The sequence below is a fragment of the Bradyrhizobium sp. NAS96.2 genome (assembly GCF_001908235.1).
Classification (GTDB): Bacteria; Pseudomonadota; Alphaproteobacteria; order Rhizobiales; family Xanthobacteraceae; genus Bradyrhizobium.
On the sequence record NZ_LGHK01000023.1, the window covers coordinates 1 to 57,671 of the forward strand.

51 protein-coding genes (1 of these 51 running past the window's edge) are annotated in these 57,671 nt (G+C 65.0%); 27 read left to right on the plus strand and 24 right to left on the minus strand.

Annotated elements, in window-relative coordinates; translation table 11 throughout:
- From AC628_RS06180 to AC628_RS06205, 6 genes are all read right to left on the minus strand, one after another.
- The coding region (locus AC628_RS06180) for an ABC transporter substrate-binding protein (protein ID WP_074125850.1) at positions 1 to 1,118 on the minus strand (1,118 nt) is incomplete at its 3' end.
- A gap of 235 nt (positions 1,119 to 1,353) precedes the next feature.
- Positions 1,354 to 2,838: an amidase family protein gene (locus AC628_RS06185; protein WP_502689535.1), complete on the minus strand. Its 1,485-nt coding sequence runs from the start codon at positions 2,836 to 2,838 to the stop codon at positions 1,354 to 1,356.
- Positions 2,825 to 4,243 (minus strand): amidase family protein, encoded by a 1,419-nt coding sequence (locus tag AC628_RS06190; RefSeq protein WP_074125852.1) that lies wholly within the window; start codon positions 4,241 to 4,243, stop codon positions 2,825 to 2,827. The genes AC628_RS06185 and AC628_RS06190 overlap by 14 nt, the downstream gene beginning before the upstream one ends.
- Before the next feature lie 44 nt (positions 4,244 to 4,287).
- Positions 4,288 to 5,082, minus strand: coding sequence for a FadR/GntR family transcriptional regulator (locus AC628_RS06195; RefSeq protein WP_074125853.1), 795 nt, complete (start codon positions 5,080 to 5,082; stop codon positions 4,288 to 4,290).
- Between the two features lie 125 nt (positions 5,083 to 5,207).
- Positions 5,208 to 6,329: an amino acid ABC transporter permease gene (locus AC628_RS06200; protein ID WP_074125854.1), complete on the minus strand. Its 1,122-nt coding sequence runs from the start codon at positions 6,327 to 6,329 to the stop codon at positions 5,208 to 5,210.
- 1 nt (position 6,330) lies between these two features.
- On the minus strand, positions 6,331 to 7,530 hold the full coding sequence (locus AC628_RS06205; RefSeq protein ID WP_074125855.1) for an amino acid ABC transporter permease: 1,200 nt from the start codon (positions 7,528 to 7,530) through the stop codon (positions 6,331 to 6,333).
- 158 nt (positions 7,531 to 7,688) lie between these two features.
- Here AC628_RS06205 and AC628_RS06210 point away from each other — a divergent pair, with 158 nt between their 5' ends.
- The 5 genes from AC628_RS06210 (at position 7,689) to AC628_RS06230 (ending at position 12,919) form a co-directional block, all read left to right on the plus strand.
- Positions 7,689 to 8,564 (plus strand): MurR/RpiR family transcriptional regulator, encoded by an 876-nt coding sequence (locus AC628_RS06210; protein WP_074125856.1) that lies wholly within the window; start codon positions 7,689 to 7,691, stop codon positions 8,562 to 8,564.
- Positions 8,565 to 8,569: 5 nt separating this feature from the next.
- Positions 8,570 to 9,919, plus strand: a complete 1,350-nt coding sequence (locus tag AC628_RS06215; protein WP_074125910.1) for an aspartate aminotransferase family protein — start codon at positions 8,570 to 8,572, stop codon at positions 9,917 to 9,919.
- A gap of 12 nt (positions 9,920 to 9,931) precedes the next feature.
- Complete coding sequence (locus tag AC628_RS06220; protein WP_074125857.1) at positions 9,932 to 10,942, plus strand: amino acid ABC transporter substrate-binding protein; 1,011 nt, start codon at positions 9,932 to 9,934, stop codon at positions 10,940 to 10,942.
- Positions 10,943 to 11,160: 218 nt separating this feature from the next.
- The gene (locus AC628_RS06225) at positions 11,161 to 11,793 is read left to right on the plus strand and encodes an aspartate/glutamate racemase family protein (protein WP_074125858.1); all 633 of its coding nucleotides are present in this window, start codon (positions 11,161 to 11,163) and stop codon (positions 11,791 to 11,793) included.
- 184 nt (positions 11,794 to 11,977) lie between these two features.
- Positions 11,978 to 12,919 (plus strand): YiiG family protein, encoded by a 942-nt coding sequence (locus tag AC628_RS06230; protein WP_074125859.1) that lies wholly within the window; start codon positions 11,978 to 11,980, stop codon positions 12,917 to 12,919.
- Positions 12,920 to 13,098: 179 nt separating this feature from the next.
- Here the strand turns inward: AC628_RS06230 and AC628_RS06235 are convergent, their stop codons facing one another.
- Complete coding sequence (locus AC628_RS06235) at positions 13,099 to 14,433, minus strand: MFS transporter (RefSeq protein WP_074125860.1); 1,335 nt, start codon at positions 14,431 to 14,433, stop codon at positions 13,099 to 13,101.
- 316 nt (positions 14,434 to 14,749) lie between these two features.
- On the opposite strand from AC628_RS06235, the gene AC628_RS06240 reads away from it, so the two are divergent.
- A complete protein-coding gene (locus AC628_RS06240) occupies positions 14,750 to 15,949 on the plus strand; it encodes a multidrug effflux MFS transporter (RefSeq protein WP_502689536.1) in 1,200 nt (399 codons plus the stop codon).
- 106 nt (positions 15,950 to 16,055) lie between these two features.
- Here AC628_RS06240 and AC628_RS06245 read toward each other — a convergent pair whose 3' ends face one another.
- Complete coding sequence (locus tag AC628_RS06245) at positions 16,056 to 16,514, minus strand: DUF983 domain-containing protein (protein WP_074125862.1); 459 nt, start codon at positions 16,512 to 16,514, stop codon at positions 16,056 to 16,058.
- A gap of 94 nt (positions 16,515 to 16,608) precedes the next feature.
- On the opposite strand from AC628_RS06245, the gene AC628_RS06250 reads away from it, so the two are divergent.
- Positions 16,609 to 17,985 carry an aminotransferase-like domain-containing protein gene (locus AC628_RS06250; protein ID WP_074125863.1) on the plus strand — a complete coding sequence of 459 codons (1,377 nt, stop codon included), beginning with the start codon at positions 16,609 to 16,611 and terminating at the stop codon, positions 17,983 to 17,985.
- Positions 17,986 to 18,130: 145 nt separating this feature from the next.
- The gene (locus AC628_RS06255; RefSeq protein ID WP_074125911.1) at positions 18,131 to 19,387 is read left to right on the plus strand and encodes a serine hydrolase domain-containing protein; all 1,257 of its coding nucleotides are present in this window, start codon (positions 18,131 to 18,133) and stop codon (positions 19,385 to 19,387) included.
- A 123-nt stretch (positions 19,388 to 19,510) separates the two neighbouring features.
- Here the strand turns inward: AC628_RS06255 and AC628_RS42605 are convergent, their stop codons facing one another.
- On the minus strand, positions 19,511 to 19,714 hold the full coding sequence (locus tag AC628_RS42605; RefSeq protein WP_143201461.1) for a hypothetical protein: 204 nt from the start codon (positions 19,712 to 19,714) through the stop codon (positions 19,511 to 19,513).
- A gap of 190 nt (positions 19,715 to 19,904) precedes the next feature.
- Between AC628_RS42605 and AC628_RS06260 the strand changes: the two genes are divergently transcribed.
- Together AC628_RS06260 and AC628_RS06265 are read left to right on the plus strand one after the other, a co-directional pair.
- A complete protein-coding gene (locus tag AC628_RS06260) occupies positions 19,905 to 20,972 on the plus strand; it encodes an NHL repeat-containing protein (RefSeq protein WP_083632640.1) in 1,068 nt (355 codons plus the stop codon).
- Between the two features lie 236 nt (positions 20,973 to 21,208).
- Positions 21,209 to 22,309 carry an ISAs1 family transposase gene (locus tag AC628_RS06265; RefSeq protein WP_074125865.1) on the plus strand — a complete coding sequence of 367 codons (1,101 nt, stop codon included), beginning with the start codon at positions 21,209 to 21,211 and terminating at the stop codon, positions 22,307 to 22,309.
- 69 nt (positions 22,310 to 22,378) lie between these two features.
- Here AC628_RS06265 and AC628_RS06270 read toward each other — a convergent pair whose 3' ends face one another.
- On the minus strand, positions 22,379 to 23,611 hold the full coding sequence (locus AC628_RS06270; protein ID WP_074125866.1) for a rhodanese-like domain-containing protein: 1,233 nt from the start codon (positions 23,609 to 23,611) through the stop codon (positions 22,379 to 22,381).
- Positions 23,612 to 23,854: 243 nt separating this feature from the next.
- Between AC628_RS06270 and glgC the strand changes: the two genes are divergently transcribed.
- The gene (gene glgC / locus AC628_RS06275; protein ID WP_074125867.1) at positions 23,855 to 25,117 is read left to right on the plus strand and encodes a glucose-1-phosphate adenylyltransferase; all 1,263 of its coding nucleotides are present in this window, start codon (positions 23,855 to 23,857) and stop codon (positions 25,115 to 25,117) included.
- Positions 25,114 to 26,565 carry a glycogen synthase GlgA gene (gene glgA, locus AC628_RS06280; protein WP_074125868.1) on the plus strand — a complete coding sequence of 484 codons (1,452 nt, stop codon included), beginning with the start codon at positions 25,114 to 25,116 and terminating at the stop codon, positions 26,563 to 26,565. The genes glgC and glgA overlap by 4 nt, the downstream gene beginning before the upstream one ends.
- Positions 26,566 to 26,655: 90 nt before the next feature.
- Here the strand turns inward: glgA and AC628_RS06285 are convergent, their stop codons facing one another.
- The 4 genes from AC628_RS06285 to AC628_RS06300 form a co-directional block, all read right to left on the minus strand.
- On the minus strand, positions 26,656 to 26,973 hold the full coding sequence (locus tag AC628_RS06285) for a hypothetical protein (protein WP_074125869.1): 318 nt from the start codon (positions 26,971 to 26,973) through the stop codon (positions 26,656 to 26,658).
- 150 nt (positions 26,974 to 27,123) lie between these two features.
- Positions 27,124 to 28,167: a serine hydrolase gene (locus tag AC628_RS06290; RefSeq protein WP_074125870.1), complete on the minus strand. Its 1,044-nt coding sequence runs from the start codon at positions 28,165 to 28,167 to the stop codon at positions 27,124 to 27,126.
- 616 nt (positions 28,168 to 28,783) lie between these two features.
- The gene (locus tag AC628_RS06295) at positions 28,784 to 29,272 is read right to left on the minus strand and encodes a DUF417 family protein (protein WP_074125871.1); all 489 of its coding nucleotides are present in this window, start codon (positions 29,270 to 29,272) and stop codon (positions 28,784 to 28,786) included.
- Positions 29,273 to 29,437: 165 nt separating this feature from the next.
- Positions 29,438 to 30,073, minus strand: a complete 636-nt coding sequence (locus tag AC628_RS06300; RefSeq protein WP_074125872.1) for a TetR/AcrR family transcriptional regulator — start codon at positions 30,071 to 30,073, stop codon at positions 29,438 to 29,440.
- A 251-nt stretch (positions 30,074 to 30,324) separates the two neighbouring features.
- On the opposite strand from AC628_RS06300, the gene AC628_RS06305 reads away from it, so the two are divergent.
- The 8 genes from AC628_RS06305 to AC628_RS06340 all read left to right on the plus strand — a co-directional run bounded on the left by AC628_RS06305 (position 30,325) and on the right by AC628_RS06340 (position 39,280).
- Complete coding sequence (locus tag AC628_RS06305; protein WP_245321054.1) at positions 30,325 to 31,635, plus strand: phytoene desaturase family protein; 1,311 nt, start codon at positions 30,325 to 30,327, stop codon at positions 31,633 to 31,635.
- Between the two features lie 5 nt (positions 31,636 to 31,640).
- Positions 31,641 to 32,495, plus strand: coding sequence for an ABC transporter ATP-binding protein (locus tag AC628_RS06310; protein WP_074125914.1), 855 nt, complete (start codon positions 31,641 to 31,643; stop codon positions 32,493 to 32,495).
- Positions 32,492 to 33,286: an ABC transporter ATP-binding protein gene (locus AC628_RS06315; RefSeq protein ID WP_074125913.1), complete on the plus strand. Its 795-nt coding sequence runs from the start codon at positions 32,492 to 32,494 to the stop codon at positions 33,284 to 33,286. The genes AC628_RS06310 and AC628_RS06315 overlap by 4 nt, the downstream gene beginning before the upstream one ends.
- Positions 33,283 to 35,220: an AMP-dependent synthetase/ligase gene (locus tag AC628_RS06320; RefSeq protein ID WP_245321055.1), complete on the plus strand. Its 1,938-nt coding sequence runs from the start codon at positions 33,283 to 33,285 to the stop codon at positions 35,218 to 35,220. Before AC628_RS06315 ends, AC628_RS06320 begins: the two co-directional genes overlap by 4 nt.
- Positions 35,221 to 36,093 carry a branched-chain amino acid ABC transporter permease gene (locus tag AC628_RS06325; RefSeq protein WP_074125873.1) on the plus strand — a complete coding sequence of 291 codons (873 nt, stop codon included), beginning with the start codon at positions 35,221 to 35,223 and terminating at the stop codon, positions 36,091 to 36,093. It abuts the gene before it with no gap.
- Positions 36,093 to 37,139 carry a branched-chain amino acid ABC transporter permease gene (locus AC628_RS06330; protein WP_074125874.1) on the plus strand — a complete coding sequence of 349 codons (1,047 nt, stop codon included), beginning with the start codon at positions 36,093 to 36,095 and terminating at the stop codon, positions 37,137 to 37,139. The genes AC628_RS06325 and AC628_RS06330 overlap by 1 nt, the downstream gene beginning before the upstream one ends.
- Positions 37,140 to 37,171: 32 nt before the next feature.
- Positions 37,172 to 38,332 carry an ABC transporter substrate-binding protein gene (locus AC628_RS06335; protein WP_074125875.1) on the plus strand — a complete coding sequence of 387 codons (1,161 nt, stop codon included), beginning with the start codon at positions 37,172 to 37,174 and terminating at the stop codon, positions 38,330 to 38,332.
- A gap of 201 nt (positions 38,333 to 38,533) precedes the next feature.
- A complete protein-coding gene (locus tag AC628_RS06340) occupies positions 38,534 to 39,280 on the plus strand; it encodes an NAD(P)H-dependent oxidoreductase (RefSeq protein WP_074125876.1) in 747 nt (248 codons plus the stop codon).
- Between the two features lie 6 nt (positions 39,281 to 39,286).
- Here the strand turns inward: AC628_RS06340 and AC628_RS06345 are convergent, their stop codons facing one another.
- The 9 genes from AC628_RS06345 to AC628_RS06385 all read right to left on the minus strand — a co-directional run bounded on the left by AC628_RS06345 (position 39,287) and on the right by AC628_RS06385 (position 48,034).
- Entirely contained in the window at positions 39,287 to 40,480 is a 1,194-nt protein-coding gene (locus tag AC628_RS06345) for an acyl-CoA dehydrogenase family protein (RefSeq protein WP_083632644.1), read from the minus strand.
- On the minus strand, positions 40,477 to 41,412 hold the full coding sequence (locus AC628_RS06350; protein WP_074125877.1) for an alpha/beta hydrolase: 936 nt from the start codon (positions 41,410 to 41,412) through the stop codon (positions 40,477 to 40,479). Before AC628_RS06350 ends, AC628_RS06345 begins: the two co-directional genes overlap by 4 nt.
- The gene (locus tag AC628_RS06355; RefSeq protein WP_074125878.1) at positions 41,412 to 42,161 is read right to left on the minus strand and encodes an SDR family NAD(P)-dependent oxidoreductase; all 750 of its coding nucleotides are present in this window, start codon (positions 42,159 to 42,161) and stop codon (positions 41,412 to 41,414) included. The genes AC628_RS06350 and AC628_RS06355 overlap by 1 nt, the downstream gene beginning before the upstream one ends.
- 1 nt (position 42,162) lies before the next feature.
- Positions 42,163 to 42,957 carry an enoyl-CoA hydratase/isomerase family protein gene (locus AC628_RS06360; protein ID WP_074125879.1) on the minus strand — a complete coding sequence of 265 codons (795 nt, stop codon included), beginning with the start codon at positions 42,955 to 42,957 and terminating at the stop codon, positions 42,163 to 42,165.
- A gap of 13 nt (positions 42,958 to 42,970) precedes the next feature.
- Entirely contained in the window at positions 42,971 to 43,468 is a 498-nt protein-coding gene (locus AC628_RS06365; protein ID WP_050425761.1) for an aromatic-ring-hydroxylating dioxygenase subunit beta, read from the minus strand.
- A complete protein-coding gene (locus AC628_RS06370) occupies positions 43,468 to 44,727 on the minus strand; it encodes an aromatic ring-hydroxylating oxygenase subunit alpha (RefSeq protein WP_074125880.1) in 1,260 nt (419 codons plus the stop codon). Before AC628_RS06370 ends, AC628_RS06365 begins: the two co-directional genes overlap by 1 nt.
- 177 nt (positions 44,728 to 44,904) lie before the next feature.
- Positions 44,905 to 45,414: a hypothetical protein gene (locus AC628_RS06375; RefSeq protein ID WP_074125881.1), complete on the minus strand. Its 510-nt coding sequence runs from the start codon at positions 45,412 to 45,414 to the stop codon at positions 44,905 to 44,907.
- Positions 45,411 to 46,511, minus strand: coding sequence for a phosphotransferase family protein (locus AC628_RS06380; RefSeq protein ID WP_143201462.1), 1,101 nt, complete (start codon positions 46,509 to 46,511; stop codon positions 45,411 to 45,413). Before AC628_RS06380 ends, AC628_RS06375 begins: the two co-directional genes overlap by 4 nt.
- The gene (locus tag AC628_RS06385; protein WP_074125883.1) at positions 46,481 to 48,034 is read right to left on the minus strand and encodes an acyl-CoA synthetase; all 1,554 of its coding nucleotides are present in this window, start codon (positions 48,032 to 48,034) and stop codon (positions 46,481 to 46,483) included. The genes AC628_RS06380 and AC628_RS06385 overlap by 31 nt, the downstream gene beginning before the upstream one ends.
- A gap of 204 nt (positions 48,035 to 48,238) precedes the next feature.
- Here AC628_RS06385 and AC628_RS06390 point away from each other — a divergent pair, with 204 nt between their 5' ends.
- The 7 genes from AC628_RS06390 to AC628_RS06420 all read left to right on the plus strand — a co-directional run bounded on the left by AC628_RS06390 (position 48,239) and on the right by AC628_RS06420 (position 56,840).
- On the plus strand, positions 48,239 to 49,462 hold the full coding sequence (locus tag AC628_RS06390) for an ABC transporter substrate-binding protein (RefSeq protein WP_074125884.1): 1,224 nt from the start codon (positions 48,239 to 48,241) through the stop codon (positions 49,460 to 49,462).
- Between the two features lie 53 nt (positions 49,463 to 49,515).
- Positions 49,516 to 50,631 (plus strand): Rv3169 family protein, encoded by a 1,116-nt coding sequence (locus tag AC628_RS43760; protein WP_074125885.1) that lies wholly within the window; start codon positions 49,516 to 49,518, stop codon positions 50,629 to 50,631.
- A complete protein-coding gene (locus AC628_RS43765; RefSeq protein WP_168193315.1) occupies positions 50,631 to 51,554 on the plus strand; it encodes an acyl-CoA thioesterase in 924 nt (307 codons plus the stop codon). Before AC628_RS43760 ends, AC628_RS43765 begins: the two co-directional genes overlap by 1 nt.
- Positions 51,555 to 51,767: 213 nt before the next feature.
- Complete coding sequence (locus AC628_RS43770; RefSeq protein WP_167529081.1) at positions 51,768 to 52,001, plus strand: hypothetical protein; 234 nt, start codon at positions 51,768 to 51,770, stop codon at positions 51,999 to 52,001.
- A gap of 270 nt (positions 52,002 to 52,271) precedes the next feature.
- Complete coding sequence (locus tag AC628_RS06410) at positions 52,272 to 54,605, plus strand: TonB-dependent siderophore receptor (RefSeq protein WP_074125887.1); 2,334 nt, start codon at positions 52,272 to 52,274, stop codon at positions 54,603 to 54,605.
- A 40-nt stretch (positions 54,606 to 54,645) separates the two neighbouring features.
- On the plus strand, positions 54,646 to 55,629 hold the full coding sequence (locus AC628_RS06415) for an extracellular solute-binding protein (protein WP_245321056.1): 984 nt from the start codon (positions 54,646 to 54,648) through the stop codon (positions 55,627 to 55,629).
- A complete protein-coding gene (locus AC628_RS06420) occupies positions 55,626 to 56,840 on the plus strand; it encodes a PepSY-associated TM helix domain-containing protein (RefSeq protein ID WP_074125888.1) in 1,215 nt (404 codons plus the stop codon). The genes AC628_RS06415 and AC628_RS06420 overlap by 4 nt, the downstream gene beginning before the upstream one ends.
- Positions 56,841 to 57,180: 340 nt before the next feature.
- On the opposite strand, the gene AC628_RS06425 is transcribed toward AC628_RS06420, so the two are convergent.
- Positions 57,181 to 57,671, minus strand: the 3' end of a protein-coding gene (locus AC628_RS06425; protein ID WP_074125889.1) for an isocitrate lyase. It continues 1,147 nt past the right edge of the window; 491 of the gene's 1,638 nt are visible here — the last part of the coding sequence; its start codon lies off the right edge, out of view; it ends in the stop codon at positions 57,181 to 57,183.

Consider the following 57,671-nt stretch of genomic DNA (forward strand, 5'->3'; position numbering starts at 1 on the left):
TTGGACTCTTCCGGCTTCTTGATCCGCATCAGATACATGTCGTGCACCATGCGGCCGTCCTCGCGCACCACGCCGTTCTGGGCAAAGAAATCATTGACCGGGGTCTTGCGCATCTGCGCGATCACGGTCTCGGAATCGACCGAGTTGGTGGCGGCGACCGCCTTGAAATAGTGCCGGAGCGCCGAGTTGACGCCGGCCTGGTAGGCGGTCGGCATTGCGCCGTGGCGCTTGAAGAACTCCTGGGCGAAGACGCGGGTCTCGGGCGTGCGATCCCAATAGAACGAATCGGTGAACAGCAGATCGTGCGCATGCGCGAGGCCAAGCGCGGGGACGTCGGTGAGCGTCACCTGCAGCGCGACGAGTTGCATGCTGGCGCGGATGTTGAACTCGTCGGCCTGCGACACTGCGTTGCGGAAGTCGGAGCCGGCATTGGCGAGCGCCAGGATCTTGGCGCCGGAGGACTGGGCCTGCAGCAGGAAGGAAGAGAAATCGGCGGTGTCGAAAGGATGGCGGACCGCCCCCAGCACCTTGCCGCCGGCCGATGTGACGGCCTTGCTGGCGTCGCGCTCCAGCGCCTGGCCGAACGCATAGTCCGCCGTGAGGAAGAACCAGGGCGTGCCGCCGCGCGCAACCACCGCCTTCGCGGTGGCGTTCGAGGAAGCATAGGTGTCGTAAGTCCACTGCACGCTGGTCGGCGAACATTGCTTGCCGGTGAGGTCAGATGAACCGGAACCCGAGATCAAAAACAGCTTCTTGCGTTCGCGGGTCACGGTCTGGATCGCGAGTGCCACCGCCGAATTGACGCCTTCGGCGATCACGTCGACACCCTTGTTGTCGATCCAGTTGCGCACGATGCCGGTCGCGACGTCGGGCTTGTTCTGGTGATCGGCCGAGATGATCTCGATCTTGCGTCCGGCGACCGTGCCGCCGATTTCCTCCGCGGCCATCTGCGCCGCGATCACCGATCCCGGGCCATTGCCGTCGGAATATTGCCCGCTCATGTCGGTGATGATGCCGACACGCAGGACGCCATCCTCCGCGCGAGCCGCGCCGGCGGCAAAGGAGAGACACACCGCAGCAATTGCGATCAGGACATGCGAGCGTTTCGTGATGGACATTTCGTTCCCAGGGATTCGGATGGTTCGGACGATCTCCTGAAACAATCAGGGACCGCCGACAACCCCGTCGGCCGGCATGGCGCTCTGCGAATCCGCGCCAAAATTCCGGGAGGAGGAACACGGCTGCGGCGCCGGCTCACGCTCCTCGCTAATCATGCGAACGCCGCGACGAGATTTCGCCGCGGCGTTCCTTGGATGATACGAATCGACAATGCGAGATGGCGTCGAGATCGCCTCAGCGCCGCTCCCACAATTGCCTGGCCAGAATGCCAACCTTGCGCTCGATCGCCTCGGCGGCATCGAGGCACATATCCTCGCGATAGCGCGAGCCGACGATCTGGACGCCGACCGGCACGCCCTCATGCAGGCCGACCGGCACCACGGCCGCCGGCAGGCCCAGCACGTTGATCGACGAGATGAAGCGCAGATCGTTCCAGAACAACTCCTTGACGCGCTGGTCGCCACCGAGATCGGCGTTGACCTCTGGCGTCTTGCGCACCGATGTCGGCGTCAGCACCAGCGGATATTGTTCGAGGAACGTCATCCAGTTCCTGATATGACGGGACCGCTCGGCGATCGCCTTCATGTAGCCGGCCTGATCGAGCGGGTTGGCCAGCGCCATGAAGCCGTGGAACGTCTTCTGGAAGTCGGCGCTGGTGGTCGCCAGCATCTGGTCCTGCTGCAACACGCGGGTCTCGGTCATGATCAGGTCGCACCAGAGCTGCCAGACCTTGTTGAGATCCGGCACCTCGACTTCGCTGACCGCGTAGCCCGCATCGGCCAGATGATCGGCCGCCTTGCGTTGAAGCGCGATCACGCCGCGATCGGTCGCCATGTCCTCGGGGATCTTTGCGAGCGCGACCTTGACCGGTGCGGCGGGCTTCGGCCCTTGCAATGGCGCCGGCACGTACCACGGATCGCGCGGGTCGCGCTGCGCCATCACCTCGAGGCCGAGACGCACGTCGGCGACGTGGCGCGCCAGGGGTCCCTGCGACGACATGAACTGCGCCATCAGGGGCCGTTCTGCCGTTGCGCTCGGATTGAATGCCGGAATCCGGCCCTGGGTCGGCTTGATCGTGGCGATGCCGTTGCAATGGGCCGGCCAGCGCAGCGAGCCGCCGATGTCGTTGCCATGCGCGATGGTGCCGATGCCGGCCGCGATCGACGCGCCGGCGCCGCCGGATGACCCGCCGCACGTCACCTCCGCGTTCCAGGGATTGCGCGTCAAACCGTGCAGCGGGTTGTCGGTGAAGCCGCGCAGCGAGAATTCCGGCGTGTTGGTCAGGCCGATGATGATGGCGCCGGCCTTCTTGAGATTGGCCGTCACCGGCGAGTCGCCCGGGGCGATGTTGTCCTTGAAGGCGACCACGCCGTTCGAATTGGCCTGGCCCTCGACGTCGATGTTGATCTTGATCGTGACTGGCACGCCGTGCAGCGGCCCGACGGCGCCGCCCTTCCCTTTGCTCGCCGCCAGCGCTGCATCCGCCGCCTTGGCGGCCTGCATCGCTGACGCGCCGAGATCGACGACGACGGCGTTAAGCGCCGGGTTGGCCTCCTGCATGCGGTCGAGATGGGCGCGAACCACCTGCTCCGATGTCACTTCGTTGTTCCTGATCGCCGCCGCCGTGTCCACGGCGGACCATTGCCAGATCGGTGTCTTCGTCACGTGGTATTCCTCCCGTTGCGTTAGGTGCGTTGTTATGGGTTCAGTCGCGCGGATCGATCGGCGTCAGCGTCGACGCACGCGCCTCGATCACCTCGGCGACGGCGAGACAGACATCCTCGCGGAAGCGGCCGGCGATCACCTGGACGCCGACCGGCACGCCGCCGGCGGTCCCCGTCGGCACCACGACCGACGGAAAGCCGAGCGCAGGCACCGCGAGCAGCGGCCGCTGCGCGTCGAGCAGCGCGTGAACGACGTCAGCATCTTCCTGATCCTGATCGAAGCGGAACGGCAGTTGCGCCGAGACCGGCAGGATGATGACGGGGCAGCGCTCCTGGAACAGCTGCCAGGCCCGCACGATGGCGAGCCGCTGCTCGAAGCAGGCGAGTACCTGATCGCCGTCGAGCTCGGGCGCATACGCAATATGGCCCTCGAGATTGTAGCGGGATCTGTCGTCGCCGAATTTGCGGATCATCGGCGCCAGCACACGCCGCTCCTCATTGATGACGAGGCGATGCCAGAGATCGGCAGCCTCGGCGAGCCGCGGCGGCGGGGTCTCCTCCACGGCAAAGCCGGCCTCCGCGAGCCAGCGTCCGACGGCGCTCACCGCTGCGCTGATCTCCGGCGCCTCGTCGCCGAATGGCGCCGGCGCGATCGCAACGCCGATCGGTCGCTTCAGCGGCGTGCCTTCCAGGGGTACCGGCAGCCAAGTGCCGTCACGGGCGTCCGCCTGCGCCATAGCAGCGAGGCCGGCGCGCAGATCGGCGACCGAGCGCGCGAGCGGTCCCTGCACCGACATCATCTGCGCCGTGATCGGACGATCGCTGGTGGCCGACGGATTGAAGGCGGGGATCCGTCCCGGCGTCGGGCGCAGGCCGGCGACGCCGCAGGCGTAAGCCGGATAGCGGATCGAGCCGCCGAAATCATTGCCATGCGCGATCGCGCCCATGCCGGAAGCGACCGCCGATGCGGCGCCGCCGCTGGAGCCGCCCGGCGTCAGCCGGCGGCTCCAGGGATTATAGGTCGCGCCGTGCAGATCGTTGTTGGTGAACCAGCGGTGCGAGAAGGCCGGCGTGTTGGTGCGGCCGACAATGACCGCGCCCGCCTTGCGAAGATTCGCGACCACCGGGCTGTCCTCGATGGCGATGACGTCGCGGAAGGCGACGACGCCGTTGGTGGTGGCGTGACCGCGCTGATCGACATTCACCTTGATCGTGACCGGCACGCCATGCAGCACGCCGAGTTCCGCGCCCGATTTCACCGCGGCGTCCGCGGTATCCGCGGCGGCCAGGGCCTCATCCGCCAGCACCTCGACAATGGCGTTCAACGCCGGATTGACAGCGGCGATGCGGTAGAGGCTGGACTGCACGGCGTCCCGGCTGGAAATCGCGCGCGTTGCGATCGCGCGCGCCAGGTCGACCGCCGACCAGCTCCACAATTCATTCTCGCGCCGCGTGACCATTGCTGTTTCCTCCAACGCGTGATGCAGCAGTCTGCCGATGCGGTTCAGTCGAGCCGCAACGGCTGGTGAAAGACCGGCAGGTCCATCCGCCGGTCCTCTGCGGGGACGACGACGGCTTCGGCGCTCAGCACATGATCGAGCATCACACGCCGGGCACGCGCCGCGTTGCCGGAGCGGAACGCAGCCATCAGGCGCTTGTGAAACTCGATATTCTCGCAGGTGAAGCTGGATGCGAATTCCTGCACGCCGAGCTTGCCGATGAGATGACGGATCGCCTCGTTGACGAAGCGGGCGACCAGGCCGAGCAGCGGATTGGGACAAGCCTCGATCAGGATGTCGTGGAAGTCGATCTCGGCATGGCGGTGATGCTCCCAGTCCTCCGCGCCGCCGGGATGATGCTCCTGGACCGCGATCGCCTTGTCGAGCGCTTTGAGATGCTCCGGCGTGAGGTGGCCGACCACGCTGAAGGCGAGCTCCGGCTCGATCAGGCGGCGGATCTGGTAGATCTGCGCGGTCGAGACCGACTGGAAATAGAAGTAGTTGCTGAGCAGGCCGACGATCCGGTTGATCGACACCGGCGCCACCCGTGCGCCGCCGCCGGGACCGGTGGTGTTCTGCACCAGCCCCTGCACCTCCAATGATTTGAGCGCTTCACGGATGGTCGAGCGGCTGCAGCCGAACATCTCGATCAGTTCTGGCTCCTGTGGCAGCCGGTCGTTCGGCTGCAAGCCGGCCTGGAAGATGTGGCTGCGGATCAGGTCGGCAACCGCGTCCGACCGCTTGCGCTTGATCGAGGCGCGCCGCGAGGGGTCCAGGGACGGAAGGGCCGATTTATCCATTTTATGATCATAAATTGGACCGAGACGGCTTGGCAAGAGGGGCGATCGCCCCAAAGGGCCGTCCTGCCCGGGGCTCATCCCGGGCATGACGGCAGACCGAACATTTGAGGACGAGCGACGATCGCTCAGTTCGTTCCGCGCTGCGCCTCGAGGCTGCGGCTGTAGCGCGACATCGCAAAGCAGAACACGAAGTAGATCACGCCGACGAAGACATAGACCTCGACGCTGAAGGACTGCCAGGCCGGATCGACGATCGCGGTCTTGGCGGTCGTCAAGAGGTCGAAGATGCCGATGATCAGGACCAGGCTGGTGTCCTTGAAGAAGGCGATGAAGGTGTTGACCAGCGGCGGGATGACGTGGCGGATCGCCTGCGGCAGCACGATCAGCGCGTGCTTCTGCCAATAGGACAGGCCGAGCGCATCCCCCGCTTCATACTGTCCGCGCGGCACCGCCTGCAGGCCGCCGCGCACGACTTCGGCGAGATAGGCGCCGGCATAGAGGATGAAGGCGATCTGCGCGCGCAAGAGTTTGTCGATGTTGACGCCGTCAGGCATGAACAGCGGGAACATCACGCTCGCCATGAACAAGAGGCTGATCAGCGGCACGCCGCGGATCAATTCGACATAGAGCACGCAGAGCGAGCGGATCGCCGGCAGTTTCGAGCGGCGGCCGAGCGCGACCAGGATGCCGAGCGGGAAGCCGAACGCCAGTCCGAAGGTCGCAAGGATCAGCGTCACCGGCAACCCGCCCCAGCGGTCCTGCGTGACGAAGGTGAGACCAAGGAAACCGCCCCACATCAGGCAGCCGATCACGATCAGGGCCGCGGCCCACAGCAGGAACAGCTCCTTGCGCCAGAAGCTGCGGCGGCTCGAGACCGCGAACAGCGCGATGAAGATCACGACCGCGAGCGCCGGCCGCCACTGCTCGCTGAATGGATAGGTGCCGAACAGGATGAAGCGGTACTTCTCCGGGACGACCGCCCAGCAGGCGCCGACGCCGCGCAGCGCGCGGCAGGCGCTGCTGTCGTTGCCGGAGACGATCCAGACCGCGTTGGCGATGCCCCACTGCCAGAGGCCAATGCACGCCTTGCCGAGCAGGAACAGCAAGAGCAGCGTCATGATGCTGGAAGGGATCGAGGCGAACAGATTGGCGCGCAGCCACGCGGTGAGGTGACCACCGAGCGCCCGTGGTGCGGGGCGCGGGCCGATCGGCAATGGATCCTGTGGCAGGTGGGCGACCGAACTCATGTCAGCGCTCCACCAGCGCGATGCGCGCATTGTACCAGTTCATGAACAGGCTGATGCCGAGGCTGATGGTGAGGAACACCATCATGATCAGCGCGATCGACTCGATCGCCTGCCCGGTCTGGTTCAGCGTGGTGTTGGCGACCGAGACGATGTCCTGGTAGCCGACCGCGACCGCGAGCGAGGAATTTTTCGTCAGGTTCAGGTATTGGCTGGTCATCGGCGGGATGATGACGCGCAGCGCCTGCGGCAGCACGATGTGCTGCAACACGAAGCTGCGCTTCAGCCCGAGCGCCTTGGCGGCGTCCGACTGGCCGCGCGGCACCGCCTGGATGCCGCTGCGCACGATTTCCGCAATAAAGGCCGAGGTATAGGTGACGAGCGCGATCAGCAGCGCGAAATACTCCGGCGCCAGGGTCAGCCCGCCGACGAAGTTGAAGCCGCGCAACTCCGGCAGCATGATGCTCCAGTTCGCGCCCGAGAGCAACGACACCAGCGCAGGCAGCGCGACGACGAGGCCGAGCGCATAGGGCCAGGCCGGCCGCGCCCGGCCGTCCAGCATCTGCTGCGCGATCAGGCGGCGCCTGACGAGCGTGAAAACAATCAGGCCTGCGACCAGCGCCAGGATGGTCCACCAATTGGCCTCATGCAGCGGGACCGACGGCAGGATCAGCCCGCGATTGGAAAGATAGACGCCCTCGACCGGCTTCCACGCCTGGCGCGCCGCAGGCAGGCCCTGCATCAGCACGTACCAGAACAAAAGCTGCAGCAAGAGCGGCAGGTCGCGCAGCACCTCGACATAGACGGCGGCGAGCCGCGCCAAGAGCCAGTTCGACGACAGCCGGGCAATGCCGACCAGCGTGCCGATCACAGTCGCCAGCACAATGCCGATCACGGCGACGCGCAGCGTGTTGACGATGCCGACGATGAAGGCCCGCAGGTAAGTGTCCTTCGGCGTGTAGTCGATCCAGCTGTCGGCGATCGGCATGCCGGCTTCGCGGCCGAGGAAGGCGAAGCCGGTCGAGATGCGCCGCACCGAGAGATTATGGATCGCGTTCGACCACAGGAAGGCGACGATCGCGACCGCGATTCCGACCACCAGGATCTGCCAGAACAGGCCGGCGACGCGGGGATCGCTGAGCGAAAGCCGCCAAGTCCGACTTGAAGACCGGGCGGGAGGGCGTTTCGGCGTCGATGTCGTCACAGCACAAGGATCCCGGTGAGAAGCGATCTTCTGCCATGCGCAAAACCGTTTTCGAACGAAGTGGGTTCCGGATCGCGTGAAGAAAACGCGTCAAACTCAAATCGGCCATGCGCGCGTCATATGTTGCACCAAATTGATAATTGTGCAACATATGTTTCATGGCCCAGGCACAGCCGAAACCATCGCCCCTCAACGAATTGTGCAGCGCATTGCCGTCGCTGCCAATGCGGTTGCAGGAGGTTGGTCGGTTTGTCGCAGCCAATGATTATGACGCCACCACCCGCTCGATGCGCGAGCTTGCCTCCGTCGCCGGCGCCGATCCCGCCTCCTTCACCCGTCTGGCCAAAGCGCTCGGCTATTCCGGCTGGGACGAATTGCGCGCCGCACTCACCGAGGCGCGGAGGCCGGCGCAGGGCTCGCCATTCTCCGGCCGCGCGAGGAGCCGCCGCGGCGGGCCGAATGCCGACGTCAAGCTGGTTCACGAGAAGCTCGAGGCGGAAGCCGCAGGCCTTGCGCGGATTTCCGCGAACGCGATCGCGGATGCCGCGCGTGCGCTGCACACGGCGAGCCGGATCTGGATCACGGGATTTCGCAGCTGCCGCAGCGTCGCGGAACTCTTGACCTACCAGCTTCGCCTGTTCCGTCCCGACGCCGTGCAACTGGTCGGTGGTTCCGGTCCGTTCGACCTCGACCATGGCGCCTTCCGTTCTGATGACGCCGTGGTCGTGATCGGCTTTGCACCCTACACGCTGGTCAGCGTCGAGACGGCGCGTGCGGCGCATCAGGCGCGCGCCACGCTGATCGCGATCGCCGACACGATCGCCGCGCCGATGGCCGAGGGCGCCGATCACCTGCTGCTGTTCGAGGCCGCCTCTTCCCCCGGCTTCTTCCCGAGCCTCACCGGCGCGATCGCAGTCGCCCAGTCGCTCGCCGCCGTCGCCTTCACGCTGGGCGGCGCGAGCGCCAAGCGCAAGCTGGAGGAAACCGAGGGCCGGCTTGCCAAGATGTCGCAATACACTGTCGAGAAAGGATGAGTGTCATGGCCGCCAATAAGAGCCGCGTGATGCATCGCAGCCTGCGCGAAACCCCGCCAAAGGCGGTCGGGGGCGACGGCGTCTGGTTGATCGGAGAGGATGGCCACCGCATTCTGGATTCCTCCGGCGGCGCCGCAGTGTCCTGCCTCGGCCATCAGCATCCGCGAATTCTGGCGGCCATCGCCAAGCAGGCCTCAAAGCTTGCTTACGCGCACACCAGCTTCTTCTCGTCGGAGCCTGCGGAAGAGCTCGCCGAGCGCCTGGTCGGCCGTGAGCCCGGCGGCCTCGGCTATGTCTATTTCGTCAGCGGCGGCTCGGAGGCGATCGAGGCCTCGATCAAGCTGGCGCGGCAATATTTCATCGAGCGCGGCGAGCCGAAGCGCGCGCGCTTCATCGCGCGGCGGCAGAGCTATCACGGCAACACGCTTGGCGCGCTGTCGGCCGGCGGCAACGCCTGGCGCCGCGAGCCCTACGCGCCGCTGCTGTCGCCGTCGTTCAGCCATGTCACGCCCGCCTTCGCCTATCACGAGAAGCGCGACGATGAATCGGAGGCCGCCTTTGTGGCCCGCCTCGCCGCCGAGCTCGAGGCCGAATTCCAGCGGCTCGGCCCGGAGAATGTCGCAGCCTTCATCGCCGAGCCCGTGGTCGGCGCCACCGCCGGCTGCGTGCCGGCGCCGGAAGGTTACTTCAAGGCGGTGCGCGAGATCTGCAACCGCCACGGCGCGCTCCTGATCCTCGACGAGGTGATGTGCGGCATGGGCCGCACCGGCACGCTGCATGCGTGGGAGCAGGAAGGCATTTCGCCCGACATCCAGGCGATCGCCAAGGGACTCGGCGGCGGCTATCAGCCGATCGGCGCAATGCTCGCGAGCGGCAATATCGTCGACACCGTGCGCAACGGCTCCGGCGCGTTCCAGCACGGCCATACGTATCTGGCGCATCCGCTCGCCTGCGCCGCCGCGCTCGAGGTGCAGAAGACGATCGCGGAAGAAAAGTTGCTCGACCAGGTCAAGGAGCGCGGCCGCCAGCTCGAGCAGCGGCTGGTCGAACGCTTCGGCAATCATCGCCACGTCGGCGACATCAGGGGTCGCGGCCTGTTCTGGGGGATCGAGCTGGTCGCCGACCGCGGCTCGCGGCAGTCGTTCGATCCCAAGCTGAAGCTGCATCAGCGGATCAAGTCGGCGGCGTTCGCCGGCGGGCTCGGCTGCTATCCGTCGGGCGGCACAGCCGACGGCCAACGCGGCGACCATGTGCTGCTCGCCCCGCCCTATATCGCAACTTCCGGCGACATCGACATGATCGTCGAAAGGCTAGGCGCTGCTGTAGACAGCGCATTGAAAGACATCGGTCATTAGGAGGAGGACAGAATGAGGAACGTGATCATCGCGGCGAGCCTGCTCGTCGCAAGTGTCTCAACCGCAAGCGCGGCGACGCTCGACACTATCAAGCAGCGCGGCACGCTGGTGTGCGGCGTTTCGACCGGCTTTGCCGGCTTCTCGGCGCCGGACTCGCAGGGCAATTTCAAGGGCCTCGATGTCGATTACTGCCGCGCGCTCGCCGCCGGCATCCTCGGTGATCCCGCCAAGGTGCGCTACGTCGCGCTGACCGCGCAGAACCGCTTCACCGCGCTGCAGTCGGGCGAGATCGACGTGCTCTACCGCAACTCGACGCAGACTTACTTGCGCGGCACCACGCTCGGCCTGCGCCAGGGCCCGGTCAATTTCTACGACGGCCAGGGCTTTGTGGTGAAGAAGGACCTTGGCGTGAAGGAGCTGAAGGATCTCAAGGGCGCCACCGTCTGCGTAGCCCAAGGCACCACGCATGAGGTGACGCTCGGCGATTACGGCCGCGCCAACGGCATCGACTGGAAGCCGCTGGTGTTCGACCGCCCCGACACCATGTACCAGACCTTCTTCGGCGGCCGCTGCGATGCCATGACCCAGGACGCCTCCGCGCTTGCCGGCGCGGTGGCGACCGCGGCACCAAAGGCCGACGACTATGTCGTGCTGCCGCAGACCATCAGCAAGGAGCCGCTCGGCCCGTTCACCCGCAACGGCGACGAGGTGTGGAGCGACATCATCACCTGGCTGCATTACGGCCTGGTCGAAGCTGAAGAACTCGGCGTCACCCAGGCCAATGTCGACGAGATGACGAAGTCGCAGGTCCCGGCGATCCAGCGCCTGCTCGGTGCGTCCGGCGATCTCGGCTCGCGGCTCGGGCTCGACAACAAATGGCTGGTCGCGGCGATCAAGGCCGGCGGCAATTACGGCGAGATCTTCGAGCGCAATGTCGGCAAGGCGAGCCCCTTGAAGCTCGAGCGCGGCCTCAACGGCACCTGGAGCAAGGGTGGGTTGATGTACGCGATCCCGTTCAAGTGATGACCTAAGAATCTATCCCTCCCGTCATTGCGAGCAAAGCGAAGCAATCCATCGCGCCGCAAGCTTCGAGATGGATTGGTCGCTATCGCTCCTCGTAATGACGAGTTGATAGATTTGCGACCTCCGCCCTCGCTCGCGGGGAGAGGGGCCCTCACCCCTGCCCTCTCCCCCGCGAAGGGCGGGGAAAGGGAGAAAAAGGAAGAGGCGGTAACAACCTCATGCGCATCACGCTCATTCATGCCCTGAAGCATTCGATCGTGCCGATCGAGGCCTCGTTCGCGCGCCATTGGCCTGAGGCGCGGCTGATGAACCTGCTCGATGACAGCCTCTCCGCCGACCTCGCGCGCGATGGCAAGCTCACTGATCGCATGACCGAGCGCTTTCTGACTATGGGCCGCTATGCGGCCAGCACCGGCGCTGACGGTATTCTCTTCACCTGCTCGGCGTTCGGCCCCTGCATCGAGGCGGTCGCGCGCGCACACGCACCGATGCCGGTGCTGAAGCCGAACGAGGCGATGATCGAACAGGCGGCAGCACAGGGAAAGCGCATCGGCCTGCTCTCGACCTTCCCGCCGACGCTGGTGTCGATGCCGCCGGAATTTCCTGCGTCGGTGACGCTGGTGCCAAAACTCGCCGAGGGCGCGCTGGCCGCGCTCGATCGCGGCGACCGCGCCGAGCATGATCGCATCGTGGTCGAGGCAAGCAAGGACTTGCGCGACTGCGACCTGATCGCGCTTGCCCAATACAGCATGGCGCCGGCGGCCGAGCGCGTCGCCGAAGTTACCGGTCGGCCAGTACTGACGACGCCCGACAGCGCGGTGCTGAAGTTGAAGGCGATGCTCGGGAAGTAGGCGCGGCCATCAACGCCGGGTCCCGGCGATCAATCGTCGGCTTTTGCCCGTAGCCGACAAACGAGTCTATCGATACTGTGCCGCGCGGCCTCGGCGGAGGCTCGCGTGACGGTCACGTTCTGCGTCACATAATCTCCCAGGCTGAGGGCGGCCAACTTCCGGCTGAGATGAGGGCAAACTCCCGATGCGAAATACGGCATTCCTTGTGGTTGCAGCCATCGCTGCTTTTCTCGAACCGGCCGCCGCCCAACAGGCCCCGCCTGCGTCACCGGCGAGCGCGCAACTGACGCATAAGATGAATGCCTATGTCGGGTGCATCAACCGTCTCTCGGCGCGATCGTACGAATCCCGCGACCGCTACTTTTCCTGGGCCGCCAAGAGCGGTCCCACCGGCAAGGAGCGGATCATCTACGGCACCTACACGATCTACGACACTTCCGACTGCAAGACGAGCGTCGCGGCCGCCAATGCGGCGGACCCGCACGATGCCGAGCTTGAGGCCGCTGCGAATGCCTATGTTGCGGCCGTCACCACGCTCGAGCCGCTGTTGAAGGAGGCGGACGACTATTACAGCCAGGAGAATTACAAGGACGACAAGATGGCCAAGGGCAAGGCGCTGCATCCGCGCCTGGTCGCGGCATGGGATGCGTTTGCCAGCGCCGACAAGGCGCTGCGCGCCGGCGTCGAGGCGATCAATGACAAGCGCGCCGCCGAGCAGCTGGCCGCGATCGAGGCGAGCGAAGGCCGCAAGTCGCACTACTATGTCGAGGCCCTGATGATCCAGGCCACACGCGTGCTTCGCGCGCAGCAGGCCGACAAACCCGACATCGACGCGATAACCCAGGCGCTCAACGAGTATGAGGCCACGGTGAAGGCAACGGAGGACGCCTCCGGCAAGGACGGCGACGTCAAGCTCGGCTCGATGTTCATCGGCAGCGCGAAATCATTCCTCACCACGGCCAAGCAACTGATGCGCCGCGTTCGCGACAAGGTGCCTTACAGCTCGGGTGAGAAGATGATGCTGAGCAACGCCGGCTCCGGCTGGATGGTGGAAGGATCGCCGGCCCGGCTGATGCGCGACTACAATCAGCTCGTCGACGGCTACAACCGCGGCGCCCGCATCTAGGTGACGGCGCCCGACATTGCGGCGCTGGCTGGGGCATGATCCCGTCATTGCGAGCCAACGGGTCGCGCGAACGCGCGCCCGATGACAGGCTCAGCGAAGCAATCCATCGCGCGGCATACGCGGAGCCATGGATCGCTTCGCTATCGCTCCTCGCAATGACGGGAGACACCCCTCATAGCCTACACGCCTGCATCATTCACGTTCAGATCGACGCCCTGCGGGTCCTTGATGGTCGACACCGTGATCAGCGAGATCAGCGACAGCACCGCGATGTAGACGCCGACCCGCCAGGACTCGCCGTAGGTGCCGATGATCCACTGCGCGATCATCGGCGCGAAGGCGCCGCCGAAAATGGCGCCGAGCGCGTAGCCGATCGAGACGCCGGAATAGCGCACCTTGGCCGGAAACAGCTCGGCATAGAGCGCCGCCTGCGGGCCATAGGACAAGCCAAGCGCGATGGTGAGGCCGACGGCGCTAATGAAGAACAGCAAGAGGTTCTTGCTGTCGATCAAAAACCACATCGGCACCGCCCACAGCACCATCAGGGAGTAGCCGATCTGGAAACAGCGCACGCGACCGATCTTGTCGCCGAGGATGCCGCCCAGGAGCGTGAAGATGAACCAACTCACCGCCGCCAGCGTGCCGATCAGCAGCAGCTGGTCGGACGGCATCTTCAGCGTGTTGGCGCCGTAGCTGATGATGAACGCGATCAGGATATAGCCGGCCGCATTGTTGGCCATGAAGATCAGCGCCGTGCGGAAAATCTCCTTGGCATGATTGCGCATCAATTCCTTCAGCGGCGCGGAGGATTCCCGGTGCCGCCGTTGCATCGCCTTGAACACCGGCGATTCCTCCACGGTGCGGCGGATCACGATGCCGACGACGATCAGCAGGATCGACAGCAGGAACGGGATGCGCCAGCCCCATTCGATCATCGCCTGCTTGCCGAGCGTCGTGGTGAGCACCCACAACACGCCGGTCGCCAGGATCATGCCGAGCGGCGTGCCGATCTGCGGGAACGAACCGAAGAAGCTGCGCTTGTCGCGAGGTGCCGACTCCACCGACATCAGCGCTGCGCCGCCCCACTCGCCGCCGGCCGAGAAGCCTTGCAGGATGCGAAGCAGAATAAGGAGTGCCGGCGCCCAGGCGCCGATCTGCGCATAGGTCGGCAGCAGGCCGACCAGCGCGGTCGCGGCGCCCATCAGCAGCAGCGTGGCGACCAGCATGTTCTTGCGGCCGAAGCGGTCGCCGAGATGGCCGCAGACGATGGCGCCAAGCGGACGGAACAGGAATGACAGGCCGAGCGTCGCGAACGAGACGATCTGCGCCAGCAGCGGATTGTTGGCGTTCATCGGCGCGAAGAACAGCGCGCCGAACACCAGGCCCGCCGCCTGGGCGTAGACGAAGAAGTCGTACCATTCGATCGTGGTGCCGACGAGCGTTGCGGTGAGGACCTTGCGCTCCTCATCCGACAGCGTAGCGCCGCGCGAGCGCGCGGACATTTCGATGGACATGTGGCCTCCCCAAAGACGTTCTTGACCATGCGGGCGTGGTCGGCGGCGAAGCGCCTGCCCTGCACGGGTGCTGGTACCGGGATAGCAGAGCTTTCCGCGCGGCACGAGGAAATAGTTGCACCAGCAACGATAATGCCCCAAACCGGTGCCCTCAGGGCCGGTTCCATGACCGGATTACCTCACCCGCCGTCGACGGTCTCCCATCCCGAAACGCTGATTGTGCAACGCAACAAAGCCACTATGATCCCTGCTCTCCAAGAGGTCTTAAGTGTCTGACATCAATGCCGATGCCTGGGTGTCCTCAGGCCACCGCCCGATGGGCTTTCCGGAATTCGTCGTCGTCATTGCCTCCATCATGGCGCTGAACCCGCTGGCAATGGACATGATGCTGCCGGCGCTGCCGAACATCCGTTCCGCATTCCAGATCGCCGACGCCAACCGTCCGCAGATGGTGCTGTCGATCTTCCTGGTCGGCTTCGGCGTCGGCCAGTTCGTGATGGGCCCGCTGTCGGACCGCTTCGGCCGCCGCCCGGTGCTGCTCGGCGGCATGACCGTCTACACCATCGCCGGCCTGCTCGCGATCATGGCGCCCTCGTTCGAGACGCTGCTGCTGGCGCGCGCGCTGCAAGGGCTCGGCACCGCGGCAACCCGCGTGATCGCGACCTCGATCGTGCGCGACTGCTACGCCGGACGGCGGATGGCGAGCGTGATGTCGCTCGCGATGATGGTGTTCATCGCAGTCCCCGTGATCGCGCCGTCATTCGGCCAGGCGGTGAAGCTGCTGACGCATTGGCGCGGCATCTTCGTGCTGCTGATGATCTATGGCGTGATCGCGCTGGCCTGGAGCGCGATGCGGATGCCAGAGACGCTCCCTAAGGAACTGCGCAAGTCGCTGGCAATTCCGGAGGTGCTCTCAGCGTTCCGCCAGACCGTCACCAACCGCCAGACGCTCGGCTACGCGCTCGCCGCCGGCGGCGTGCAGGGCTCGCTGTTTGCCTTCGTGTTCTCGTCGCAGCAGATCTTCACCGAGGTCTTCAAGCTCGGACATTATTTCCCGGTCGCCTTCGCGGCCTGCGCGGTCGGCGTTGCGATCGCCGGCTTCCTCAATTCGCGCATCGTCGGCCGCATCGGCATGCGCGTGATCTCGCACGCCGCACTCACCGGCTTTGCGGTCGTCGCAGGCGCACTGTTCGTTGCCGTGAAGACCGACACGCTGTCGCTGCCGCTGTTCATGATGCTGTCGGGCCTGATGATGTTCGCGTTCGGGTTGATGATGGCGAACTTCACTGCATTGGCGATGGAGCCGCAGGGCAAGATCGCCGGCACCGCCTCCTCGCTCTACGGCACCATCACCACGCTGCTCGGGATCGGCGTCGGCACCACGATCGGCCAGGATTACGACGGCACGCTGCTGCCGTTCGCGACCGGCTTCTTCCTCTGCACGCTGGCCGCGCTCGCGGTGGTGCTGGTGACGGAGAAGGGCCGGATGTTCCGGTCCCATCATCATCCGATTTGATGATCTGTAGCCGGATGAAGCGTAGCGCAATCCGGGACGGTATCGCCTGCGGGACGAACCCCGGATTTCGCTGCGCTTCATCCGGGCTACGATTCCGTAGTCTGCGTCAGGCTTCCGCCTTCGCTCGCTGAGCTACGGCGGACAAGTCGCGCGTCCGTCCGACGCTGCTCCGCGCCTGCACCGGCACAGCACGACGCCGCGTTGCCGCAAATCCCTCCATCCCGAGCTGCCACTGCAGGCCGACGATCGCGCCCTTGGTCGGCTGCAACAGTCCGAGCGCGCTGAACAGCGTGAACGGCAGCCAGATTGCCAGTTGCAGCCAGGCCGGCGGCGCGTAGGTCATTTCCATCCAGAGCAGCGCCGGCACCACGACGTGGCCAACCACGACGATCACGAGATAGGCCGGAAAGTCATCCGCACGCTGCGGGGTGAAGTCCTCGCCGCAGACCTCGCAATGGTCAGCAACTTTAAGGAAGCGGCCGAACAGATGGCCGCGCCCGCAGCTCGGGCACTTCATCGTGAAGCCGCGCAACATCGCCTTTGGCAGGGAAACCGTCTCGGTCATTGTCGTCGTCCTTGGTCGTTGTCCTTGACCTGATCTGATGATCCATACAATATGATTTGAAGAGCATACAATCAAAGACAAAGCGTCGGATTGCATGGATTGGATCCCTACAGTTTCGGAATGGCACGGCCCGATGTTCCTGCGCATCGTCGACGCGCTTGCGGCCGATATCGCCAGCGGCCGGCTGGTGCGCGGCCAGCGGCTGCCGACCCACCGCGCGCTGGCGACCGCGCTCGATATCGATCTGACCACGGTGACGCGCGCCTATGGCGAGGCGCGGCGGCGCGGGCTACTCGACGCCCGCGTTGGCCAGGGCACTTTCGTGTCGGAGACCACGGCGCGCGCGGCGTCCGAGCTATCAGCGCCCGTCAACATCGACCTGTCGATGAACCTGCCGCCGCAGCCGGTCGAGGCCAATCTCGACCTGCGCATCGCACAGGGACTTGCGACCATCCGCTCCGAGGCGGGGTTCTCCGCCTATCTCGGCTACACGCGTCCCGGCGGCACCGCTGACGAGCGCGAGGTCGGTGCCGCATGGCTCGCGCCGCGCGTGCCGAACGCATCGGCCGACCGGATCGTGATCTATCCGGGGTCGCAGGCGATCATCTTCAACGCCCTGCTGGCGCTGACATCGCCGGGTGACGTGGTGCTGACGGAGGCATTGACGTTTCCCGGCATCAAGGCCGCGGCCGCGCGGCTCGATGTTAGGCTTGTCGGCGTTGCGATGGACGCTGAGGGCGCAAGGCCCGACGCGCTCGACGAGGCCTGCCGCAAGCACAAGCCGAAGGCCGTCTATCTGATTCCGACGCAGCAGAACCCGACCACGGCGACGATGGGCGCTATCAGACGCAAGGCGATCGCCGAGATCATACGGAAGCGCGGCTGCGTGCTGATCGAGGACGATGTCTACGGCCCGCTCGAACCGCAGGTGGCACCGATTGCCACCCTGATCCCCGAACGCACCTACCTTGCCGCGAGCATCGCGAAATGCATCGCGCCCGCACTGCGGGTCGCCTATCTGCTGGCGCCCGACGCCGCCACCGAGCAACGGATGCGCGCCGGCATGCAGGCCACCATGCAGATGCCGCCGTCGCTGATGGTCGCGCTGGTCACGCAATGGCTGCGCTCCGGCGTTGCCGCCGAGATCATCCGCGCCATCCGCAACGAGGCGGCTGCGCGCCAGCAGCTCGCGACCCGCTTCCTCAAGGGTGTGACCTATGCGGCGCGGCCGGCGAGCCACCATCTCTGGATGCCGCTGCCGAAGCATTTCGACGGCACCGACCTGCTCTCGCATCTGATGCGCAATGGCCTCGCTGTGGTCGGCGAAGACGCCTTTGCGGCCGGAGAAGCCGCGCCGCGCGGCCTGCGCGTATCGCTCGGCGCCGCCCGCAACCGCGCCGAGCTGAGCCAGGCGCTGCAGGTGCTGTCCAACGCCGTGCGCACACCGGTCGGCGCCACCCAAATTGTGTAAATTTTCGACCATCGTTAAGGAATAAACTCGCTCGAAAATAATTATCGTGCGCGGGAGCGCTCACGCTAAGTTCGGGCGCTCAAGGGCATCAGGCAGGGGCAGCTTTTCAATGTCGTACGGATATGGTCGAGCGGTCCCCATGGCCATGCGGACGCTTCGTGCGGCCGCGGTCGCTTGTCTTGCACTTGTCACATCGGGCGCGGCGCGCGCCTCCGACGCCCCTGCCCCGTCGCTGGAGAAGCTCGAACGCATCACCGAGTTCTTCAACAACGAGGTCGCGAGCGGCAAGCTGCCCGGTGCGGTCATCCTGATCCAGCAGCACGGCAAGCCCGTCTATCTGAAGACCTTCGGCTATCGTGACGTCACGACCAAGTCGCCGATGCGGCCGGACACCATGTTCGCATTGCATTCGATGACCAAGCCGATCACCAACACCGCCGCTATGATGCTGGTCGACGACGGCAAGCTGTCGCCACGGGACCCGCTGTCGAAATACATTCCGGCCTTCGCCGACGTGAAGGTCGCGATCGAACCGGATGGCGGCAACGATCCGGCCAAGGTCGAGCTGGTGCCGCCGATCCGCCCCGTCACGATCGAAGACCTGATGCGGCATACCTCTGGCATCACCTACGAATATATCGGCGCCGACTGGATCCAGAAGATCTACCGCGCCGGCCATCTGTTCGACGGCAAGTTCGACAACAAGGAATTCACAGCAAGGCTCGCCAAGCTGCCGCTGTCGCGGCAGCCCGGCACGCTGTGGCGCTACGGTCATTCCACCGACGTGCTCGGCCGAGTGATCGAGATCGTCTCGGGCAAGACGCTTTATCAGTTCGAGAAGGAGCGCATCTTCGATCCCCTCAAGATGAACGACACCAGATATGTGCTCGATGCGGAGACCGAACGGACGCGATTGGCCGAGCCGCTTCCGTCTGACACGATCCTGATCGACGGGGAGAACGACCGCCGCGCGCATCCGGAGTGGGAGTCCGGCGGCGGCGGCCTGGTGTCGACCATTCTCGATTATGCGCGCTTCGCGCAAATGCTGCTCAACGGCGGCGAGTTCGACGGCAAGCGCTATCTGAGCCCGGCTGCGTTCAAGGACATGACGAGGGACCATATCGGGCCGGGCTCCGGCGTCGGCCGCGACTACTGGTACTTCCCGGGCGACGGCTTCGGTTATGGCTACGGCATCGCGGTGCGCACCGATCCCGGCATCGCCAGGCCGCCGCCGCCCGGCTCGATCGGCGAGTTGAAATGGGACAGCGGCAGCGGAACCTATTTCGGCGTCGATCCGAAGCTCGACATGATCTACATCATGCTGGAGCAGACCCAGAACGAGCGCCAGCGCATCACGCCGGCGTTCCGCAAGCTGGTGTACGACGCGTTCAGCCCGGATTGAGTTCCGCTAGTGGCCCCGTCATTGCGAGGAGCGAAGCGACGAAGCAATCCATCTATCCGCGTGCTCACGGATAGATGGATTGCTTTGCGTCGCTCGCAATGACGAAAGCGGAAGCGTCGCGCCTTACGGCTTCCGCCTAACGTTCTCCTGCCTGCGCCGTGCTGCGGCCGCGATCAGGCTCGCGGTGCATTCGTTGCAGACGAACGCACACTCATCCGTGAACAAGCCGATCCGCGGTTCGAGTCCGATCGCCGTCTCGTCGGCGAGCCCGTCGATGACGCCACCGCAGCACACGCATTGGTGGCGCGACGCCAATTCTCGCTCCATGACGCGCTCTCCAGCGCTCGCTGCTTCCCGCTTCAGCTTCCCTTTCAATATATACTATCGTATATATCGATGGCGACAAGGCAGGCGGGTGAACAATCCGGTCGGGAACCCTGCAACAACAACCATCGGCCGGAGACGATCGCCTCACAATTCTGCCTGGTCCAACCAGGTTCATTGAGGAAACGCGATCATGATAAGAAAGAATGGCGACGCGGAGCATCCGCGCGCAACGGGAGAACTGCTCAATATCCGCCGCGCATCACTGGAGCGTTTTCGGGCGAAGTGGTTACCGGCTCGCGTGAGGAAAACGCGTCAAAATAAGAATCTGCTGAGCGCTGCGGCCACCATCCTTGCGCTTGGCGCGGCCGGCCACGTGCGCGCCGAAACGGCTCCGGTCGGCGTTCCCGAAAAGAGTTTCCCTGAAAGCGTGACCTCGACCTCCGACGGCACGCTTTATGTCGGCAGCTTCAATCAGGGCGGCGTGACCAAGATCTCCGGCGGCAAGGCCGAGCAGCTGGTCAAGCCGGGTGCCGCCGACAGCCGCTCGACGCTCGGCGTGCTCGCCGACGAGAAGAGCGGCACGCTCTATGTCTGCTCCAACGACATCAGCGCGATGGGCGTCGCTGGGCCGAGCGACACCAAGGGCGCGTGGCTGAAAACCTTCGATCTCAAGAGCGGCGCGCCGAAGGGCAGCTTTGCCCTGAGCGATCCGAAATCGTTCTGCAACGACATCGTGGTTAGTGCCGACGGCACCGCTTATGTCAGCGATTCCTTCGCGCCGTTCGTCTACAGCCTGAAGCCCGGCGGCACCGCGCTGGCGACGTTTGCCACCGATCCGCAGCTCGCGCCGGCCAAGGACGGCGTCGGGCTCGACGGCATCGCCATCGGCGCCGACGGCAACCTCTATGTCACGACCTTCATTCCAGCAAAACTGTTCAAGATCGAGGTGAAGGACGGCAAGGCCGGCACGGTGACAGAGTTGAAGCCGTCGCGGCCGCTCGATCATGCCGACGCGCTGCGCGCCCATGGCAGCGGTTTCCTGCTGATCGAGGGCAACGGCAAGCTCGACAAGGTAACGGTGAAGGGCAGCGACGCCACGATCGACACCATCAAGGATGGCCTTGCCGAACCGGTCTCGGTGACGCAGGTCGGCGATGTCGGCTGGGTCGCCGAAGGCAAGCTGTCCTACGTGATCGGCGACAACAAGGGCAAGGACCCCGGCCCGTTCAAGCTGACGCCGGTGGCGCTGCCGAAGTAAGGGCCGAGTTAAGTATCTCGACAAACTCGGTGAACCTCTCCCGCTTGCGGGGGAGGTCGGATCGCATCGGCAGATGCGATCCGGGTGGGGGCTCACTCCATGATACGACTCGCGGAGAGAGCCCCCACCCCAACCCTCCCCCGCAAGCGCAGGGGAATCGCATATGAGTAAAACGCGACTTGCGGATCGGTGTTTGAGAGATTCTGTTGTGGCTTTCTCTTTGCGGAGAAGGCCCGATGCAGTCTTACATTTCGATATTGCGAGAAGTGCGTGACCCGCGCGACATCAATGCTCGTCACCCTATTGGAACTATATTGTTTTTGACTTTGGCGGCGACGCTGTGCGGGGCCAAGAGCGGTGCCGAGGTGGCCGATTTTGTGGAAGCTCGCGTGGAAGAACTTTCCGCGATCGTCGATCTGCCGCATGGGGCACCGAGCCACGATACCTTCAGTCGCCTGTTCCGCCTGCTCGATCCGGACGAACTGGCGAAGGCGTTTACGGCCTTTATGGCGGCGCTGCGGGCGGAACTCGGGTTGCGGCCGGCGCCGGGGGTTGTGGCGATCGATGGCAAAAGCCTGCGGCGTGGCTACGAGAAGGGGCGGCCCTACCTTCCGCCACTGATGGTGAGCATCTGGGATACCCAGACGCGAGTGGCCTTGGCCCAAGCGCGGGCGCCCGGTGGAAACGAGGTGGCCGCAACCCTGCAATTGCTGGGCAGCCTTGTCCTCAAGGGCTGCACAGTGACGGCGGATGCGCTGCATTGCCACCCGGCGATGGCACAGGCGGTATTGGACGCCAAGGCCGATTATGCTCTCGGTCTCAAGGCTAACAATGGTCCGCTTTACGCGGAGGCCGAGCGCGCCTTCGCAAAGGCCGGCGACGACATTCCTTCGCTGGCCACGGAGGAGAAGGCCCACGGCCGGATCGACCGACGCCGCGCGAGCGTGGTGCCGGTTCCGGCCGCGGCGCGCACCTTGCTGCCTGGCCTCCAGGCGTTTGGTCGCATCGAAGCGGAACGCACCATGGCCAGCGGCAAGCGCGAAACTGCCACCCGTTATATTGCGCTCTCGCGCAAGCTCTCGCCAGAAACAATGGCCCAAGTCGTGCGTGCGCATTGGAGCATCGAGAACCAGTTGCATTGGATTCTCGATGTTGTATTCGACGAAGATGCCGCACGAACCCGCAAGGATTACGGACCGGAAAACCTCGCTGTGATCCGTCGCCTTGCTCAGAACATCTTGCGAATGCATCCCTCCAAAACATCCATCAGCAGCAAAATGCGCCGCGCCATGTGGAGCAAAGACTTCTTCTTCGAACTCTTTACTCATATGCGATAGCCCTGCCCGCAAGCGGGAGAGGGGGCGCAGTCTCTCCGTGGTCAAGGTCCGACCACATCTCATCATGTGCTAGATCACATAAAACCCGTGGGTCCCGTCGCGGCGGAGCTGGTCGACGAGGCCGTACTCCCAATCGAGATAGGCCTGCATCGCCTGCTCCGCGACGCCGGTGCCTTCATAGGGACGCCGGTAGCGATGCGCGGGGTCGGGCCTCGGCACGACGCGCGGCGGGCCGACTTCCAGTGATCCGTCATAGCCGCCTTCGAGCACGTAAGCTTCCCAGCCCATCTGCGCGAGCCAGGACGCCGTCATGTCGGCGCGGATGCTCTTGTCGTCGGTCAGCACGATGCGCGCGCCGCGCACCGGCGCGGCCATGTCGATCTCCTGCACCAGCTGGCCGCCGGCATAGTGGCGGAAGCCGGCAAGATGACCCGCGGCATATTCCTCCGCATCGCGCACGTCGAAACGATAGAGCGTGCGGTGCGCATCGCCCTCCAGCGCGGCGAGTTCGCGCGCGCCGATGTGGCGGACGCCGGCCCGATAGGCGACGTCGCGGGCATTGTCGGAGGCGCCCGCGAACGGCCCGACATCGCCGCGCTTGCCGGCGCCATGCTCGAGATCGTGCTTGGCGAGCGTCCAGCCAATGGTGCCATTGCGCAGTGCCCGCACCTTGTTGGGCAGGCCGGCATTGATCAGCGACTGCGTGCCGATGATCGAGCGGGTGCGGCCGGCGCAGTTGACGATGATGGTGGTGTCGGGATCGGGCGCCGCGCCGCCTGCGCGCAGCACGAGCTCCGCACCGGGCACGCTGACCGAGCCCGGGATGTTCATGGTGGCATATTCGTCGAACCGACGCACATCGAGGATCGCGATGTTGGCCTTGTCCGAGATCAGCGCGGCGACCTCGTCGGCACTGAGCGATGGCGTGTGCTTGCGCGCCTCGACCAGCTCCCCGAACGCCTTGGCGTAGGAATTGACGTCCTCGAATACCTCGTAGCCGGCCGCCTTCCAGGCCTTGAGGCCGCCGGCGAGCGCGGCGACGTTGCCATAGCCGAGCTGCCGCAACTGGTCGGCCGCGGCAGCGACCAGTCCCTCACCATTGTCATAGAGCACGATCGGCGCGTCCTTGCGCGGCAAGCGCTGCTCGGCTTCGAGCGCGATCCGGCCGGCCGCCATGTTGGCGGCAAACAGCGGATGGCCGGTGGCGAATTCCGCCTCGTGCCTGACGTCGAGCAGCGCGATCTCCCGGCGCAGCAGCAGCGTTGCACGGATGTCCTGGGGGGTGACGGAAGAAACTGTCATGCGATGCCGGTCCGGAGGAAATATGCAGGCCTGCTCTAGGCTGAAATCGCGCGTCGTCAATAGGTTTAACCAAGTCGCAACCCCGCTCCCCGGCAGAAGAAATCCAAGGAACGAAAACCCGCCATCCCGCTTTGCCCAACCGGGACGCTCTTGCTACGTTCCAATCGGCCCCGTTGGCGCCCGATCAGGCCTTCCGGACAAGAGAAGGTAGCGGGGCCAGCCTGAAGTTCTGGGAGGATGACCATGAGACCAGTCGGAAATGAACCATTGTCGCGCTACGCCCTCGCCTTCGTGCTGGCCGGCGGACGCGGCAGCAGACTTCAGGAGCTCACCGACAGGCGCGCCAAGCCGGCGGTGTATTTCGGCGGCAAGTCCCGCATCATCGATTTCGCGCTCTCCAATGCGGTGAACTCCGGCATCCGCCGCATCGCGGTGGCGACCCAGTACAAGGCGCACAGCCTGATCCGGCATCTGCAAGGCGGCTGGAATTTCTTCCGCCCGGAGCGAAACGAGAGTTTCGACATCCTGCCCGCAAGCCAGCGCGTCTCTGAAACGATGTGGTATGTCGGCACGGCCGACGCGGTCTACCAGAACATCGACATCCTCGAGGCGCACGGCACCAAGTACATCCTGGTGCTCGCCGGCGACCATGTCTACAAAATGGATTATGAGATCATGCTGAAGCAGCATGTCGAGAGCGGCGCCGACGTCACGGTCGGCTGCCTCGAGATGCCGCGCGCGGAATCCAGCGCCTTTGGCATCATGCATGTCGACGAGAACGGCCTGATCCAGTCCTTTCTGGAGAAGCCGGCCGATCCGCCACCGATGCCCGGCAAGCCCGACAAGTCGCTGGCCAGCATGGGCATCTATGTCTTCAATTCGGAATTCCTGTTCGACGAATTGCGCCGCGATGCCGCCGACCCGAACTCGGCCCACGATTTCGGCAAGGACATCATCCCCTATATCGTGAAGCACGGCCGGGCGATCGCGCATCAGTTCAACGATTCCTGCGTCCGCTCCGGCGACGATCCCCGCTCCTACTGGCGCGATGCCGGCACCGTCGATGCCTATTGGGGCGCCAACATCGATCTTACCGACGTGGTGCCCGAGCTCGATCTCTACGATCGATCATGGCCGATCTGGACCTACGCCGAGATCACTCCGCCCGCCAAATTCGTCCACGACGAGGACGGACGGCGCGGCCAGGCGGTGACCTCGCTGGTCTCGGGCGCCTGCATCATCTCGGGCGCGTCGCTGCGCCGCTCGCTGCTGTTCACCGGCGTTCATGTCAATTCCTACGCCAATGTCGAGAACGCGGTGATCATGCCCTATGTCAATGTCGGCCGCGGCGCGCGGCTGAGGAACGTCGTGATCGATCGCGGCGTGCGGATTCCGGAAGGGCTCGTGGTCGGCGAGGATCCCGAATTCGACGGCAAGCGCTTCCGCACCACCGAGAACGGGATCACGCTGATCACGCAATCGATGATCGACAGGCTCGGCACATGACGCCCATCCGCGTCCTCGCGGTCGCTTCGGAAGTCTACCCGATCGTCAAGACCGGCGGCCTCGCCGACGTGGTCGGCGCGCTGCCGGCGGCACTGCAGCAGCACGGCGTCGCGACGCGGACGCTGGTGCCCGGCTATCCGGCCGTGCTCAACGCGCTGGCCTCGGCGGAGACGCTGCTGCAGTGGGGCGAGTTCTACGGCGGGGCGGTGCGCGTGCTCGGCGGCACCCATGACGGCCTCGATCTCTATGCGCTGGACGCGCCGCATCTCTATGCGCGGCCGGGCAATCCCTATGTCGGCCCCGACGGCCGCGATTGGCCCGACAACGGCATCCGCTTCGCGGCGCTGTCGCGGATGGCGGCGGAAATCGGCCGCGGTGCGATCGCCTCCTTCGTCCCCGACATCGTGCATGCGCATGACTGGCAGGCCGGCCTCGCGCCGGCCTATCTGCATTATGGCGGGCAACCGCGGCCGGGCACGGTGATGACCGTGCACAACCTCGCCTATCAGGGCCAGTTCTCGCCGGACATGCTCACAATGTTCGGCCTGCCGGGCGAGGCCTACTCGCTTCACGGCGTCGAATATTACGGCACCATCAGCCTGCTCAAGGCCGGCCTGCAATTCGCCGACCGTATCACCACGGTGTCGCCGACCTATGCACAGGAGATCCAGAGCGACGAGGGCGGCATGGGTCTCGGCGGCCTGCTGCGCGAACGTTCCGACGTGCTGAGCGGCATCCTCAACGGCATCGACATCGCGGTATGGAATCCAGCGACCGATCCCGATATCGCTGCGCGCTTCAGCGCCGAGCAGATGGCGGAGCGCGCCGCCAACAAGGCGGCATTGCAGCGGCGCTTCGGGCTCGATCCGGCGCCGGATGCGATGCTGCTCGGCGTCATCAGCCGGCTGTCTTGGCAGAAAGGGCTCGACCTGCTGCTCGACAATATTCCGACATTGCTCGGCGAAGGCATCCAGCTGGCGCTGCTCGGCAGCGGCGATCGCGATCTACAGGATCGCTTCGCTGCGCTGGCGCGCGACAATCCCGGACGGATCGCAGTCGTGATCGGCTATGACGAGGCGCTGGCGCATCTGATCCAGGCAGGCTCCGATGCGCTCGCAGTGCCGTCGCGCTTCGAGCCGTGCGGCCTCACCCAGCTCTGCGCGCTGCGCTACGGCGCGGTCCCCGTTGTCGCCAATGTCGGAGGCCTCGCCGACACCGTGCAGGGCTTCGACGAAGCCGCAATCACGGGCAGTGCGGCAACCGGCATCAAGTTCGCACCCGTCACCTCGGAGGCGCTCGCCCACGGCTTGCGCACAGCGAACCTGCTGTTCAACGACAAGGTGACCTGGCGCCGGCTGCAGCTAGCCGGCATGGCCACCGATGTCTCCTGGCACAATCGCGCCGGCCGCTACGCCGCGCTCTATCGCGAGCTTGCCGCCAGAGCATGATCCGCAAAAGTGCGACGCGGTTTTCCCTCGCGACAAACGCGATGCGCTTGCGCCGAGATCATGCTCACAAAGTGAACAGGTAAAGCGCGCTCAGTTCAAGAGATCGCAGGACGCGATGCGGTTGATGTCGGCGAGGCGCCGGTCGGGATTTCCCTTGAAATCAAGGCTTGCTACGAGATCGAGCAGCCGGCCATAGGCGCGGTCGGCGACCGCAACGGGCAACGGCTCCTCGTCAAAGGCCTCGATGTAATTGCCGACGAGACCGCTCAGCAGACGACACATCGCCCGTTGCTCGGGGTCGTGCCTGCTCAAGGTCTCAAGTTTTTCCTGGAGGGTTCGGTAGGTTCGCAAGCCGTGCGGCTGTTGCGAAAGCCAACCGTGCAGATCGGAATTATTCAGATCACTCATATCAGCCTCTTCAACATGGAGAAGAAGCTACCGGCTTATACAGCCGATCATGGTTCCGCGCCATCGCAATTTTTGCATGCATCCCCTGCCCGGGCGTGCAGGCCGTGTCATCGGATTGGCACGCAGTGTCGCTAGGCTATTCTGGTTTGATCAGAGTCGCGCGAGTGCCGGCAGAATCCTGTAGCGCGCGATTTCGTGCGGATAGTCGCCGCGATTGGCGAGCAGCACGATGCCGAACCTGCGCGCCGGCACCAGGCCGATATAGGCCGAGGCATTGTTGAGACCGCCGGGCTTGTCGATGACGGTGACGCCGTCGAGCCGCACGTGCTCCCATGCCATCGCCTGCCCGAACTTCGCATCGACACGAAAACTCTCGCGCATGGTCATCTGCAATGCCGCGCGCAATTCGGGATCGATCACCCCGCCGTCGAGACAGGCCTGCAGCAGGATGCCGAGATCGCGCGCCGAGGAGAACACCTGGCCGGTACCCGGAAAATCGTAATAGCTCTGCTGATTGCCGATTGGGCCGATCGGCGTGCCGTCGTGGGAGTAGCCCTGGACCAGGCGCTGCATGATCTCGGGCGCCAGCGCCGCGCGGTTGTCTTCGGCACGGCCAGGAACGAAGGTCGACGTCATGCCGAGCGGCTTGAGGATGCGGCTTTCGATCAACGTCGCGATCGGCATGCGATAGCGCCGTTCCAGCACCAGCTGCAGCAGAACATAGCCGGCATGGCTGTAGATGCGCTGCTTGCCCGGCTGCTCGCCGGCCGGCGGCGTCCACGTATTGAGCATCGCAATGAACTGATCGCGGCTGAAGGTCTCGTTCGGCCAGGGCGGGTGATCGGTCGACAGCAGCAGCCCGGATGTATGGTTGACGAGCTCGCCGACGGTGACGTGGCTGATATAGTCGCCGTGCAACTCGGGCAAAATCTTGCCGACCGGATCGTCCAATCGCAATTCACCGCGCTCCGTGGCGAGTGCGACCAGCGTCGCCTCGAACAGCTTGCGCAACGAGGCGAGGTTGAACAGCGTGTCCGACGTGACCGGCCGCTTGGCCGCGGTGTCGGCGAAACCGTAGTTGACGAAGGTGACCTGGCCGCCGGCATAGACCGCGGCGGCGAGGCCGCCCGGATCGGACGCGGTCGCGGTCGGCGCGAGTTCCGTCGTGACGATGTCCCTGATCAGCGCATCCATGTCGGAATCCGCACGCGCCCCCGCGAGCGCGCTAACTGCTATGGCAAGCACGACGGCTACGATCCGGACGGGGAGCCACTGTTTCATCAAGAGCGAAATCGGAACGATGTTGCGATGTCATCCGCAGGCTGATCTGTTCAGCCACCGCGAGATGGCGACATCGCGATCCTAGCGATGGAACCTAGGCGTCCGCGTTCACGATTGCGCGTATTTCACCGTTACCTGTCCCGGCTGGGGAAGGGGAGCGGCCCGATCGCTGTTCCGGGGGTCACTACCGGAAACCGCGATCGCGACCGCCCTCCCACTCCAGCCACGGTGCGGGAACTGCAATCACACTAAAAAATGCGGGGCGTTTGAAAATGGCGGGAGCGTGTTGCGACGGAACGGCAAGACCAACGCTTGCCGGGCCGACCGCCGATATGTCCGACTTCGTCACGTTCCGCTCCCAACCGGGGACCGTTTCCCAATAGCAACAATTCGTCAATCGAAGGTTGCATAGGCCGATCTGATTCGAGTTACAAGACATGGAGCGCTGCGACCTATTGTCCAGTTCCAGATCCCGTTGCACGCTTGCCTCGGTTAAGCATGGCTTAACCATCGACCGCACGACGCGACACTATGCGGCGCGCGACCGGACGATCGACTGCGGCAACGATGCCAACAACAGCACGAGGCAGACGCAGAGCAGCACGATGTCCTTGAACAGGAACTCGCCGGCCAGGTTCCAGGCCATCGGGTCGGTCGACAGGCTCCATTTGACCACCCCGGGTGTCGTGAAGAAGAACGACCACGTCGCCGCGAAGGTGATCACGCCCATCAGCGAGCCGATCGCTGAGAGCATCGGGCTGAATGCACCCGTCGCCAGCAACGCGGCGATGCCGAGCTCGGCCACGCCGAGCACATAAGCCTCGCCGCGGAGACCGAACACCGAGAGCCAGGAGACGAACGGGCTGTTGCTGATGAATTGCACGATGCCTTGCGCCGACTGCAGCGTGAACTTCTGCATGCCGAACGACACAAAGATCACCACCATGACCCAGCGCAGGATCGCGAGCGGACGATAAGACCCCTCGCCTTGTTCGGCGATGTTGAACGATAGATTCATGCGGACGTTTCTTCCCTCACTGCGATGCCACCATCTGCCGCTGTTGCGGCGCTCGTGGCAGGACTACGCAGCGTGTCATGCGCGCGTTACGCGTGGGGCGCGTGAACGTCCTTCACAAGGATGTGCAGACGAAGTGATGAGTTCCACCGTCCAACCGCGACGGCCTCACGCGCGCTGGCGCAGCGGCCGCGCGGCATCCTTCGCCGGCACCGGCATGGTGAAACCGTACAGGAACAAGTCCACCACCATGTCGGCGAATTCGTGAGGATCAACGCCGCCCTTGGCGTCGTACCAGGTGTGGCTGAAGTTCAGGATGCCGAACAGCATCATGCTGTAGATCTTCTTGGTCCGCTTGACGATCTTGCCTTCCTTGTCGAGCTTGACCAGAAGATCGGAGACCGTGTCGACCAGCTGACGCTCCAGCGCCTTGATCGCATCCTGCTCGGTCTCGCCGAGGAACGAGAGGTCGTTGAGGATGACGCGCTGCTCGTCGCTCGAGCGCGCATTGAGCGCGACGATAGCCTGGATCGCCGCACGGAACTGCTCCAGCGTCGCGGTCTTGCCGGCCATCGCGGCCTCGACATTGGCGATCATCTCGTGGATATGCGCATCGAGGATCGCGAACAGGATCGCTTCCTTCGAATCGAAATAATGGTACAGCGCACCGCGCGACAGCTTGCAGGCATCCGCAAGATCGGCGATCGAGGCACGCATATAGCCTTGCCGCGCGAACAGGCCGCAGGCGGTGGTGAGAATGCCCCGCTGGATCTCGTCGTAATTTTCTGAGCGCGTCCGCGCCATCCCCGTCTCTCTCATCCACCATCGGCGCCGCCGGAATCGGGCAGCCGCCGTCTCTCTATACTACTGCGGCTCCGCGCCCTCCTCCCCTTTGCGGGCACCATCCACCAGAACTGTTCGACCGCTCGCATTCAGGCTTTGACCTGCGTCAAAAAAAATTTGAACGACCGGTCGGATTATATTAGACTGCCCGTCATCAAGCAAGCGGATTGCGCACGCCGGGACCAACCCGGCGGCATCGAGGGAGGCTGCGCGTGGATACTCAGAGGATCGATGCTGTCGTGATCGGAGCGGGCGCCGGCGGGCTGTGCGCCGCGGCGCGCCTCGCCCATGGCGGGTTGCATACGCTCGTCGTCGACGACAAGGATCGGCTCGGCGGCCGCGCCTCGACCGAGGAGATCGACGGCTTCAAGGTCAATATCGGCGCGATCGCGATCGAGTTCGGCGGGGTGTTCGAGGAGACCTTCCACACCGTCGGCGCGCCGCTCGACATCCGCGCGCCGGAGCCCGCGAGCTCGTTCTTCATCGACGGTAAGGTGATCGATGTCGGCCGCGGCGGCTGGTCGCTGCTGCTCGGGCAGCTCACGAAACAGGCCTCGCGCATCCTGGAGAAATTCGCCGATGCCCGCTCCGGCAATCTGCCCGACGGACGGCAATCGACCGAGGACTGGCTGAAGGGCTACACCAGCAACGCCACGGTGCACGCGCTGTTCCGCAACCTCTGCGCGGCGATCTTCGCCTGCAACGCCGCCGAGCTGCCTGCCCGCGCCTTCCTCACCTATTTCACCAGCAAAGGCGCCTTCAAGAAATTCGGCTTCTGCCCGCAGGGCACGATCGGCGTCTGGAACAGCCTCGGCAGCGCGATCAAGCGCAACGGCGACATCTGGCTCGGCACGCCGGCGACCGCGATCCACAGCGCCAATGGCCGCGTCGAAGGCGTCACCGTTCTGCGGAACGGCGAGCGGGTGCGGATCGACACCGATCTTGTCATCAGCAATGCCGGACCGAAAGCCACCGTCGCGCTCGCCGGCAGTGAAGCCTTCCCGGCGGATTACATCGCCAAGGTGAAGAACGACCTTCGTCCGGCCGCCAACATCGTCATCAATGTCGCGAGCCGCGAGCCGCTGATCAACCATCCCGGCATCGTTACCTTCGGCAAGACGCGCCGGCTCTGCAACATGGCGAACCTCTCCGCCACCTGTCCGGAGCTGGCACCAGCCGGCTGGCACCTCTATGTCGCCTATGCCGTGCCGGTGCCCGCGCTCGGCGATTTCGACGCCGATGCCGAGCTTGCGCTGGCGCTCGAAGATCTGCGCGAACAGTTCGCGAATTTCGACCAGGCGAAAGTCCTGTCGATCCGGGTGATGCGCGACGACTGGCCGGCGCAACGCAGCTGCGCCGGCTACGACCTGCCGCGCGAAACCGGCATCGAGGGCCTGTGGTGCGTCGGCGACGCGGTGAAGCAATATGGCAATGGCGGCACCCAGGCTTGCGCCGAGACCGCCAAGATCGTCACCGACGCGATCCTCGCCGCGCGCCCGCGCCGCTCGGCCGGCCGGGTTTGAGCAAGATGCCTACGACGATCCCGCATCCGACGCCGCAGGCAGCGCCGCTCACGGCAACGGCGACGGATGTCCTGCTGGAATTCCGTAACATCCGGATCGTCTACGACAACGCGATCGAGGCGATCCGCGATGTCTCGATCGCGGTGCCCGAGGGCAGCATCGTCGCTTTGCTCGGCTCCAACGGCGCCGGCAAGTCGACGCTGCTGAAGGCGATGTCCGGCATCCTCTACACCGAGGAAGGCGTGATCGAGAACGGCGGCATCCGCTTCCGCAATGACGAGGTGCATCGTCTTGCGCCGGATGAACTGGTGCGCCGCGGCATCGTCCAGGTGCCGGAGGGCCGCCGCGTGTTCGCGGCGCTGACAACAGACGAGAATTTGCAGATGGGCGGCTACACCAGGACCGGCGCCGAGGCGCGCGAGCGTCGCGACAAGGTGTTCGCGCTGTTCCCGCGGCTCCATGAGCGGCGCGATCAGATCGCCGGCTACATGTCCGGCGGCGAGCAGCAGATGCTCGCGATCGGCCGCGCGCTGATGACCGATCCGGTGCTGCTGGCGCTCGACGAGCCCTCGCTCGGCCTCGCGCCGCTGATCATCGACCGCATCTACGAGGTGATCGTTCGCCTCCGCGACGAGCTGAAGATGACCGTGCTGTTGGTCGAGCAGAACGCGCAGCGCGCGCTGGATATCGCCGACTACGGCTACATCCTGGAGACCGGCCGCGTCGTGCTCGACGGCACGGCCAAAAAGCTCACCGCCAACGAGGATGTCCAGGAATTCTACCTCGGCGTCTCCTCGTCCGGCCGCAAGAGCCTGCGGGACGTCAAGCATTACAAGCGCCGCAAGCGGTGGCTGTCGTGACCGCGTTGCTCACGGTCGAGAACCTGTCCAAGCGCTTCGGCGGCCTGCACGCGGTCGCCGAAGTCAGCCTGCAGGTCAGCCCCGGCGAGATCTGCAGCGTGATCGGTCCGAATGGCGCCGGCAAGACCACGCTGTTCAACATGATCTCGGGCGTGCTGCGGCCGAGCGGCGGCCGGATCACCTTTGACGGGATCGACCTTTCGACGATTTCGCCGTGGAAGTTCGCCACTGTGGGCATCGGCCGCACCTTCCAGAATCTGGCACTGTTCAAGCACGGTACCGTGGTCGAGAACATCCTGACCGGCCGCCACACCCATCTGCGCTCGACCGTGCTCGACGCCGTGGTGTTCTTCGGGCGCACCCGCAAGGAAGAGATCGCGGCCCGGCAGCGCGTCGAGCACATCATCGAATTCCTCGAGATCGAGCATATCAGGGACGCCGTCGTCGGCACCCTGTCCTATGGCCAGCAGAAGCGCGTCGAGCTCGCCCGGGCACTCGCCTGCGAGCCAAAACTGCTGCTGCTCGACGAGATGGTCTCCGGGATGAACCAGGAAGAGACCGAGGACATCGCGCGCTTCGTGCTCGACATCCGGGACGAGCTCGGCATCACCGTCGTGATGATCGAGCATGAGATGCGCATCGTGATGGACATTTCTGACCGCATCCATGTGCTGAATTTCGGTCGCAAGATCGCCGAGGGCACGCCCGACGAGATCAGGCGCGATCCGGCCGTCGCGGAGGCCTATCTCGGCGGCCAGCGCGCTGAAGCGATGACAAAGGCAGGCGCATGATGTCGACGCTGGACAGCCTGCGCACCACCCATCCGCCGCTGCACGCTAGTGCCGTGCGCAGCGCATCTGCGGCAGGAGCCGACACGCTGCAGGCGGCTCTTGCGGATGCCGCCATCACCATCCCGCAGCTGCTGCGGCAGCGCGCCGCCATGCATGGTGATGCGCTGGCGCTGCGCGAGAAAGATTACGGCATCTGGAATCCGTATTCCTGGCGGCATTACTACGGGACCGCACGTGCCGTCGCGCTGGGCCTGCTCTCGCTCGGCATCAAGCCCGGCGATCGTATCGCCATCGCCGGCGAAAACACCCCGGAATGGTTCTACGCCGATCTCGGCGCCCAGATGATCGGCGCGGTCGCGGTTGGCATCTATCCGACCAATCCCTGGGTCGAACTGCAATATATCGTCAAGCATTCCGGCGCCCGCATCGTCGTCACCGGCGATCAGGAGCAGACCGACAAGGTGCTCGACGCGATGGCCAACAATGGCGGTCTGCCGGATCTCGAAGCCATCGTCTGCATCGACATGAAGGGCCTTCGGCACTATCGCCAATCGCAGCTGATGTCGTTCGCGGCGCTCTGCGAGCGCGGCACGACATATGCGCAGGAGAATCCGGAGGCCAACGCCACCCTCGATCGCTTGATCAGCCAGGGCGCGCCCGACGATGTCTGCATCCTCGTCTACACCTCGGGCACGACGGGTCCGCCCAAGGGGGCGATGCTGACCCATCGCAATCTCGTCTACGCCGCCTATGCCTACGCCAAAACCGTCCGGATCGCCGACAAGCCGTTCGAGGCGGTGAGCTATCTGCCGCTGTGCCATGTCGCCGAACGCTGCTACGGCACGGTCACGCATCTCGTGCTCGGCGGCACGGTCTCGTTCGCCGAGTCGATCGACACCGTCGCGATCAACATCCGCGAGATCGCGCCGACGTTCTTTGTCGGCGTGCCGCGCATCTACGAGAAGCTGCAGCAGGGTTTTCTGTTCAGGCTGGGTGAGAGCGGCCAGCTGCGGCAGAGTTTCACCAAGGCCTGCCTCGCCTGGGGCCGCAGGCTGTCCGACCGCCGGCAGGCCGGCAAAGCCAATTGGCTCGATCACGCCGCCTATGGGCTTCTCTACCTCCTGATGTTCCGCAATTTGCAGCGCCATCTGGGCTTCGCCTACAGCCGTCACCGGCTGTGCGCCGGCGCCTCGATCTCGCCCGAGACGCTGCGCTTCTTCGACATCATCGGCCGTCCGGTGTCGCAAGGCTATGGCCTCACCGAAAGCGGCGGCGTCGCCTTCATCCAGACCGAGGGTCACCACCGGATCGGCGGCTGCGGCGTGCCGTTGCCCCAGACGGAATGGAAACTCGATGCCGACGGTGAGATCCTGCTGCGCAACCCCGGCGTCTTCAAAGGCTACTTCCTCGACGAGAAAGCCTCGACTGCCTCGCTGGAACAAGACGGCTGGCTGCGCACCGGCGACATCATCGACATCCTCGACAATGGCGAGATTGCCGTGGTCGACCGCAAGAAGGCGATCATCATCACTGCCGGCGGCAAGAACATCGCCCCGTCGGAGATCGAGAACGCGCTGAAGGATTCCGAATTCATCAAGGAAGCGATCGTGGTCGGCGAGGCCAAAAAGTACCTCGGCGCCATCGTGCAGGTCGATTACGACAATGTCGGCCGCTGGGCGCGCAACCGGGCGCTGGCCTACACCAACTACAAGTCGCTGTCGCAGCTGCCGGAAGTGCACGAGCTGGTCGAGCGCATCGTGGGCGAGACCAACAAGCGCTTCGCCCGGGTCGAGAACATCAGGCGCTTCGCCATCCTCGAGAAGGAGCTCGACCATGACGACGGCGAGCTGACCGCCACGCAGAAGGTGCGCCGCGCCATGATCGAGAAGAAGTTCGCGCGCGAGCTCGCGATCATCTACCGGGCGGAGGCCTGAATGCAGTATCTCGTCCAGCTCCTGATCTCCGGCCTTGCAATCGGCGCGATCTACGGCCTGATCGCGATGGGCTTTGCGGTGATCTACAAATCCACCGGGCTGGTCAATTTCGCCCAGGGCGAGATGACCATGATCACGGCATATATCGCCTGGACGATCTCGACCACGGTCAGCGGCAATGTGTTCGTCGTCGCATTGGGTGCAATCCTCGCCGCGGTCCTGCTCGGGCTCATCATCGAGCGGCTGGTGATGCGGCCGATGCTGGGCGAGCCGGTGTTCGCGACCGTGATGGTCACGATCGGACTCGCGGTGATCCTGCGCTCGGCGATCAACTTCATCTGGGACGCCTATCCGCATGGCCTCGATATCGGCATGGGCCGCGGCATCGTGCATCTCGGCGGCATCGGCGTGCGCACCGGGCAGCTTGCCGTGATCGCGACGCTGCTGTTGCTGCTCGCTGCGATCTGGGCGTTCTTCCGCTACAGCAAGGTCGGTGTCGCGATGCGCGCGGTCGCGGCCGACGACCGCACCGCGCTGTTGATGGGCATCAGCGCCACAAAGGTCCATGCGCTGGCCTGGGCAGCGTCCTCCGTGATCGCCGGCATCGGCGGCGTGTTCTTCGCGCTGTCCTACGATTTGTCGCCGGCGATGTTCCAGCTCGGGCTGAAGGCGTTTCCGGCCACGATCCTGGGCGGGCTCGACGCCGTGCTCGGCTCCGGCCTCGGCGGCCTCCTGATCGGCATCACCGAAAACCTGGCGGGCGGCTATCTCGGCTCCGGCATGAAGGAGGTCGCGGGCTTTGCCATGATCATCGTGGTGCTGATGGTCCGCCCGTTCGGCATTTTCGGCGAACGCGATATCGAGAGGGTGTGATGCGGACCGGCGATTACAGGCAGAGCTATGGCGAGCTGGTTGCGCTGATCGATTCCCCGCCGGTGTGGCTGTGGTCAGCCGTGCTGCTGCTGGCGCTGATCGCAGCGCCCTATTTGCTGAACTCCTACGCGCTGTCGTTCCTGATGATCATCCTGATCACGGTGACCGGCGCGCTCGGGCTCAACATCCTGACCGGCTACACCGGCCTGATCTCGCTCGGCCATGTTGGCTTCCTCGTCACCGGCGCTTATGCCTATGCGGTGCTGGTGTCGAAATATCACATGCCGCCGCTGGTCGGCTTCCTCGGCGCCGGCATCGTGCCGGCGCTGGCGAGCCTGATCGTCGGTGCGCCATCGCTGCGGCTCAAGGGGCTCTATCTCGCCATCACCACGCTCGCCTTCTCCTTCATCATCAACACCGTGATCCTGGAGATGCGCTGGCTCACCAATGGCGCCCGCGGCATCCAGGTGCAGCGGCCGGAGATCTTCGGCATCGGCTTCGACGGCGATGCCGCCTTCACCTATCTCTGCCTCGCGATCGCGGCGCTGACGTTGTTCGCCACCCTCAACATCCGCCGCAGCCGGGTCGGCCGCGCCTTCGTCGCGATCCGCGACAACGACACCGCGGCCCGCGTGATGGGCATCAATCTGCACGCCTACAAGCTGTTCGCCTTCGTCACCTCCGCCTTCATCACCGGGATCGCCGGCGCGCTCTACGGCATCTATCTCTCCTTCGTCAGCGTCGAAGGCTTTCCGTTCCTGCTCTCGATCGAGGCGCTGGCGATCCTGATCGTCGGCGGGCTCGGCTCGGCGCTCGGCGCCGTGCTCGGCACCGTCCTGATCGTGCTGCTGCCGGAGGCGACCAGGCTCGTCTTCAGCCTGTTCAGCGCGCAGATGGACGCGACCTTCACGACCGGGGCGCAAGAGCTGAAGAGCATGCTCTACGGCCTCGTCATCATCCTGTTCCTGCGCTTCCAGCCGAGGGGGCTGGTCGGCGCCTGGCACGACGTCAAGCGGACCTGGGTGCACTGGCCGCTGCGCTACTAACAAAAAAGGCACAACGCCATGAGGAGGAGACAATGATCAAACATCTGACGGCAGCCGCGCTGCTGCTTTCCACCGCCCATCTTGCCATCGGCCCGGCCGTGGCCGCCGACCCCGGGATCACCGACACCGAGATCCTGATCGGCGACGTCGAGCCTCTGACCGGCCCGCCGGCACTGCTCGGCGTCGCGGCCTCGATCGGCCACAAGATCGCGATCGCGGAAGCCAACGCCGCCGGCGGCATCAACGGCCGTAAGATCAAATATGTGCTGGAGGACGACGGCTACGTCACCGCGCGCACCATCCAGGGCGTCAAGAAGGTGATCGACGTCGACAAGGTGTTCGCGATGATCGGCATTTCCGGCTCCGGCCAGTCGATCGCCGTGATGCCGGTGCTGGAAAAATCCGGCATCCCGACCGTGATCGACGTCGCGCCGGTCAAATTCCTGTGGGAGGCGCCGCGCAAGAACGTGTTCGTGGTCGGGCAATCCTATGAGGAAGGTATCATCCACCTTGTCAACTTCCTCGCCGACAAGAACCCCGGCAAGAAATGGGGACTGATCACCCAGGACGACGATTACGGCATCACCGTGCGCGACGGCTTCGATTCCGTGGTCAAGGCCAAGAAGCTGAATGTCGTCTACAGCGGCAATTACAAGAAGGGCCAGCAGGACTTCTCGTCCGACATGCTGCAGCTGAAGGATTCGGGCGCCGAGGTGTTCCTGGCCGGCGGCATCATCGCCGAGAACATCGCGATGATGAAGGAGATCGAGAAGCTCAGCATCAAGCCGGTGACCGGCATCTTCTGGCCCGGCCGCATCGAGCCGGTGCTGAAGCTGATGGGGCCGGCGGGCGATGGCATCTACGCTGTCGACTATGTCGAGCCGTTCGCCGGCACGGCCGGCAAGGCTTTCCTGGAGAAGGCCAAGCCGCTGGTCTCGGAAGCCGAGTTCAAAGGCATCAACCGCTACACTATGACCGGCTATGCCGCCGCGAAGGTCCTGATCGCGGCGATCGAGCGCTGCGGCAAGCAGCCGACCTGGGCCTGCACCATCGCGGAGCTGGAGAAGACCAAGAACGTCGAGACCGGCGTGATGGCACCGATCAGCTTCGGCCCCGGCGTCCGCTTCTCCAACCAGAAGCTGCAGATCATGCAGGCTGATGCGAAAACGCTCAGCTTCAAGCCGGTGAATTAAGCTGCTTCCGCAAACTCGACTCACCTCTCCCGCTTGCGGGGGAGGTCATATCGCATCGAAGATGCGATATGGGTGGGGGCTCTTTCCGCACAACGAGTGTCTCTTTGCGGAGCCACCCCCACCCCAACCCTCCCCCGCAAGCGGGAGAGGGAGAAGACCGCCGTCGCGGCATTGCGTCGCCCGGATCGATGGAGTGAGAAGATGAAGGTCCTAATCGTATTTGCCCATCAGGAGACGCAGTCGTTCAATGCTGCGCTGCTGGCGCGGTCGGTCGCGGAGCTCACCGCGCTCGGGCACACGGTCAGGATCTCCGATCTCTACGCCATGCGCTTCAACCCGGTGGCGACCGCCGACGACTTTGGTACGCGGCGGTTTCCCGACCGGCTGCAATATGACCGCGAGCAGAAATACAATCTGCAACATGGCGCGCTCAGCGGCGACATCGCCGCCGAGATCGAGAAGCTATTGTGGTGCGACCTGCTGATCCTACAGTTTCCGCTGTGGTGGTTCTCCGTCCCCGCCATCATGAAGGGCTGGATCGACCGTGTGTTCGTCAACGGAGCAATTTACGGCAGCGGCCGCCGCTACGACACCGGTGGCCTTGCCGGCCGCCGCGCCATGGTCGTGACCTCGACCGCCGCCTATCCCGGCATGTGCGCGCCCGACGGACTGGTCGGCGCACTCGATGTGGTGCTGTGGCCGATCCAGAACGGCATGCTGGCCTATGCTGGCTGCAAGGTGCTGCCGCCCTTCGTGTCGTATTCGGTGAACTTCGTCGATGAAGCGACGCGCCATCGCTATCTCGACGACTACGCCGAGCGACTGCGGCAGATCGAGACGACCGAGCCGCTGTTCTTTCATCCGCTCGCGGACTTTGGACAGGATTGGCGGCTGAAGCCGGGCATCGCGGCGCGGACCGTTGGGCAGGGCAAGCCGGTGGTGCCGTAAGGCCCCTCACATCCGCTTGGCGATCTCTTCCAGCATCACCTCGGTGGCGCCGCCGCCGATGGTCAGCACGCGGGCGTCGCGCACCATGCGCTCGATCGGCGTGCCGCGCATGAAGCCTGAGCCGCCATGCAGCTGCAGGCAGCCATGCACGACCTCGTGCAGCACCTCCGGCGACAGCGCCTTCACCATCGACACTTCGCGGAGACATTCCTTTCCGGCCGCGGCCAGCTCGGCGGCCTGATAGGCCAGCGCCCGCGCCGCAGCCGCCTTCGCGGCGAGCTGAGCAAGCTTCATCCGCACGCCCTGCTGATTCCAGAGCGGGCCGCCGAACGCCTGCCGTGTCTTCACATAGTTCGTCGTCAGCTCGATCGCCTTGGCGGATTCGCCGGCGCAGATGCCGCCGATGCAGATGCGCTCGTTCTGGAAGGTCTCCATGATGCCATAGAACCCCTTGTTCTCCTCGCCGAGCAAATTCTCCGCCGGCACGGGCACATCCTGGAAGGCGAGCTCCGCGGTGTCCGAGCAAAGCCAGCCATGCTTGTCGAGCTTGGTTGCCGTGATGCCGGGCGTGTTGCGCTCGACGATGAACAGCGAGATGCCGCGGCTACCCTTGGCATGAGGATCGGTGCGCGCGGCGACGATCAGGATATCGCCATAGACCGCGTTGGTGATGAACATCTTGGCGCCGCTGATGACCCAATGATCGCCATCGCGCCGCGCGCGCGTCTTCAGACCCGCGACATCGGAGCCGGCATCGGGCTCGGTCACCGCGATCGAACAGACCGTCTCACCGCGGATGATCGCCGGCAGATACTTCTGCTTCTGCTCCGGCGTGCCGCGCAGGCTGATGTGCACTGCCGACATGTCGGTGTGGACAAGGATCGACGAGGTGAAGCCGCCGAAGCTCGAGCGGCCGAGCTCCTCGGCGAACACCATCGAGGCCAGCGGCCCCATGTCGGTGCCGCCATACTCGGCCGCGTGGCGCATGCCGAGAAAGCCGAGCGTGCCCATCCGGCGATAGATCTCGCGCGGGATCTTGCCGCCGCGCTCCCAGGCCTCGGCATGCGGCACCACTTCCTTCTCGACGAAGCGGCGCACCTGCTCACGCAGCATGCGCAGCTCCTCGGGCAGATTGGGCGGCTCCGAGAAATGGAATTCGGCTTCGGTATGCTGGCGCGGATCCGAGGTCATGACGTTCATTGTGGCGCCCTCTCATGGCCGATGTGAAGATGGTTGCGCAAAAAAGCTGCGATGGATGCGATCGCCTCTCGCGCCTGCGCAATCTCCGGGAATAGCTGGAACACGTGGATCATGCCGTCCCAGACCTGGAGTTCGACGTCGACGCCGGCCGCCTTGGCCCGCGCAGCGAGGTCCACTGAATCGTCGCGCACGGTCTCGCGGTCGCCGACCTGCACCAACAACGGCGGCAGGCCGGCGAGATCGGCATAGAGCGGCGAGGCCAATGGATCGCTGACATCGCCATCCTTGCCGAGATAGTTCTTGGCCAGCGCCAGGATCATCGCGCGCTGGTGGATCGGATCGGCCTCCGCCCTGCTCTCATAGCTGGCGCCGGTCGCGGCGAGATCGGTCCAGGGCGACATCAGCACGCCCGCGGCGGGGAGCGGCAGGCCGCGATCCCGCGCGGCGAGCATCGCAGCGAGCACGAGATTGCCGCCGGCGGAGTCACCGGCGAAGGCGATATCCTCCGGATGCAGTCCCTGATCGCACAGATATTGATAGGCCGTCAGCGCATCATCCAGCGCCGCAGGAAAGCGGTGCTCCGGCGCAAGCCGATAATCGATCGCAAGCACGCGGCAGCCGGTCGCATCGGCGATCCGCGCGATCAGGTCGCGATGCGAGGCGATCGAGCCGATGCGGAAGCCGCCGCCGTGAAAATAAAGGATCGCCTTGTCCCGCGGTGCGTTAGCCGGCGCGATCCATTCGCCATCGACGCCGCCGGCGGAGACCGGCTGGCACGTCACCGGCACCGAGCAGCCGGCAAAGGCGGCATCCCAATCGGTGCGCATCTGCGCCACGGTCGTTTCGCGGGTCCAGCTCCGATAGATCGCGCGCAGTCGCTCGATCGCACGTTCGACCGGATCGATTGCAATATCGTCGCCCGCGGTGCCCATCAGCCGCCGATGCCCATGCCGCCGGACACGCCGAGCGTCTCACCGGTGATATAGGCCGCCTGGTCGGAAGCCAGGAACAGCGCTGCGGCCGCGACCTCCTCCGGCTCGCCGAGGCGACCGAGCAGCGTCGCACCGGTCATCGCCTGCAGGATCTTGTCGCCGCCGTTTGCCACGGCCTGCTCCAGCATCGGCGTGCGGATCGGCCCCGGCGCGATCGCATTCGCGGTGATGCGAAACCGCGCGTTCTCCCGCGCGATGCTGCGGGTGAAGGAGATCACGCCGCCCTTGGCCGCGGAATAGACCGCGCCGCCCCTGGAGCCGAGCCGGGCGGCCTCCGAAGTGACGTTGATGATGCGGCCGAAGCGCGCCGCCTGCATCGCCGGCAACGCGGCGTGCGTGCAGGCCAAGACCGAAGTGAGATTGACCGCGATCAGCCGGGCCCAATCCTCCACGGTGGTATCGGTGAAGAAGGCATGTTGATCGATGCCGGCATTGTTGACGACGATGTCGAACGGGCCGTCCTGCGCCATCATGGCTTGCACCGCCGTCGCATCGCTGACGTCGAGCCCTGCGGCGTGAGCCCCCGTCTCGCGCGCGAGCTCCGAGGCAGCGGCGACATCGAGATCGGCGATCACGACCCTGGCGCCGGCCGCGGCAAAGCTGCGGACAATCGCGGCACCGATGCCGCGCGCGCCGCCGGAGACGAAGGCGCGGCGGTCATCGAGACGCCCGAATGGCAAGGTCGCCATTTCAGCGCCCCGTGAACACTGGCTTGCGCCGTTCGATCACGGCGGCGAGCCCTTCGCGGGCATCGGCCATTCCCGAGAGTTCGGCAACCGTGCGCGCCTCTTCAGAGAGGCACTGCTCGATGCTGGTGCCGGTGCCGGCCCAGACCAGCCGCTTGGTCGCCGCCAGCGCTTTCGGCGCACCGGCGGCAAGCTCACGCGCCAGCGCCAGCGATGCATCGGCCAGTTCATCATCGGGCACGACCTTGGTGACGATGCCCATCTGCAACGCTTCGGCCGCCGGGATCACCGGGTTGGTCAACAGGATCGACATCGCCCGCCGCAGGCCGACCAGCCGCGACAGCGTGACCGAGACGCCGGCATCCGGCGCCATCGCCACCCGCGTCGCGCCGGCGAGGAATTTTGCCGACTCCGCCGCGATCACGATATCGGAGGCGCAGACCAGGCCAAAGCCGCCGCCACCGGCCGCGAAGCCCTGCACCGAGGCGATGACGGGCGCCTCCAGCCGCAGCAGGCCGGTCACCGCATTCTGCAGATAGGCCGTGGCTTGCCGAATATAGTCCGGCAGCTTCTCGCGCTTGGAGGCGAAGGCACGGACATCGCCGCCCGCACAGAAATTGGTGCCCTCGCCGCTCAGCAGCACCACGCGCAGATCCGGATGGCCGTGGCAGACCATGATGGCGTCGCACAGCGCGCTCAAGAGCTCGGCGCTCATGCCGTTAGCCGCATCGGGACGGTTGAGCCGCAACCGCGCGATGCCGTCGGTGATGTCGAGCAGAACGGGGCCCTTGTCGATCATGGCGAGACCTTCCCTAAACCAGGAATGACAGCGTGTAGATCGCCTTGTCGTTGTTGACGAGGATGACCTTCTTGCTGGCCATCCGCAATTCGCCATCAACATGACGCAGCCGGTATTCGTTGCGCGCCGCCCACAGCGTGTCGTCGCGAAGGCTGGACTCGAAAATCAGGCTGTTGCTGGCGACCGCGATGTCGCCATTATCAGGCTGCTCGTCCATCAATTCGATGTTGGAGATCAGCCGGCGCAGGTTCGACTGCGGCGTCTGGGTGAAGTGCTTGCCGGTCATCAGCTGCCGGACACGCAGCGCGATCCGCGAGCGGTTGTCGTAGATGATCGACATCTGCCGCTCCGGGTCGATGTCGGCGCCGTTGGCCGGCACCCAGTAGACGCCGTCATCGGTCCAGAGCTTTTCCCAGGCCTCGTATTGATGCTCGTCCTGCAGCCGCGCCTCGCGATAAAGGAAGGCGGTGATGGCGCTCATCAAGGTGGCGCTGCTCTCGCGTGACAGCATCAGGCCGGCTCCATCAGCTTGCGATAATGGGTCCAGATGCCGCGTGACGGCACCTCGTCGGTGACGTGGCCGACCGTGAAGCCGAGTTCGTCCTGCCGCTCGCGCTTCTCGCCGCGGCCGAGGAAGATCCATTCCGGATTGCGCGCCAGCACGCCGCGGTGGCAGCGCTCGTACATCTCGGAATCGTCCGCAAGCAGGAAGCCGGCCGGTCCGACCGAGCCCATGGTCTGCTGGCGCAGCCTGCGGTTCAGATCGGGGGCGCCCTTGAATTGCAGCGCGGTGACGTGCTGCACGCTGTCGTCGACGCCGAGCGGCTGGATCACGAACATCTGGATCTCGGCGATGAACAGGTTCGGGAAGATCATCACATGCGGCGTACCGTCGATCATGATCTCGCGCGCCGCGGTGTCGCCATAGGCCGTCTTCATCCGCGCGGTGTAGTCGGGCAGCCGCTCCTCGCTGGTGCCGAACCAGCTCATCGGCGCATCGCGCTTGCGGAACTCGGGCCGCAGGTCGATCTCGGTGTGACCGTTGCCATAATCGCGCGTCAGTGCGGTCGAGGCGCCGCCATAGAGCTTGCCGATCATGCTGTCGGCGACGCCGAAGATCGAGGTGTGCACGAAGGCCGGGTGATAGCCGTCGCACTCATTCTCCAGGATGAACTTCCAGTTCGCTTTGACGCGATGCTTGAGGAAACCCGCGGTGATCTCGACCTCGCCCTCCGGCGAGGTGCGCACCAGCCGATCGATGGTCTCGGCGGCGCCGCCGAGATGCTCCTTCAGGGTCGGGCCATCGGCCGCGAACGAGCCGAACACGAAGCCGCGGTAGGACTCAACGCGCGTCACCCGCCCGAGCGCGAGCTGCGACTTGTCCTGCCCCTCGTAACCGTCGGGGAAGGCGTAACCGACCAGACGGCCGTCATTGGCAAAGGTCCAGGAGTGGAACGGACAGGTGAACGAGCGCGCATTGCCGCGATCGAAGGAGCAGACCTGGTTGCCGCGATGCGAGCAGCGGTTGAGCAGCAGGTTGACCTTACCCTGCTCGTCGCGCGTCATGATCACGGATTGCGGGCCGATCGACTTGACGACGTAGTCGTTGGCGTTCGGCACCTCGCTCTCGTGGCCGACATAGACCCACGTCCGGTACCAGATGTTCTTGAGCTCGGCTTCGAATATCTCGGGATCGGTGTAGAGCGATCCGTGCACCCGGTCGGGCCGGATCAGCCGCTCCCATGGCGGGACGCCGGTCATCATGTTCATCGCTCCGTCTCCCTCGCCGACCGCTTGCTGCGGGTGCCTTTACCGGCCAATAATAATCCGAACGACCGTTCGGTAAATTAATAGCACGGGCACCGGGGGTCGGCAAGCGTCTTTCTGGACACCACGCACCGCCGAGCAGCGCGCAAAGATGCAATTCCCGGTGGTCGCCGGTGCGCCTCAGCCCTGCGCTGCGCTACCCTCGCGTTCGCCGCCCGCGATCTGTTGCAGCATCGACTTCGGCGTCGTCGCGAGTTCGATCTTGAGCTGGTCGCAGATCGCCCGCCGCAGCAGACGCTCGATCTCGGTCGCGGCGTCACGATCGGCTGCACGCGCATCCTCGCCGCTCGCCCAGAGCAGGAGCTGTCCCAGCTGCCGGTCGCCATCGTTGCGCAACGCCTCGATCGCGGTCGCATCCGACGTGTCGCCCTGGACGCGGGGCGTCGTGGGAATCTCGGGATGGATCATGCCGTCGGCCAGTCGCCTGACGGCCGCGAACGTGTCGTCCTGCAGACGCACCTGCTCCAGCAGCGGCCCGGCCTTCCAATCCGCGGCGAGCTTCAGCCCGTTCAGCGCGTAGATCGCAGAGAACACCTGTCCGCGGACAAAATCGTCGTTGCTATTCGGCACGACATGGCTTTGCAGGGCATCGATGACGCCGTCGATCAGCCGTTCGAAAGATACGCTCATGCCGCGGCCTCCAATGCCCGCTCGAAGGCCCGCACGATCGAGGGCATCTGGCTTGCCATCACCGCAAGTCGCATGTCGTTGAAGCGATCGACCTCGAAGGCGCGCACGGCGCACATCTGGATCGCTGCCGCCTGGTACAGTGCATACGCCTCGTAGAAGGCGAGGCTCCTGTCCGAAACCGCAATGCCGGAGGCGCGCTGATAGAGATCGATCACCTCGGCGCGCTCGAGCACGCCGTAGAGCTTGCGGCTCCTGGCGTTGAAGGTCGGCATCATCGCCCAGGCGAGATCCTCATGGGGATCGCCGAGATGAGTCAGCTCCCAATCGAGAATGGCGGCGATCCGCCCCCTATGCTCGATGAAATTCCCGATCCGGTAGTCGCCATGCACGATGGTGCGGCACGGCGGCTGCGGACAATTGTCGTGCAGCCAGCGGCCGCCCCAATCGAGCAGCGGATAGTAGCGCGCCGTCGGACGCGCGAGGGAGGCACGCCAGCCGGCGATTGCGCTGACTTCGGCACGTTCGCCGCCCTGCTGCAGCGATGCGAATGGCGTTGCGCTCGGGTCGATCCGATGCAGTGACGCGAGGATCTCGATGAACTGCCGGGCGATCGCGCGCTTGTGGTCGGGATCGATCTCGCTCGCCGCCCAGGGCGCTGGAACGTCGCCCTCGATGTGCTCGCAGATGAAGAAAGGAAGACCGATCTCGGCGCCATCCTGCGCCGACGACACCAGTGCCGGAACCGGAACGCCGCTGCCGGCCAATGCTTGCAGCGCATGGACCTGCGGCAGCACGGAGTAAGGCGCAAACAGCCCGCTCGGCGGACCGACACGCAGGATCAGCTTGCGGTCCCCACCGAGAGCGGAGCGTGCCGCAAAGGCGTAGGTGATCCAGGAGAAGCCCGACGATTTGCGGCCGAAGCATTTGATCTCCGTCCGGCTCCCGGATATCCGCGACATGTGTTGCGCGAGCGCAGTCTGCACCGCATCGTCATTCACCACGGCCGGGCGAACAAGGTTCGGCGCAGTACCCGGCACATCGTCGGATCGTTTCGCAGCCTCCGGCATCAATTGACCGACCTCGTATAGCCCTGCCACTTCTCTTCGCGCAGCGCCGACTTCATGATCTTGCCGGAGCCGGTGAGCGGCAGCGGTTCAAGACGGATGTCGACCGAGCGCGGGCATTTGTAGCCAGCGATCAGCGTGCGGCAATGCGCGATCACCATCTCGGAATCGAGCCGCGCGCCGTCCTTCGGCACGACGATGGCATGCACCGCCTCGCCCCATTGCGGATCGGGAACCGCGATCACGGCGCATTCCTTGACTTGCTCATGCTGGAAGATGGCGTTCTCCACCTCGCCGGAATAGACGTTCTCGCCGCCGGAGACGATCATGTCCTTCAGGCGGTCGACGATATAGACAAAGCCGTCCTCGTCCATCCAGGCGCCGTCGCCGGTGTGCAGCCAGCCATTGCGCAACACGCGCGCGCTCTCCTCGGGCTTGCGCCAGTAGCCGAGCATCACGCCGGCGCCGCGGATCGCGATCTCGCCGACGCTGCCGCGCGGAAGCTCGTTGCCCGCGGGATCGACGATGCGGATCTCGACGCCCGGCGCCGCCCGGCCCGCCGATTTGCGCTTGCCTGCCAGCGGCCCCTCGAGCGCATGGTATTCCCAGGGCAGGATCGTCGCCAGCGCCGCGCTCTCGGTCATGCCGTAGCCCTGATGGAAGCGCCAGCTCGGCAGCACGCGCATCAGCTTGACCAGCAGCGCATCCGGCATCGGAGAGGCGCCATATTCGCAATCCTTCACGCTGCTCAGATCATAAGTGCCGAAGGACGGATGATTGAGCATCATGTTGAGCATGGTCGGCACGAACAGGCAGTAATCCACTTTGTGCTCGGCGATCGTCTTCATTGCCAGTTCAGGCTCGAATTTCGGGATGGTGACATGCGTGCCGCCGACCAATGTCAGTGCGATCATCGGCGAGGTGCCGGCCAGATGGAACATGCCGGCCGAGTGCAGGTATCGGGTGTCCTCGCGGAATCGGAGCGCATAGATCCAGACCAACGATTCATAGACGATGTTGGCGTGTGACAGCATCACGCCCTTGGGGAAGCCGGTGGTGCCCCCGGTGTAGAAGATGCCGGCAAGATCGTTGTAGGCGCCGGATGCATCTTCGATCGGCGCGTGCGCAACCAGCTCGTCATAGCCCTGCATGCCGTCGGGAACCTTTCCCTCATCCAGATAGACCATCGCGGTGAGTGATTTCGCGCCGCGCAGCGCGGATCCAATCTCGGCAAAGGCCTGGTCGACCAGCAGCAGCTTTGGTGTGGAATCGTCGATCGCATAGGCGTTTTCGGCGACCGCCCAGCGCGTGTTGAGCGGCACTGCGACCGCACCGGCCCAGGCGATGGCGTAGAGCGCCTCGATATAGAGGTCGCTGTTGTGCGCCAGGATGGCGACGCGATCGCCGGGCTCGATGCCGAGCCTCCGCAGCCCGCCCGCGGCACAGGCGACGCGGCGGCCGATCTCCTTCCAGTTCCGCGACCGTCCGGCATGGATGGTGCCCGGTGAATCCTTGCGCAACTGCACAGCCGAGATGAGCGCCTGCGTCAGCTTCATGTTTCCTCCTCGCCGTCACGCCGCTGCGTACGCCTGCGGATATTTCCGTCATGCGCGCATGCCGATACGCCGCCCGGAGATTCCAGTTGATAATCCGGACAGACGGTCTATTATTGCATAGCGAGCGCGGCGGGTAAAGCCTGGAAGGCGGCCGTCGTCGGGATCAACGAGCCCCGCAAAAGAGGGCCGTCATGGGAGGGGAAGATGCGGAAGCCAATCGTCACGTTTGCAGTGTGGGCGTTCGCGCTCACCGGCGCGCTCGGAACAGCGAACGCCCAGAAGGCCTATGGTCCGGGGGTCAGCGACACCGAGATCTTGCTCGGCGCCAATGCGCCCTACAGCGGGCCGGCGTCGATCTATGCGAGCTTCCCGAAGACCATGCTCGCCTATTTTGCGATGCTGAACGAAAAGGGTGGCATCAACGGCCGCCACATCAACCTTCTGACCCGCGACGACGGCTATAGCCCGCCGAAGACCGTCGAGGCGACGCGCGCGCTGGTCGAAAACGACAAGGTGCTCGCGATCATGGCGCCGTTCGGCACCCCGACCAACGCGGCGATCCAGAAATATCTCAACAGCAACGGGGTCCCGCAGCTGCTGGTGCAGAGCGGCGGCACGCGCTGGAACGATCCGAAGCAGTTTCCCTGGACGACGCCCTACTCGCCGACCTACGTCAACGAGTCCCGGATCATCGCGCGCTACGTCCTGCGCGAGAAGCCGGATGCCAGGATCGGCGTGCTGCTGCAGGCCGACGACATCGGCAAGGACTTTGTGCTCGGCCTGAAGGAAGGGCTCGGTGCGAAAGCCGAGACGATGATCGTCAAGGAGGCGATGTATCAGTCGACCGAGCCGACGATCGACTCGCAGATCGTGAACCTGAAGGCATCGGGCGCCGACACCATCCTGATCGCCGCGCAGAACAAGTTCGCCTCGATGGCGATCCGCAAGATCCACGAACTCGGATGGAAGCCGCTGATCTTCCTCGGCTCGACCGCGAATTCGATCGCCGGCGTGCTGGTGCCGGCCGGACTCGAGGCCTCGACCGGCATCCTGACCACGACCAGCTACAAGACGCCGAACGATCCGGCCTGGGCCAACGACAAGGGCATGGCCGACTATCTCGCCTTCGTCGCGAAATATATGCCGGGCATGGACCCGAACGACGTGATCGCGGTGACCGGCTACACCACGGCACAGCTCGGGGCGATCATCCTGCAGCGCTGCGGCGACAACCTCACCCGCGAGAACGTGCTGAGACAGGCCACCAATCTCAGCGGCATCGAGCTGCCGATGCTGCTGCCGGGCATCACCATCCAGACCACGCCGCAGGATTACGCGGCGATCACCGAACGCCGCTTCGCACGCTTCGACGGCAGGACCTGGGTGCTGTTCGGCGACATCGTGGGCGCAGGAACGGCTAAGGACTGATCCCGCACCACATCCGACGAACCGAACCGGCTCAAACACCAAGGACAAGAACAATGCTGACAGCCCAGGACGATCTCATCGGCCATCAGACACCGCAGCCGTTTGCCAAGGCAGGCGGCGGCGATATCAGGTTCACCGAGCGCTACTGGTACACCGCGCATCCGATCGACGGCAGCGAGCTGCTGATCGATATCGGGCTCGGCTATTATCCGAACCGCAACGTGATGGACGGCTTTGCCGGCATCACCATCGGCCGCTGCCAGCACAATTTCCGTGCCTCGCGGCGGCTCGGGACGCGTCCGCTGGAGACGGAAGTCGGCGGGCTCAGAATCGAGATCGTCGAGGGCAACAGCCTGCACAGGGTCTCGCTCGCCGAGAATCCGTCGGGCATCAGCTTCGCGCTCGAATTCAAGGCGAGCTTTCCGGCAGCGCAGGAGAAGCAGAATTTCCGCGAGCGCAATGGCGTCGTCGAGGAGGATCTCGCCCGTGTCTCGCAATTCGGCCGCTGGCGCGGCTGGATCGACGCCGACGGCAAGCGCTACGACATCGAGCCGGAACGATGGTGGGGACAGCGCGACCGCTCCTGGGGCCTGCGCTCGGAGATGCGCACCGACGAGACGCGGCCGCCGGTTGCGACGCATCGCAATTTCTTCTGGACCTGGTCGATGTTCCAGTTCGAGGCGTCGGCGCTGTCGATCTTCATCAAGGAGCGCACGCCCGGCAAGCCGCATTACCTGTCGGGCACCGAGTTCCGCCGCGAGACCGACGGATCGGTGTCGCATCGCGAGGTCACCGCGGTCGAACACACAATCGAGTGGGCCGACGATCCGCACGGGCAGACCATCGCTGCGGCCGACTTCACCTTCAGCTTCGATCGCGGCGAGCCGCGCCGCGTCAGGATGCTGGGATTGCCGACCCGGTTCTATCTCAAGGCCGGCATGTATGGCGGGTTGCAGGGCTGGACCCATGGCGACGACCGCGGCGAGAACCATGCCGCGCACGACGTGTGGAACCTCGACGATGCGGCGACGCGTGCCATCGCGCGCACGCTGTCGGACCATGTCGTCCGGCTCGAAAGCGGCAACGAGACCGGATATGGCATCAGCGAATATGGCGTCGCCGCCGGCTATCCGCGCTATCCGGGACCGCAGAAATTCCCGGCGATGTGATGGACGGGCAAGGCATCCGCGTCGCGGACGGTGACGAAACCGCGTGCGATCCATGGGACAACCAGGCGGCCGAGGCGTTGGTCTCGCTCGAGACCATCGCGCCGCTGCGCTATCGCAGCCGCTTCGGCGACGGCAATCTCAACGGGCGCTCTTACGGCGGCCAGATCCTTGGCCAGGCCATGATGGCCGCGACGCTGAGTGCGCCCGAGGATCGCCCGGCGGCAATGCTGCAGCTCTTGTTCCTGCGCGGCGCCGATCCTGCCCGGCGCATCACGTTTGACGCGCAGATTCTCCAGGACGGCAAACGGTTCTCCTCTCGCCATATCGTAGGCCAGCAGGGCGAACAAACGGTCCTGAGCGCGCAGGCCACGTTCTGCGCACCGCAGCCGGGTCCGCGGCACGCCGCCCGGTTCGCGCGATTGGAGGATCCGGAAGGCCTGCCTGACCTGACCGCGATCCCAGACGCGCTGATGGCGCAGTTGCGGCCGCTCGGTCCCTACTCGCCGCTGATCAAACCCAGCATGGATTTTCGCGTTCCCGAGATCGAGCGGCAGCTCTCGGCCACGACCGCAGAGCCGCGCCTGCGCTTCTGGATCAGATCCAGGCAGCCGCTCGCCACGGGTTCCCGCGCCCAAGCGGCGGTGTTCGCCTATCTCTCGGATTGGTGGCTCAACTTTTCCAGCGTCGGCGGCCATCTCCGCGACCTGCAGGCGCGCGCCCCGCTCTATCTGTCGAGCCTCAACCATTGCATCTGGTTTCATCGCGCATTTTCGCCCGACGCCTGGATGCATGTCGACACCGAGAGCCCGTGCGCCGACGGCGGCCGCGGCCTGTCGATCGCCCGCGTCCATGACCGCGACGGAACGATGCTCGCAACGTCAATCCAGGAAACCCTGATGGTGCATCCCGACGGCGATGCGTAAGCCACGCCGCGACAGAGTTGAGCGCGCGCCGTGATCGCGGCTGGGTTGCTGTCGATGCGCCGCGCTGGTTCCAACGTCTGTTGAATCCCGGCAACACCGCCAGACAAAAACGCACAATCGCGCAGATTGCGCGCTTTGAATCACGAATGTGCCGCATCCCTGTCAAATCCTGTTCGCGGGTGGCGCAACAAGAACACTATGGGGAAAACCTACATGCAGCAGGCACCGCTGGCCGCACGGAGTGCGGAATCGTCTGGATATGTTCTCTACTTCCAGCTCGCCAGCAATGGCACCAGACGCGCGTGCAGTCTGACGATCCAGGCGGAAAGCGCCAACGAGGCGGCGCGCATCTTCCGCGAGAACTGGGGCGAGATCGAATCGATGGCACGCGACGGCGTGAGCACCGGAGTGGTCGGCTCGGCGCCCGTCAGCCTGGCGATGTCGTGAGACACTTCGCGCGACGTACGGCGAACTCTACGCGTGAGGCGTGACAGGATAGCGACCTCCGGGATCGCGCGACCAATTGACGCGCTTACGCAACAATCAAGTCATGGGGTGCGAGGCTCGCGCACACGCGCGAGCCTCGCTGCGTCTTAGAACGATTCAAATCCAATCCGGTTAGAGGGATTCAAGTCTGCTCCGGTTCTTTTCGCGCGCGCCGACTGCTAGAGGCGCGGCGTGCATGAGTTCGCGTGAATCGGAAGCCCAAGAGTGCCTGTGAATGCTGATCGCCGGGTTGTCGGCGACCGTCGAATTGCCGCCGACAAGGGCCGCACCCACCTGCTGATCGGCGCAGCGTTCCTGCTCGCCGACGTCTCCTCCGCAGTAACGCCGGCAAACGCCCAATCGAGCGTCCCGTTGCCACCGGTCACGGTCGAACAGCCGACGCAGAAGCGCAAGCCTGCAGCCAATTCGGCGCGGTCGGCGCAGCGAACGCAGGCGGCGGCCACGGCGCGGCAGCGCAGCCGAAATACCCAGCCGACGCCACCGACCGCATCGGAGCGCGCGGCAGCCAGCGCCGCCGCGCTGAACGAAGCCAAGCTCGGCTATCGCGCGATGCCAAGCGCGACCACCTTGCGCAGCGGCGCCTCGCCGCTCGACACCTCGCAGACGGTCAACGTCGTGCCGGAGCAGGTGCTCAGGGATCAGCTGCCGCGCAATCTCGACGACGCGCTAGCCAATGTCAGCGGCGTCACCCAGGGCAACACGCTGGCAGGAACCCAGGATGCCGTGATGCGCCGCGGCTTCGGCGACAATCGCGACGGCTCGATCATGCGCAACGGCATGCCGCTGGTGCAGGGCCGCAGCCTCAATGCCGCGGTCGAGAGCGTCGAGGTGCTGAAGGGCCCGGCCTCGCTGCTCTACGGCATCATGGATCCCGGCGGCATCGTCAACACGATCAGCAAGCGCCCCGAGCTCTACCAGCACGGCTCGGTGACCCTGCTCGGCTCGACCTACGCCAACAACAAGAACGGCGCCGACGGCACCATCGACATCACGGGCCCGATCGGCAATGGCGGCCTCGCCTATCGTTTCATCGGCTATGGCGTGAGCGAGGACTACTGGCGCAATTTCGGACGCCATCGCGAGATGCTGGTCGCGCCGTCACTGGCCTGGTACGGCGACAACACCACCGTCCAGCTCAACTATGAGCACCGCGAATTCATTGCGCCGTTCGACCGCGGCACCGCGTTCGATGCCGTGACCAAGGCACCGCTCGCGATCCTCGCGACACGCCGGCTCGACGAGCCCTTCAACAACATGTGGGGAACCTCCGACCTGATGCAGGCCTCGGTCCAGCACCGACTGAACCAGGACTGGAAGCTGTTCGCGGCCTACAGCTACAACACCGAGACATTCAGCGCCAACCAGCTCCGCATCACCGGCATCAACAGCAAGACCGGCGTCGAGACCCGCAGCAATGACGGCACGCAGGGCTCGCTCAGCAATTCGAGCTACGGCACCTCCTATCTGCAGGGCAATGTCTGGCTCGGCGGGTTCCGCAACGAGGTGCTGTTCGGCGGCGACGGCCAGTACCGCACGATCTACCGCGACAATCTGATCCGGCAGGCGACGCCAAGCTTCAACTTCTACAATCCGGTCTATGGGCTGATCACGCCGGGCGCCACGGTATCGGCCAGCGACAGCGCCCAGACCGACAAGCTCGGCCAGTGGTCGCTGTTCTTCCAGGACACGCTGCATCTGACTGAGCGCTTCGCGCTGGTCGGCGGCGTGCGCTACATGGATTACGACCAGATCGCCGGCAGGGGCCGGCCCTTCATCACCAACACCAATGTGTCGGCGGACAAGGCGCTGCCGCTTGGCGGCGCCATCCTTAAGCTCACCGACCAGGTCTCGCTCTATGCGAGCTACACGCAGTCGCTGAAGCCGACCTCGACCATCGCGCCGCTCACCGGCGGCGTCGTGATCGGCTCCAACATCGCGCCCGAAGAGGGCACCCAGTGGGAGACCGGCGTCAAGTTCGACTTCAACAAGCGGATCTCCGGCACGCTTGCGCTCTACGACATCGAGAAGAAGAACGTGCTGGTTTCGCAGCTCAATCCTGCGACCGCCATCGTCGAGTACCGCACCGCAGGCAAGGTTCGCTCGCGCGGCGTCGAGCTCGACGTCACCGGCAGGCTGACTGACAGCTGGAGCATGATCGGCAGTTATGGCTACACCGATGCACGCGTCACCGAGGATCCGACGCTCGCCGGCAACGCCTTGCAGAACGTCGCGCTCAACACCGCCTCGCTCTATCTGGTCTATGACTTCGGCACCACCCTGCCCGGCCGGCTGCGTCTCGGCGGCGGCGCGCACTATGTCGGCGACCGGCCCGGCGACGCCGCGAACAGCTTCGTGCTGCCGGCCTACACCGTCGCAGATGTGTTTGCGACCTGCGAGACCAAGGTCCAGACGTTCCCGGTGATCTACCAGTTCAACGTCAAGAACCTGTTCGACACCGTCTACTATCCATCCGCCAACAACATCCTGACGGTGGCGATGGGCGATGCGCGGCGCTTCTCGCTCTCGGCGACGGTGAAATTCTAGCATGGGCGCGGCGCGGATAGCGATCGGAGTGCTCGCCGCCGTGGCCGCGACCGCTTTCGCCTGCACTGCGGTGTGCGCTGACGAGCTCACACTTTACTCGACCCGCGAAGCCAATCTGGTCGAACCCGTGATCGCGGCGTTCACCACAACGACCGGCACCAAGGTCAGGACCGTCTTTGTCGAGGACAGCCTGGTCAAACGCCTGACGTCGGAGGGCAACGATTCGCCCGCGGACGTTCTCCTCACCATCGGCCTCGACAAGACGACGCAGCTTGTCACGCGCGGGCTGACGCAGCCGCTTGCATCTTCAGTGCTTGACCAGGCGGTGCCGGCGAACTTGCGCGGTGGCGGCGGCCAGTGGATCGCGCTCGCCGTCCGTCCGCGAGTGGCCTTCACACGCAACGACAGCTCCCTCGCCGCGATCGACTATGAGGAACTCGCCGACCCCAAATGGCGCGACAAGCTGTGCATGCGACCGGCCACGCACCAGAACAATGTCGCGCTGATCGCGGCCTATCTTGCGCACCATGGGCCGGATGCGACGGAGAGCTGGCTCGCCGGACTGAAGGCCAATCTCGCCCGCAAGCCGACCGGCAAGGACAACGATGTGGTCCGCGAGATTGCGGAAGGACGCTGCGAGATCGGGATCGGCAATACGGTTGCGCTCGCGCAGCTCCGCGACGGCCGCGAAGGCAATGATTGGCGCGGATGGGCGGATGCCGTGAAAGCCGTGCCGACTGCGTTCGCGGGCGGCGGCAGCCACGTCAATCTAACCGGCGCGGCAATTGCCCGGCACGCACCGCATCCGGCCGCCGCACGCGCCTTCCTCGAATTCCTCGTCACTCCGGACGCCCAGACGATCTTTGCCGCCGCCGAGCTGGAATATCCCGTACTTGCGACCGCAAAGCGGCTCCCAATCGTCGAGGGACTCGGATCGTTTCCCCCCCGATGCGCTGCCCGTCGACGAGATTGCCGCGCACCAGGCGGCCGCAATCGCCCTGATCCGAAAGGCCGGATTCGATGAGTGACGTCCGACGCCCGATCAAGGCCGCGCTGTTGCAGGTCCATTCCATCGCCGGCCTTGCGCTGGCGCTGCTCTGGGCCGTGGTCGGCCTCACCGGCGCGACGATGGCTTTCGAGGACGAGATCGAGGCCAGCCTGAACAGCCACATCATGCGCATCGACGCCAGTGCGACGCGGCGGCTAACTCCGGATGAGCTCATCGCACGTCTCCAGTCGGCCGGCGATTTCGGCCGGGCCTCGGCCGTGACGATGGCGAGCGACCCGTCGGCGGCCGTACGCATCCGCTTCGCCCGCAGCGAAGGCGGCGCGCGGCCGTCCTCGGTTTATGTCGATCCCTACGACGGACACGTGCTCGGCTCGCCGCGCGGCGAGGACTTCTTCGCGACCGTACGCAAGCTGCATCGCTGGCTGCTGCTGCCGGGTGACGGCAATGGCATGGGCCGCAAGATCACCGGCACTGCCGCGATCTGCCTGATCGTGATGCTGATCACCGGCCTCGTGCTGCGCTGGCCGCATCGCGCGCGCAGCGTGAAGATGTGGCTGAAGCCAAATCTCGGACTGCGCGGGCGCGGCCTGCACCGCTCGCTGCATGCGGTGATCGGCACCTGGGTGCTGCCGGTCTATCTGGTGATGACGCTGACCGGCCTGTGGTATTCGTTCGAATGGTACAAGGCCGGCGCCAACTGGCTGCTGGCTCGGCCGCAGGCCACGGCAGCGGCGATGCAGCCGAAACCACCGCGCGGCGCGGCGGCTGCCGAGAACAACAGTGAAGCAAGGGCGGAAGCGAAGGCCGAGGCAAAGCCGCTCGTGTTCGATCACGTCTGGTCAGCGTTCCTGCAACAGGAGAACAACGATTACGGAAGGGCACTTCTGACCTTGCCGGCCGGCACGGGCACTGCGGCGCGCGTGCGGTCGTGGTCGCGGGATTCGACGCTCGAGAGCGTGCGTGACGAATTCCGCATCGATGCCATCACCGGGCGCGTCATCTCGTCGGATCGCTACGCGGACAAGACGGTTGGCGAGCGCGTCCTTGCCGGCGTGCTCGACATCCACCGCGGCGCCATCCTGGGATGGCCCGGCAAGCTCGCGTTCATGCTGGCCGCGGCCATGATGCCGCTGTTCGCCGTGACCGGCCTGCTGCTCTATCTGTCCCGCCGCCGGCACCGGCGCGTCGCGCGGCCGCCGGTTGCTCACCTCGTTCCGGGTGAATGAACCTCATGTCGCGAGAAGGCGAATGCCGTGACTCATAGATCGTGGAAAGACATTTGCTGTCGTCCCTGCGAAAGCAGGGACCCATAACCACAGATGCCGATCGTTGCGCGATGACGGAACGACGAGTCCCGATCACAACAACCGCTGCGGAGTATGGGTCCCTGCTTTCGCAGGGACGACAGTGGTGAATGCTGCCACGGACACAGACTAAACGATTTTGCAAAACATTGGGGGTGATTTCGACCGCCTCGCCGTGGTCGACCCCACCAACGGCGAACAGGCGGGACTGCATCGCAATCCCGCCTGTCCGGCCGTTATTCGGAATGATCCGTTCGAGCTGTTAGCCGAACTGGTTCATCGTGTTGTGGGCGCCGCCTGCCTTCAGGGCAGCCTCACCGGCGAAGTACTCCTTGTGATCGTCGCCGATGTCGGAGCCCGCCATGTTCTGATGCTTGACGCAGGCGATGCCCTGACGGATCTCCGCGCGCTGCACGTTCTTGACGTATCCGAGCATGCCCTGCTCGCCGAAATACTCCCTCGCGAGATTGTCGGTCGACAGCGCCGCCGTGTGATAGGTCGGCAGCGTGATCAGATGGTGGAAGATGCCGGCGCGCTTGGCCGAATCCGCCTGGAAGGTGCGGATGCGCTCGTCGGCTTCCTTCGCCAGCGGGGTGTCGTCGTACTCCGCCTTCATCAGCTCGGCGCGGTTGTACTTGCTGACGTCCTGGCCGGCTTCCTTCATCGCGTCGTAGACCTGCCAACGGAAGTTGAGGGTCCAGTTGAACGACGGCGAGTTGTTGTAGGCCAGCTTGGCGTTCGGAATGACCTTGC

Coding starts and splice junctions, on each gene's coding strand:
- AC628_RS06390 (WP_074125884.1), top strand. CDS start 48,239: ATGCGGAAGCCAATCGTCACGTTTGCAGTGTGGGCGTTCGCGCTCACC.
- glgA (WP_074125868.1), top strand. CDS start 25,114: ATGACGCCCATCCGCGTCCTCGCGGTCGCTTCGGAAGTCTACCCGATC.
- glgC (WP_074125867.1), top strand. CDS start 23,855: ATGAGACCAGTCGGAAATGAACCATTGTCGCGCTACGCCCTCGCCTTC.
- AC628_RS06225 (WP_074125858.1), top strand. CDS start 11,161: ATGCGCATCACGCTCATTCATGCCCTGAAGCATTCGATCGTGCCGATC.
- AC628_RS43770 (WP_167529081.1), top strand. CDS start 51,768: ATGCAGCAGGCACCGCTGGCCGCACGGAGTGCGGAATCGTCTGGATAT.
- AC628_RS06195 (WP_074125853.1), bottom strand. CDS start 5,082: ATGGATAAATCGGCCCTTCCGTCCCTGGACCCCTCGCGGCGCGCCTCG.
- AC628_RS06350 (WP_074125877.1), bottom strand. CDS start 41,412: ATGGGCACCGCGGGCGACGATATTGCAATCGATCCGGTCGAACGTGCG.
- AC628_RS06190 (WP_074125852.1), bottom strand. CDS start 4,243: ATGGTCACGCGGCGCGAGAATGAATTGTGGAGCTGGTCGGCGGTCGAC.
- AC628_RS06285 (WP_074125869.1), bottom strand. CDS start 26,973: ATGAGTGATCTGAATAATTCCGATCTGCACGGTTGGCTTTCGCAACAG.
- AC628_RS06335 (WP_074125875.1), top strand. CDS start 37,172: ATGATCAAACATCTGACGGCAGCCGCGCTGCTGCTTTCCACCGCCCAT.
- AC628_RS06385 (WP_074125883.1), bottom strand. CDS start 48,034: ATGAAGCTGACGCAGGCGCTCATCTCGGCTGTGCAGTTGCGCAAGGAT.
- AC628_RS06295 (WP_074125871.1), bottom strand. CDS start 29,272: ATGAATCTATCGTTCAACATCGCCGAACAAGGCGAGGGGTCTTATCGT.
- AC628_RS06360 (WP_074125879.1), bottom strand. CDS start 42,957: ATGATCGACAAGGGCCCCGTTCTGCTCGACATCACCGACGGCATCGCG.
- AC628_RS06290 (WP_074125870.1), bottom strand. CDS start 28,167: ATGGATGCGCTGATCAGGGACATCGTCACGACGGAACTCGCGCCGACC.
- AC628_RS06325 (WP_074125873.1), top strand. CDS start 35,221: ATGCAGTATCTCGTCCAGCTCCTGATCTCCGGCCTTGCAATCGGCGCG.
- AC628_RS06420 (WP_074125888.1), top strand. CDS start 55,626: ATGAGTGACGTCCGACGCCCGATCAAGGCCGCGCTGTTGCAGGTCCAT.
- AC628_RS06230 (WP_074125859.1), top strand. CDS start 11,978: ATGCGAAATACGGCATTCCTTGTGGTTGCAGCCATCGCTGCTTTTCTC.
- AC628_RS06260 (WP_083632640.1), top strand. CDS start 19,905: ATGATAAGAAAGAATGGCGACGCGGAGCATCCGCGCGCAACGGGAGAA.
- AC628_RS06215 (WP_074125910.1), top strand. CDS start 8,570: ATGGCCGCCAATAAGAGCCGCGTGATGCATCGCAGCCTGCGCGAAACC.
- AC628_RS06355 (WP_074125878.1), bottom strand. CDS start 42,161: ATGGCGACCTTGCCATTCGGGCGTCTCGATGACCGCCGCGCCTTCGTC.
- AC628_RS06300 (WP_074125872.1), bottom strand. CDS start 30,073: ATGGCGCGGACGCGCTCAGAAAATTACGACGAGATCCAGCGGGGCATT.
- AC628_RS06235 (WP_074125860.1), bottom strand. CDS start 14,433: ATGTCCATCGAAATGTCCGCGCGCTCGCGCGGCGCTACGCTGTCGGAT.
- AC628_RS06370 (WP_074125880.1), bottom strand. CDS start 44,727: ATGAACATGATGACCGGCGTCCCGCCATGGGAGCGGCTGATCCGGCCC.
- AC628_RS06200 (WP_074125854.1), bottom strand. CDS start 6,329: ATGAGTTCGGTCGCCCACCTGCCACAGGATCCATTGCCGATCGGCCCG.
- AC628_RS06265 (WP_074125865.1), top strand. CDS start 21,209: ATGCAGTCTTACATTTCGATATTGCGAGAAGTGCGTGACCCGCGCGAC.
- AC628_RS06240 (WP_502689536.1), top strand. CDS start 14,750: ATGGGCTTTCCGGAATTCGTCGTCGTCATTGCCTCCATCATGGCGCTG.
- AC628_RS06250 (WP_074125863.1), top strand. CDS start 16,609: ATGGATTGGATCCCTACAGTTTCGGAATGGCACGGCCCGATGTTCCTG.
- AC628_RS43765 (WP_168193315.1), top strand. CDS start 50,631: ATGGACGGGCAAGGCATCCGCGTCGCGGACGGTGACGAAACCGCGTGC.
- AC628_RS06320 (WP_245321055.1), top strand. CDS start 33,283: ATGATGTCGACGCTGGACAGCCTGCGCACCACCCATCCGCCGCTGCAC.
- AC628_RS06310 (WP_074125914.1), top strand. CDS start 31,641: ATGCCTACGACGATCCCGCATCCGACGCCGCAGGCAGCGCCGCTCACG.
- AC628_RS06365 (WP_050425761.1), bottom strand. CDS start 43,468: ATGCTGTCACGCGAGAGCAGCGCCACCTTGATGAGCGCCATCACCGCC.
- AC628_RS06375 (WP_074125881.1), bottom strand. CDS start 45,414: ATGAGCGTATCTTTCGAACGGCTGATCGACGGCGTCATCGATGCCCTG.
- AC628_RS06270 (WP_074125866.1), bottom strand. CDS start 23,611: ATGACAGTTTCTTCCGTCACCCCCCAGGACATCCGTGCAACGCTGCTG.
- AC628_RS06345 (WP_083632644.1), bottom strand. CDS start 40,480: ATGAACGTCATGACCTCGGATCCGCGCCAGCATACCGAAGCCGAATTC.
- AC628_RS42605 (WP_143201461.1), bottom strand. CDS start 19,714: ATGGAGCGAGAATTGGCGTCGCGCCACCAATGCGTGTGCTGCGGTGGC.
- AC628_RS06210 (WP_074125856.1), top strand. CDS start 7,689: ATGGCCCAGGCACAGCCGAAACCATCGCCCCTCAACGAATTGTGCAGC.
- AC628_RS06220 (WP_074125857.1), top strand. CDS start 9,932: ATGAGGAACGTGATCATCGCGGCGAGCCTGCTCGTCGCAAGTGTCTCA.
- AC628_RS06330 (WP_074125874.1), top strand. CDS start 36,093: ATGCGGACCGGCGATTACAGGCAGAGCTATGGCGAGCTGGTTGCGCTG.
- AC628_RS43760 (WP_074125885.1), top strand. CDS start 49,516: ATGCTGACAGCCCAGGACGATCTCATCGGCCATCAGACACCGCAGCCG.
- AC628_RS06245 (WP_074125862.1), bottom strand. CDS start 16,514: ATGACCGAGACGGTTTCCCTGCCAAAGGCGATGTTGCGCGGCTTCACG.
- AC628_RS06340 (WP_074125876.1), top strand. CDS start 38,534: ATGAAGGTCCTAATCGTATTTGCCCATCAGGAGACGCAGTCGTTCAAT.
- AC628_RS06255 (WP_074125911.1), top strand. CDS start 18,131: ATGCGGACGCTTCGTGCGGCCGCGGTCGCTTGTCTTGCACTTGTCACA.